The sequence below is a fragment of the Actinomycetospora sp. 2LY8.5 genome (assembly GCF_057180585.1).
The window spans coordinates 1-56,274 of sequence record NZ_JBXUHE010000011.1 but is presented as its reverse complement, the minus strand read 5'-3'; the positions used below and the strand labels follow the sequence as shown (position 1 = coordinate 56,274).

Genomic DNA, 56,274 nt, shown 5'->3' with positions numbered 1-56,274 from the left:
GGCTGCCTTTCTCGACGGGTGTCGTCGGACGGCTGGGGCGGGTCACGGGCCGGTGCGGCCGGACCACGCGCGGAAGTCGAGGAGAACTTTCAGCGAGGTGGAGTCGTCGAGAGCTGTGTCGAAGCCGGATTGCGCCTCGTGCACCGGGAAGCGGTGGGTGATCATGTCCAGGTCCCGGCCGGCGGGCGAGACCAGGAAGTCCTCGGCGCGGGGGAGCCACCGCGACCACTCGGGGTGGATGCTCGCCGTCAGGGTCAGGCGGCGGCGCATGAACTCGTCGAGGTCGAGGCTGAAGGGCTCCGTGGGCGGGACGCCGAAGATCAGGATCCGGCCCCAGTCGCGGGCGAGCCGTAAGGCCTGGCGCAGTGCCGTGGGCTGGTGGCCGGCCGCGTCGATGCAAACGTCGAAGCCGGGCCCCAGCTCTCGGAGGTCGGCGACCTGAGTGAGGCCCGGGAGCGTGGCCGTGCGGTACGGGTCGAAGCCGGTGACCGACCGCGCGCCTGCGGCGCGTACCAGCGCCACGAACATCTGGCCGATGGCACCCAGACCGAGCACGAGCACGTCGGCATCCCGCACGTCGCCGAGGCGTCCGAGCGCGGCCATGGCCGTCGAGAGCGGCTGGACCAGGATGGCCCGGTCGTCGCGCAGCTCGGCGGGAGTCGAGCGCAGGATCCATGTACTGGAGCGCGCCGTGTGCAGACGCTGCCTCATCCCGTCGGCGTTCGGGGGGATGGCGACGGCGCGCCGACCGGGGACGAGCGACCCGTCGTCGTCGACGACGTGACACAGCAGCTCGTGCAAAGGGCGGCCGTGCTCTGGAGCTCCGGTGGCGGGTCCCCGGACGAACACCGGCTTGTCGCTGCCGCAGACGGCGCCGAGGTAGGGCTCGACCTCGACGAAGCCCGGCGGGGGCCTATCGGGCTGCACCGCCTCGTCAGACGCCAGGCGTCGCGGTGCGACCAGGGAGATCGTCGGAACTCTCATGGGGCCACGGCTCCGGTCAGGGCGCCCCACGCCACCGCGAAGAGCCGGGCACCGCCGTCGACGTGGCCTTGGCTGCGCTGCGACGACCAACCGGCGCGCCCGATCGTGGCCGGCATCGCGGCGGTCCGCTCCGCGCCATCGTGCGCGGCCCGGGCCGACGCGGCGAGGGCATCACCGAAGGGGAGCGCCGGGTCCAGCGCCTCCGCGGCGGGTAGCGCGGCGTCGAGCACGGTCTTCTGGCCGGCCTTCGCGCCACCGCGCTCCGCCACCGCCGCACAGCCCCGCAGCAGCGCTGCTCGCCAGACCGCCCCGTCCGCCGTCCCCGCCCCAGGGTGCTCCCGCAGCTCCGCCGCGGCGGCCAGCAGCGCGAAGGAGACCAACGTGCCGAAGCTCGACGGTGCCGACTCGGCGATGCGCAGCGCGCATCCTTGGAGCAGCTCGGCCGCGGGCTCGTCGTCGGTTGCCCGCAGCTCGGCGGCGATCCTGCCCGCGGTGAGGCCGAGATCGCCGTCGCCGGCGACCGAGTCCAGCGCGGCGAGCTCCTCGGAGCAGCGTTCGAGCTCCTCGGCGACCCGGGTCAGCGCGTCGAGGGTCACCGCAGACCCCACAGATCCAGTAGTGGGCTCGCGGCCGGTTCGTCGAGCAGGCCCTTGAGCTCGTTGTCGACCGCCAGCAACGTCACTGACGCGCCACCCATCTCCAACGAGGTGGCGAACTCTCCGACGTAAGAGCGCCAGACGGTGGCTCCCCGCTCGGCCACGACGGCGAGGGCCGACCGGGCGAGCAGGTAGAGCTCCTCCTTCGGCGTCGCCCCCAAGCCGTTGACCAGCAGCGCGTACTCCCGGTTGCCCGTGTCGACGTCGAGCACGGAGGTGGCGAGCAGGCGTCCCACCTCGTCGGCACCCGCGAGGGGGCGCCGACCGACCCCGGGCTCACCGTGGATGCCCATCCCGACCTCCATCTCACCATCGGGGAGCTCGAAGGTCGGCTGACCGCGGCCGGGAAGGACCGTCGGCGAGAGCGCGACACCGGCGCTACCCAGCCCGCGAGCGGCCCGCTGGACGACGGCGAGAACCTCGTCGACGCCTGCACCGCGAGCCGCCGCGGCGCCCGCGAGCTTGAAGAGCAGGCACATGCCGGCGACCCCGCGGCGCTTGTCCGGGGAGTCGGCGGACATCACGTCGTCGCCGACGACGAAGCTGCGTACCGGGACCTCGCCGGCGAGGAGCTGCTCGGCGAGTTGGAAGTTCATGACGTCGCCGCCGTAGTTGCCGTAGAGGAACAGCACTCCGGCACGGCTTCCGGTCTCGCGCACGACCTGGACGATCTGCGACGCGGACGGCGACTGGAACACGTCGCCGACCGCAGCGCCGGCGAGCAGGCCCTCACCGACGTAGCCGAGGAACAGTGGCAGGTGCCCGGAACCTCCACCGGTGACGACGGCGACGGAGTCCTCGGCTCCGGTGGAGCGGACGATCCCAGGTGTGCCGGCGACCCGGCGGAGACGGTCCGAGTGCACCGCCAGGACCGCCTCGACCACGTCGGTGGCGAATGCCGACGGGGAGTTGATGAGCTTCTGCACCGAGGCTCCTTGATTATCGATAATCAGTCAGCTTGGACAGTACGGAAGCGTGCCGAGCGAAGCAAGTACGGGACTGTGGGCACGTCCACCTCGGTACGTGGCGTCCGAGGCTCGGCGCCCGCCCATCCCGGAGGGCTGCTCCGACTTGCGGTTATCGATGAAACCTGTTGTCATCGAGCTATGACGCCGCCTCGGCCGGAGCCGAGCTCCTCGGTGGGCCCCAGTCTGTCGGATCAGATCTACGCGACGCTGCACCAAGGGATCGTCGACGGCTCGCTGCGTCCGGGTGAGCGGCTGCGTGAGCTCGCCATCGCCAAGCAGTTCGGCGTCAGCCAGGCCCCGGTGCGCGAGGCGCTGCGTCGGCTGAGCCAGGAAGGCCTCGCGGTGACCGAGGCACATCGCGGCACCCGCATCCGGCAGCTCACCCTCACCGAGATCGGCGAAATCTACGAGGTTCGCGCCGTCCTCGAGGCTGATGCCGCCCGCCGGTTCGCCACCCGTCTGAGCCCCGCGTCGAGCAGGTCGCTCAAGCGCGCCTTCGCGAGCTTGACGCGGGCCAGCCGGGCCGAGGATCAGACCGCCATGTTCGAGCAGGATGTCCTGCTGCACGAGGCGATGGTGCTCGGCGCCGGGAGCTCGGTCCTGCACGAGACGTGGCTCGGAGTCATCACCCGCTGGCGCGGGATGCGGGCGATCGTGGCCTCGCAGTGGCCTCAGGACCCGGCGGGACACCTCGAGTCGCACGAGCCCATCGTGAAGAGCCTGCTCGGAGGCCAAGCCGACCAGGCCGAGCACGAGGTTCGCGTCCATCTCGAGCGGGCGTTCGTCGAGTTGAAGGCCTATCTCACGGCGGTCGATCCCGCCGATCGCGTCTATGTCGACTGACATGCTCGACTCACCGGAAGGTCGATTCGCGTCGTGATCACGCTGGATGGCTCCGCCCTCACCGGGTCCTCGCTCATCGGCGGGCGACTTGCGGCCGGGGCCGGTGCCGAGCTCGCCGGCTCCGTCGAGCGCGCGACGGTGGTGCCTCTGTACCGCGGAGCCTCGGCAGAGCAGGTCGACCAGGCCGCGCCCGCTGCCCGAGCAGCGCTCCCTGTCTTGTCCGGTGAGACGGCCCGGCGGTCGGAACTGCTCACCGCGCTCGCCGACGGGATCGAGGCGGCGCGCTCGCACCTGGTGGAGCTCGCCGGGCTCGAGACCCACCTGGCGTCGGACCGCCTCGACGGCGAGCTCACCCGCACGAGCGGTCAGCTCCGTGCATTCGCCCACGCCCTGGCGGCCGGGACGTTCTGGGATGCGATCATCGACGTCCCGACGGCGGGCCGTCCGCAGACCGTCGACATGCGGCGGATGGCGCGCGCTGTCGGTCCGGTTGCGGTATGGCCGGCATCGAACTTCCCGTTCGCGTTCGGGGTGCTCGGCGGCGACACCGCCAGCGCCCTGGCCGCAGGATGTCCGGTCATCGTCAAGGCGCACCCCGCGCACCCGGCGACCAACGAGTTGTTCGCTCGCATCGCCCTGCGGGTCCTGGAGCAGTCCCACTTGCCCGGCGGTGTCCTGCAGGTCCTGCAGTCGGACGACAACCGGGTCAGTCAGCGGCTGGTTCAGCACCCCGAGGTACGAGCCGCGGCGTTCACCGGCTCCCTCGGCGGCGGTCTCGCCCTCCGTGACGCCGTCGCGGCTCGGGAGGTCCCGATCCCGCTGTTCGCGGAGATGGGCAGCTTGAACCCGATCCTCATCACGGTCGCCGCGGCGCAGGCGAGGAGCGCGGCGATCGCGAGCGATGTGGTGGCTTCGGTGACCGGGAGCGTCGGGCAGCTCTGCACCAAGCCCGGGATCATCGCGGTGCCCGTCGGCGAGGCGGGCGACACCCTCGTCGCCGAGCTCGTCGCCCGAGCGTCCGAGGCCGCGGTGGGGCCGATGCTGACCGACGGGCTCCGTCGCGCGTTCGCGGGACGTGTCGCACAGACCAGCTCGGCCGGTTCTGTGAGGACACTGCTCCACGACCCCGGCGGGGTGACCCTGATGGAGATCGGCGCCGCTGACCTCGAGACCACCGCGAGCGCCCTCGAGGAGCATTTCGGGCCCGCCACGATCGTGGTCCGGGTTCCCGGCGACGACGCGTTGGCTCCGCTGATCTCCCGGCTCCCGGCGGGGTTGACGGCCACCCTGGTCGGCGAGGACGACGACGTTGCGGCGATGTCGGAGCTGTGGGACACGATGGCCGAGCGCGCGGGTCGGGTGCTGTTCGACCAGATGCCGACGGGCGTACAGGTTGGCTGGGCCACCGTCCACGGTGGGCCGTTCCCCGCGACGACGGAGGCCGCCGCGACCTCGGTCGGACTGACCGCGGTGCGGCGGTTCCAGCGCCCGGTGGCCTACCAGAACGCCCCGCAGAGTCTGCTGCCCGTGCCGCTGCGCGATGAGAATCCGCACCGGATTCCTCGCACCGTCAACGGCGAGCTGACTACTGCGGCCGTGGCACCTGCCTCGATGAGGGTCTGACCGCTGACCGGTACCGGCGGGGATGAGGACCCGGGCCGATCGGAATCGCGTGAGGACCACGGCCGAAGGGGTCTGCTGCGGGAGCGTGACTACGGCTCCTGGTTCTTCTCGCAGATTCTGTCCTCGGCCGGTCTACAGACCCAGACCATCGGAGCCGCCTGGCTGATCTATCTGCAGACCCGCAGCGGCCTGGCCCTGGCGCTGCTGGTGGCCGCGAGCCACGGCCCGGGCCTGCTCCTGAGCCTGTTCGCGGGCTCGACGTTGAGCCGCCTGGGCGCGAGGCCGGTCCTGCTCGCCACCCAGAGCGTCTCGCTGCTCGCCAGCGGGACGCTCGGGGTGATGACGCTGGTCAGCGACCACGGCACGCTGCCGGCGGTGTACGGGCTGACCCTCGTCGCAGGCCTTGTCACGGCCTTCGACGGACCCGCCCGCCACGTGATCGTGGCGCAGTACGTGGGGCGCGAGCGGCTTCCGGAGGCCATCGGTCTCTACGAGGTCAGCCTGTCGTTGGCCCGCATCGGCGGACCCGCGCTGGGTGGTGTACTGCTGGCGGCCTTCAGCCCGGCGGTGTGCTTCCTCACGAATGCCGCTTCCTTCCTGCCACCGCTGATCGTCCTGCTCGCCTTCCGGCCGCGGTTCGCCCCACCCCGGGATCGCTCCGCACCGCGACGCCGGGTGCGTGACACGGTCGGCTATGCCTGGGCTTCGGGGCCGATCCGGTCGTGCCTGCTGCTCGCCGTCATCAGTACGACCGTCACCAACACCGCGTCCTATTTCCCTCAGTTCGCGTCCGAGTCGTTGCACTTGTCCGGGGCCGGGTACGGCGCCCTCGTCGCCTGCCTGGGCGTGGGGGCGTTGCCCGGCGCGATCCTCGCGGGCCGCCTGGGCGCGCGGGACCGCGGCCGTCGGGTCGGGCTCGCCGGCGCCGCGACCGGCGCGTCGGCCCTCCTGACCGGTCTCGGACCACCCGGCCTGGCGTTCCCGGGGGCGGTCCTGCTCGGGATGAGCTCGATCTGCCTGGTCGCCCTCGCCAACACCGTCGCCCAGCTCGAGTCCCCGCCGGGTATGCGCGGGGGGATCATGGGTGCCTGGACCACGGCGATGCCGGGCACGAGCCCGCTGACCGGCCTCGGCGTCGGAGCGGTCGCCGACGAGCTCGGCCCACGCTGGGCCCTCGCCGTGATCGCGGCGTGCTTCCTCGTGTGCGCCCTGGTCTGCCGGCGTCCGCTCCGGCAGGCCGACCTCACCGCGGGCGGGTAGCCGTGGGTCCCCTCGCTGATCGCCGGTCGCGCGCCGCAGGCCCCGCGAGCGACGAAGGCCTGCTCGAGATGGGTGCGCACCGCCAGGCCCTCCTGGCTCAGTCGCCGTAGGGCCTCACGCACCGGCACCTGGCTCGCGCCGAACCTCTTGGCGATGGTCAGCTCGATCAGGCGCCGGCCCGGGCGCAGCTCGCCGTCGGTGATCTCCTGCCTCAACGTTGGCGTAGATCCGCTCGTCGAGGCTCGGGCCGACCTCGGACGAGGGCGACTGCAGCCGAGGCGGCATCACGCGGATAGGCCACAGAGATCATCGATAACGACAACATACGCCAGGTGGGGACGTGCTCAGCGGACGCGGCAACGTCCGGGGATCGTGGAGCGTCGCCCGGCGATGAGCTGGTCCTTGTTAACTGGCGCGGGTCTCTGTAACGTACACCACTGGTCACACTATCGATAATACGGAGCCACTCGATCGAGGGGTTCGCCGACTCGTCGTCGGGGTCCGCAGCAGGGGTGGGGCGCAGCTTCGGCAGTGGCCCGGTCGGGTTCGCGGGAACGACAGTGCTCGACGATCCGTCGTGCGTCGGTTCCGTGACGCTGTCGGCGGAAGAGGTGTCGAGTGGATCGATGTGCGTGCCCACGTCAGTCGCAACGTCGCGTCGTCTCGGAGAAACCATGCATCGCCGAACGAGAGAAGTCGTCTTCCTCGCGCTGCTGTCGGTCGTCGCCCTCACCGCGTCCACTTTCAGCGGTGGCGGGGCGTCCGAGCAGGGCCGCGGGGACAGCGCAGACTACACGAGTCCCAAACTGACGATTTGGAGCGGCTCGACACCCGGCGGCAGTGCTGACGAGATCGCGCACGGCATACAAGCGGACCTCGGGCGAATCCTTGGCACCAACGTCGTCGTACAGAACGCCGACGCGGGACAGGGAATCGGCGCGTTGGTGAACACCGCGGGGAAGGGCGCGGACTGCTCCGCGCTGTACCTGGCGGCATGGCCTCAGAGCCTGTACACGCTCCAGTCCGAGGGCAACCCGACCGAGCCCTCCGACTTCAGCGCACTGGGAGCCGTCCTCACCGACTACGGGAACATCCGTGTCGCCAACGACGCCCGGTGGTCGACGTTCCAGGAGTTCATCGCCGAGGCGAGGGCGAATCCGGGGAAGATCTCTATCTCGGTACAGACACGCGGATCGAGCAACGGTGCCGGGGTCGAGGCGCTGGAGAGGGCCGCCGGCGTGAAGTTCAACATCGTGGAGTTCGGTGGCAGCGGCAGCAAGGCCCGTGACGCGTTGCTGACCGGGAGCGTCGACGCCAACCACAGCAACATCTTCAACGGTCAGGCCATCGCCGATCAGTCGCGGGTGCTCGCCGTGCAGTGGCCAGAGAACAGGTGGCCGGACCTGACCAATGCGGCCCCCACGATGGCGGAAGCGCTCGGTGTACCCGTCGAGAACTCGGTGTCGATGTCCGGGTTCGCCGCGGCATCCTCGTGCGTCCAACAGCACCCGGCACGGGCTCGGACGGTCGCCGACGCCATCATGGCCGCGGCGAACGGAGCCGCGTTCACCAACACGTATCGGGCGCTCGGGCAGGGCGCCTCCATCACACCCAGGTCCGGCCAGGACCTGAAGAACCAGGTTGACCTCGCGGCCGAGGCCTCCGGCCTTCCCACCATGCCGACCTTCGTCTCCCGGTGACTCGTTCGGCTGCGATTCTAGGTACGGAGGAACCACCTGATGGTAGAAAGCAATCCTGACGACCCGGGTCGGCCTGTCGGGCTTCTCGGCAAGATGGTCCAGCTGGTGTTCCCGGCGATCGTCCTCGCTCTCCTCGTTGCTTTCCTCGTGCAGGCCGATCGCGACGGGTACGGGATCCCCTATGGATATCCCTTGTTCATGGTGGCACTGACGTTCCTCGCCCTCGTGGGGAGCGTCGTCACCGTCTTGCGCCAGCGGACGGACACGCACGCGACGGCGCCCGAGACGTCGCAGCAGACGAGCGAGACGGGAGCGGGAGGAGGGGAACGCCTCCAGCGCGACTCGCGAGCTGCCCAGCTCGGACTGTTGATCGCGCTGTCGGTCTTCGTGGCGAGCATTCCCTTCTTCGGTCTCCTGACCCCTCTCGGGCTCTTCACCCTCCTGACGATGTACCTCTTGGGCTACCGGCGCCTGGTGCCGGCGATGCTCATTTCCGTGGCCACGGTCGCCGTGACCTGGTACCTGTTCGAACACTTGCTCCACATCGAACTGCCGTCGGGTTCGCTCGGGGGGTGGTGACGGATGTCCGAGATGATGGCGGCGCTGAGCGGACTGGCCTCCTGGACACTCATCGTCTATATCATCGTCGGTCTCACGATCGGCTTCTTGGTCGGCATCCTGCCCGGCATCAGCCCTTCCAACGCCGTGGCGATCCTGTTGCCGTTCACCCTCACGGTCTCGCTCGAGCAGGGGCTGATGTTGATGGTGGCGATCTACGCGGGTGCGTACTACGGCATGGCGATCCCGGCGATCCTGCTCAACATCCCGGGGGAGCCGGGTGCTGCGGCGATCGCTCTGGACGGCTATCCGATGGCCCGGCAGGGACGGGCGGCGGAGGCGATCGGCGTGGCGCGCCTCGCGGCGGTGGCCGGGGGCGTCATCGGGATCGGCGGCGCCCTGCTGCTGATCGAGCCCCTCTCGTCGGTCGCCTTGGAGTTCGGGCCATCCGAACTGTTCTTGGTGACACTGATCGCCATGACGGTCATCGGGGGGCTGGTGGGCGATTCGCCGATCAAGGGTCTGCTCGCCGCGGCGGCGGGCTTTCTCGTGGCCGGGATGGGTGCCAACCCCATCACGGGCCTGCCGCGACTGAACTTCGGCGAGCTCTCGCTCTACGAGGGCATTCCGTTCGCGGCGGCTGTCATCGGCTTGTTTGCGGTCAGCGAGATGTTCTTCCTCGTCCAGCGCGCTCGCAACGGATCCATCGGGGGGAGCGGCGTCGATGACATTCCTCGGACCTCCAGTCTGGGCGGGTTGGGGACCGGCCTCCTGACGACGGCTCGTCACCCTGCCGCAGTCGCCCGTAGCGGCGTTCTCGGGTTCGTGATGGGGCTGCTCCCGGGGATCGGTCACGCCATCGGTGCCTTCATCAGCTACGGCGTCGGCAAGAGCCGTTCGAAGAAGCCGGAGACGTGGGGGAAGGGGAATCCGGAAGGGATCATCGCCGCCGAGGGGTGCGAGAACGGCATCAGCGGTGGGAGCATGATCCCGACGCTCGCGCTCGGCATCCCCGGTAGCGCGACCACCGCGGTCCTGTTGGCCGCTGTGGGGCTCCACGGTGTGCAGACCGGGCCTCAGCTCCTGAGTGAGCACGGCGAGCTCGCTTACACGGTGCTCCTCGGACTGTTCCTGGCGAACTTGTTGATTCTCCCGCTCGGCGTCTTGCTGGCACTGCCGATGGTGCTCGTCACACGTCTTCAGATGGGGATTCTCATTCCGTTGGTTCTCGTGCTGTCGTTCGCTGGTGCCTACGCGTTCCGGCAGGATCTCTTCGATCTCGGTCTGGTGCTCGCCTTCGGGTTCTTGGGCATCCTCATGCGGATGGGCGGCTATCCGCTCGTTCCGTTCCTGGTCGGTATGGTGCTCGGACCCGAGACCGAATCGAACCTGCTGTTGTCCTTGTCGATCGGGCAGAACTCGGTCGGATACTTCTTCGCGACCGCGTTGAACAAGTTCCTGGTCGTGGTCCTCGTGCTCCTGATCGTCTTCTTCGTTCTCCGTGGCAGGCGACCAGCGACCGCGGCGACGCCCGGTGCCCTCCCGTCGCTGCGCCGGATTCTCCCGGGTCGGCGTGAGGACCAGCCGGCTCCTCCGAGAACGGAGGAGCGCGACGTAACCCCGACCGACGCACCGCAGCGCGAGCGGTCGGAGGGGTCGGGTCACGATGAACGGCATTGAGGCCGACGACCACGTTCCGACGAACGATCCGGCACACGCCCGGACCGGTAGACCCGACGAGAGAGAGGAACTCTTCATGGACAGGATTCAGCACATCGCCCTCGCCGTGGACGATCCGGCGACGACGGCCGAGTACTACAAGGAGACGTTCGGTTTCCGGGAGATCAGTCGGACACCACGTGTTTCGGGCTCGACCGGCGTGCGCCTGACGGACGGACACATCTACTTCGCCGTCCTGTCGAAGGAGAGCGCCGGTTCGCCCCTGCCCGGCAACGGTGTCGGCATCCACCACTTCGGGATCACCGTCGACGATCTCGAACGTGCCTGTGGCGCGGTGGAGACCACCGGAGGTGAGCTCTGCTCGGATGCGACGTCGGTGAACAGGAAGTACAAGGACCGCGACGGGATCCTCATCGACCTGCGCTCGGCACAGAAGGGATTCTGGGACGAGCGGGTCGCCCCGACGGGGGCCGAGAGCTAGCCGCCGACCGACGTCCCCGGCTCGGCCGCGAGGTCCGCACCGCGGCGTGGTGAGCTGAGTCGGCCGTGCTCCTCGACACGGCTCCGGGTTCCGGCTACAATATCGATAATTTCATCGACGGGATGCCCGCGGCTCACGACTTCGGTGTCGTCACCACGGCGACGGTATGAGTTCTCACGGTGCCCCGTGCGCACACGTCGACGGAGCTTCTCCGCGACGGGCGCCCCCGGTCGCCGCAACCGATCCTCGGCGCATCGAGCGATGCCCCGTGACCCGGTGCCGTGATCGGCGGAGAGACAGCCCGGAGACGTGATCAGGGCGGTCCAGAGAGGGAGAGGATGAACCTCGAGTCCATCGGCACGGCCGCGATCGCGAGTGCGCTGCGATCGCGTGGTGTACCCGACGTCGTCTTCCACGGCCTCGAGCCCGTCGGCTCGGTGAGACGTCCGTTCAGCGGCCGAGCTCGGACGCTGCGGTATCTGCCCCGGCGCGGCGACAAGGACCCGTCTGCCCGCGGGCCCCTGCACCGCCGGCTGGCCGAATCGGTCGAGCGAGGTGACGTCCTGGTGATCGATGCCTTGGCCACCGAACGGACGGGCGTGATCGGCGACCTGATCGTCACCCGCGCCGGCTACCGCGGAGCTTCGGGCGTCGTGGTCGACGGTGCGGTGCGGGATGCGTCGGCCATCGCCGAGGCGGGGATGACGGTGTGGTCCCGGGGACTGAACCCCATGCCGAGCGAGGACCACGTCATGTGCTGGGAGCTCGACGTCCCCGTGCACTGTGCCGGCGTGCTGGTCGAGCCCGGTGATCGCATCGTCGGGGACGCCGACGCGGTGGTGGTGGTGCCGAGCTCGTTGGTCGACGAGGTGGGCGCTGACGCCGCGCTCGCGGAAGCGAGGGACGAGGCGACGCGGGCGCGCATCCTCGAGGGCGCGCCACTGCAGCTGGGGCCGCCGGGCGAGGAAGCCACGTCGTCGGCGCCCGAGCCGATGTGAACAGACGGACGATGTCGAGATTCACCAGGAGACATGATCATGGCTGAGAAGGCTGGGAACAAGCGGGTCATCGTCGTCGGAGGGGGGAACGCGGCACTCACCGCAGCGATCTCGGCGCGTGAACAGGGCGCCGAGGTCCTCCTGCTCGAGGCCGCTTCCGAGGAACTGAGGGGCGGCAACAGCCGGTTCTCCGGCGCGCTCCTGCGCATCGTCCACGACGGCCTCGAGTCGGATGAACCGGGCCGCGCGATCGTCGACCTGCTCAGCGACACGGGACGCCAGGAGGCTCAGAAGTTCTCGGTCGGCCCGTACACCGCGGAGCAGTACCGCGAGGACGTGATGACCACGTCGGCCGGCCTCCCGGACACGGACCTGATCGATCTCGTCGTCGAGAGATCGTACGAGACGCTCGAGTGGCTCAAGGGTCACGGTGTTCCGTTCGACCTCAACTGGCGAACATTCATTAGTGACCTCGACAAGGTGCCGGACGGCTCCAGGTATCCGCTGGCGGCGAGCGGATGTGTCGAAGCGGTCAACAAGGGCTTGGGCCTGGTTGAGGCGGAGTTCGCCGCGGCCGAGCGTATCGGAGTGGAGATCTGGTACGACTCACCCGTCCACGAGCTCATCTGCTCCGGCTCGTCGGTCACCGGTGTGCGGGTGCGGCGTGCTGAGGACTTCCTCGACATCCACGGTGCCGTTGTTCTGGCCGCCGGTGGGTTCGAGGCGAGTGCGGAGATGCGGCTGAAGTACCTCGGGACGGGCTGGGACCTGGTCAAGGTGCGGGGTACTCGGTACAACACCGGGACCATGCTCGAAGCGGGTCTGCGCGCCGGCGCCAAGGCGGCTGGCCATTGGGGGGGATGTCACGCCAGCCCCATCGACGCCGAATCTCCGGTGTTCGGCGACCTGCGCATTGCCGACATGGCGGAACGCTACTCCTACACCTACGGAATCCTGGTCAATCACGAGGGCAAACGGTTCCTTGACGAGGGCGAGGATCACCACTACGTCACGTACGCCAAGACCGGCGCGCAGATCCGTACCCAGACCAAGGGCATCGCCTACCAGATCTACGACCAGAAGGTCGTGCACCTGCTCCACCCCCGGTACGAGGTCATCAGTAAGCCGGTCCGGGGCGAGACCATCGAAGAGCTGGCGGACAACCTCGGTATTCCCGCGGACGCTTTGGCGCGCACCGTGAAGGAGTTCAACAACGCGTGCGGTCCGGTCGACGAGTTCGACCCCGACACTCTCGACCGGGTGAGCACCCGCACAGGATACGAGCCGGCGAAGTCGAACTGGGCGATCCCCATCAGCGACGGGCCCTTCGTCGCGTATCCTGTCAACTGCGGAATCACGTTCACCTACGGCGGGCTGAAGATCGACACGGAAGCCCGCGTCATCAACAACGAGGACCGGGTGATGGACAACCTCTTCTGCACCGGCGAGATGGCAGGGGGCTTCTTCTACCACAACTATCCCGCCGGCACGGGGTTGATGCGGGGGGCCGTCTTCGGGCGGATCGCGGGCCGCAACGCGGCGAAGATCGTTGCCGACCGCGGTCAGAACCTCGTGCAGCCACGATGAGGGCGCTCACGATTCCGATCGGGCTCGGCCACGTCGGCGAGGCCGTTCGCCGGGCGTCGAGAGGGGAGTGACACGGTGGATTCGATCAGCCGCCGGTTCGCGCGGTGGGCCGCCACGACGACGTTCGAGCAGCTGCCTCCCGAGGTGATCGACAAGATCCGATCGCTGGTCCTCCTGCACCTGGTCAGCGGTCTGCACGGACGAGATGACGCGCACAGCAAGCTGGTGCTCGAGCAGGTGACGGCGGAGGAGTCCCGAGCGAGGGGGGCCAGCATCTACGGGGGCGGGGAGCCCGTCACCCGCTCGGGAGCGGCGCTCGCCAACTGCGAGCTCTTCCACAGTGCCGGCTTGTACGACTCGTACCGCATGCTCACCCACCCCGGGCCGGTGCTGATCGCGACCGCGCTGGCGAGCGCCGAGCTCGAGGGGACGTCGCTCCGGGCCGTGATCACGGCGCTGGCCGTGGGCTACGAGTTCGAGTGCCGCATCGCCCACGACCTCGTCCCGAGCGTGTCGGCCCGGGGGTTCCGACCGTCCCCGGTTTTCTCCACCCTCGGTGCGGCCATGGTGGCCGGGAAGCTTCTCGACCTCGACGAGGACGGTCTCGTGGCCGCTGTCGCCGTGGCCGCTAACGTCGCCGGTGGTCTCAACGAGGCCGGGCGGACCGGAGCCGGGGACACCCTCGTCCACGAGCCCAACGCGGCGCGTCAGGGCATCTTCGCCGCCATGACGGCCGCCTCGGGGGCGATCCGGGGTTCCGAGCACGTCCTCGAGGGCGATGCGGGATTCTTCGAGGCGTTCGCCGCGAGCCGGGACGGCCGGTTGTCGTACACGTTCACGGGTGCGAACCGGGTCGACCTGGCCGAGATGACCAGTGGCCTCGGCCGCCGGTACCTGTTGTTGGACGTCATGTACCGCATCTACTCGTGCGCCGGCTACAACCAGCCGGCGATCGAGCTGGTGCGTGGGCTCAAGGACACGTACCGGATCGTGGCCGAGGACGTCCGATCGGTCGAGATCCAGATGAATTACCTGGAGACGCTGTACCCCAGCCCGGCGTTCCCGCGCTTCCCCGACGTGTCCGCACCACGTGTGGGCTCCACGCCCTTCTTCGTGGGCCACGTGCTCGTCAACGGCGACTACCCCACCGTGGGCGCGTCCGTGCAGGGACCGGCGTCGGACGCCGACATCGTGGATTACATCTCACGGATCACGGTGGTCGGTGTCCACGGGAAGCCGATGTTCTCTCCGACCATCACCATCGAGATGCTCGACGGCCGGAGGTACAGCGGTACGGGCGAGTATCGGGAGATGCTCTGGGGGTACGAGGAGCTGGTCGAGAGGCTCCGCCCCGGCGGCGCGAGCCTGCCGGGAGGGGAGGCGACCCTCGACAACGTCGCGAGTCTCGTCCGGTCGCTGGAGACGCTCGACACGGTGGAGCCGATCTTCACTCTGGCTCGTACGGGCTGAGCGCTCGACCGTGCACCCGGATCCCACGTCCGCCCGCAGTGCTGTCCCGGGGTCCCCGCGTGCTCTGGTCACCGGGGGCGGCCGCAACCTCGGCCTGGCGATCGGCGTCGCCCTGGCGGAGGCGGGCTACGGGATCGTCGTGAACGGCCGACGAGCCGAGGAGGTCGACGCGGCCGTCGCCCACCTCCGTGCCGCGGGGCACGACGCGGTCCCCTGCGTCGCCGACGTGACCGATCTGGCGGCGCTCGACGATGCCCTGAGGTCCGTCGACGCGCCGGAACGACCCATCACGACGGTCGTCAACAACGCGGTGTCCCGGGTCTTCGGCGACGTGCTGTCGGTCGACCCCGCCGAGTGGCGACGCTGCCTCGATGTCGTGCTCACCGGTGCGCTCAACACCCTGCGCTGCACCGTCCCGGGCATGCGCAGGCGCGGTTTCGGGCGCGTCGTCAACATGGCCGGGTTCAGCGGCCAGACGGGCAGTACCGGGCGCGTCGCCGTGGTCGCGGCGAAGGGCGGCGTCATCGCCATGACGAAGGCGCTCGCCCGGGACGAGGCTCCTCACGGCATCACGGTGAACGCGGTGTCCCCGAGCTCGATCGACACCGACCGCGGTGAGCAGGGGGACAGGTACGGCGACGAGACGTCCGAGGTCCCGCTCCGGCGGACGGGCACGACGGACGAGGTCGCCTCGGCCGTCGTGTTCCTGGCCGGCCCCGGGGCCGGTTACATCACCGGACAAGTGCTCGCCGTGAACGGCGGTCGCTACATGTGAACGACCGACCGGAGGTCAATCGGCAGGGTGCTGCCGCGACCCGACGACGCGCACGCAGGTGGGGCGACCGACGGCGACGGAGTGCTCGGTCGGCGAGAGAACGCCGGACAGGGGGTCGATCCTCAAGGTGTTCACCGACCCGGTGTCGACGTTCGCGACGTACAGGTGGCGACCAGCGGGGTCGACGGTGATGCCTCGGGGGTTGCTGCCGCCGCAGGGTGTGGTGCCCAGCGGCTCGAGCAGGCCGTCGTGCTCGTCGACGGCGAAGGCGGCGACGCTGTCGTGGCCACGGTTGCTCGCGTAGACGAATCGGCCCGAGGGGTGCATCACCACGTCGGCCGGCTTGCTCAGACCGGTGTGGTCGGCAGGAATGGTTCGGTGCGTCTCGAGAACGGCGAGGTGACCGGTCCGGTCGTCGAAGGACATGGTGTCGAGACTCGACTCCCACTCGTTCAGGACGTAGACGCGCGGGAGCCGTGGATGGAAGACGGAGTGCCGCGGCGCCACGCCAGGCCGGCTCGGGAGTCGGGTCGTCCGTTCCAGCGAGACGGGGGCGCGTCCGACCCGGAAGGTGTACACGGCGTCCGCGCCCTTGTCGCAGACGAGCACGTAGGCGCCGCTGGGGTCGAAACGGGCGGAGTGTGGGTGCGAACTGGACTGCACCCGTTCGAGCAGTCCACTGCCGCGGTCGAGGACGGTGATCGCCGACGCCGGCCGGAGCTCCCGGTCCGCGGGAACGTCGAAGAGGGTGACCACTCCGTCGTCATGGAACACGTCGGCACGGCGCTCTCCGGGGCGGACGACGACAGCGGCGTCGTAGGAGCCGTGATTGGCCGCGACGAGGAAGGAATCGGTCGGATCGAGCGCCAGATAGGAAGGAAACGGGCCGATCGAGGGCTGGCGTCCGACCGCCGTGAGTCGACCGCGCTCGGTGTCGATCGCGAAGGTGTGGACGAAGCCTCCGCCATTGTTATCGTCGAGACCACGCTGCTCGTCGGCGACATAGGCATGCGTTCCGTCGCTGGTGACGACGACGTATCCTCCATGAATTCCCGCGCCGGCCGAATCGAGCCTGTGCAGGCGACCCGTGACGGGATCCACGGAACACAGGTGTACGCCGCCCGACGTGGCACGGTCACCACCCGTGTCGGTCCACGACGTGACGAGCGCGAAGTGCTCGGCGAGATCGTTGTCCGAGACTCGCTCCATTATTGGTCGGGTCCTTTCGCGGGGCTGGTCGGGGGAGTCGAATACATATCTACCACGATGCTTCGAAGGGATGTCAAGGGCTCGGTGCACGCACTGGGGCAACCGCCGAGTCGGCCGCGCGGCCGGACCCCGCAGGAGCCATCCGTCGACGCCCCGGAGAACCTACCTCACCGAGATCGCGACCAGGGAGAAATGGATGTCCAGCAGAAAGTCGATGACGCTCGCGTTGGCCGGCGAGTGCATGGTCACCCGGCCTTTCTCGATGTTCGCCGAACCCCGTTTCACCGAGGTGATGAACCGCCTCGCCTCGGCCGACGTGGTGTACGCGCACATCGAGACCAACTTCGGCACCTACGCGGAGATGGGGGCCACCGGACGCAGTGACAAGCTGGGCAGCTACTTCTTGAGCGACCCGCAGATCGCCCGGGATCTGCGATGGGCCGGTGTCGACCTCGTGTCCCTCGCGCAGAACCACAGCCTGGACTTCGACGCTCCGGGTCTGCACGCGACGATCCGGCACTGCGAGCAGGCCGGGCTCACTCCTGCGGGGACCGGTGGCGACCTCGAGGAAGCTCGCGAACCCGCCTACCTCGAGAGCCCGGGTGGTCGGGTCGCGCTGGTGTCGGCCAGCTCCGGCAACACGTCGCACGAATGGGCGACGCCACCCAAGGCCGGCCTACCCGGGCGGTCGGGCGTCAACCCGCAGCGGCTCACCATGAAATGCGACGTCGACGAGGAGGCGGCGGCCCAGCTCCGCCGCGTCGGCCGCGAGCTCGGCATCCTCGTCGAGCGCACGGACGCCGTCGAGGGTCCCCGCGGTCCGCTCACCCAGATCGAGGAGGGCGAGTTCGGGCTCGCGCTGCCGGAGACCCAGCAGCGCGCCGCCGGTCCGGCGATCTTCCGCCCCTCCGACCACTTCGAGGTGATCTCCTCCCTCCACGACGGGGACCTGGCGGGCAACCTGCGATCGGTCGCCGAGGCCGCCACCATGGCCGACGTGGTGCTGGTCGCGCACCACTGCAGCGTGGCCGAGGGCGCTCGCAGCGATCACCCGCCACGGTTCGTCCGGGACTTCGCCCACGCCTGCATCGACCACGGCGCGGACGTCTTCATCGGCCACGGATGGCACAGGACGCTCGGAATCGAGATCTACAAGGGCAAGCCCATCGTCTACGGGATCGGCAACCTCTTCCACCAGTCGGCGTTCATCCGGCGTGCGCCGTTCGACGGCTACGAGGCGTGGGGCCACGACACCGACCGCCTGCCCACCTTGAACCCGTCGGCGCATCCTCTGCACGGAGGCGTCACCGCTGCCAGCGAGACGGCGTGGAGCGGTGCCGTCCTCGAGGTGGAGCTCGAGGACTTCGAGTTCGCCGGCCTGACGCTCCACCCGATCGAGCTCGGCCGTGCGGTCGGAGGTGGGATTCGGCGGGGTGTCGGGCGTCGTGGACGCCGGTTCCCCGACGGACGCCCCTTCGCCGCGACGGGCAGGGACGCCGAGCTCATCCTCGATCGCTACCGGAGGCTCTCGTCGGCGTTCGGCACCTCGATCCGCATCGAGGGCGACGTGGGTCGTCTGCGGTGACCCGAGGCGACGCCCTGGTTCGGCCGGCCGGTGCGGCGACGGGCTCGGTGGAGCGCGGGGCGAACGGGTCCGGACCTTGTCTCGCGGTGGGGTGTTATGTAACGTCCGCCACCAGCCGTCACTATCGATAATTTGGGAGCCTCGCCGTGTCGGAGCTGGTGAGCTCGTCGTCGGGGGTCCCCGGCCCGGTGGCCGGTCCGCCGGCGGGCCGGTGGGGCCGGAGGGGGTCGTGGCGCCATGAGGATCAACCCCGTTCCCCTGGTCGGTCGCCGCCGCCAGCAGTGCCGCGAGGCGATCCACCCGACCAGCGCACCCCGCCCGCGACGACGGGAGAACCTCGGCCATGGTGTTGACAGTCACACGTTCCTAGTGCGACATTATCGATACTTGATTCGCGAGCGCGTGACGAGTGGCGTCAGGTCCGACGCGCCATTCGACAGCACGCGTCCCGGTACCCCGACGCAACGCGCCCGGCCGCACACCTGCACGGCGGATCTCGATCCGCCCGACTCGCCCGGTGCCTTCTGCCGACGCCGCAGCGGAGCACGAGACAACGAAGTCCCGAGACAGGGCCACAGACAGGAAGCGTGGACCACGATGAAGTTCTTCCGCACATTGCGTTCCTCGCTGGCTGCTGTGCTGGCCGGTGTCGCGGCGTTGGGCATGATCGCCAGTGGTTGTAGCTCACCGGAGTCGGGTGGCTCGGCCCCGAACAGCGTGGACCTGTCGGTCGGCGGGCAGACGTCGATCGTCTATCTGCCGGTCACCCTGGCCCACAGCCTCGGCTACTTCAGGGAGGCCGGGGTGGAGCTCACCATCACCAACACCAAGAGCGGATCGGACGCGCTCAACGCGGTCGTCGCCGGCTCCACGGACATGGCGGCGGGCTATTACGACCACACCGTCAACATGGGCACGAAGGGGATGGCGCTCACTTCTTTCGCGTTGATGACCAACAGCCCGGGAGCAGCGATCGTCGTGGCTCCGCACGCGGCCGGATCGATCGGGAGCGTCGCGGACCTGAGGGGCAAGACCGTCGGGATCACGGCACCGGGGTCCGACTCACAGTTCCTCCTGTCCAACGCGCTGGTCCACGCCGGGCAGGCCCCGAACGCGGCCACCTTCGTCACGACCGGCACGGGCGCGAGCGCTGTCGCGGCCATCAAGGCCGGACGCGTGGACGCCGTCGTCACCGGCGACCCTGCCATCGAACAGATGCTCCGTGAGACGCCAGGGATCAAGCTGCTCGCGGACACCCGCAATGCGGGCGGAGCGCTCGAAGCCTTCGGTGCCCCGGCCCAACCGACGTCGAGTGTCTATACCAAGGCGGACTGGCTCTCCGACAACGAGCAGGCGGCCAGGGGCATCGCTGGCGCCATCGTGCGAGCGTCGAACTTCATCGCCACCCACGAACCGCAGCAGGTGGCCGAGGCGCTCGACCCTCAGTACCGCGGGATGACCGTGCCCGACTACGCGGCGATGCTGGCGAAGAACGAGTACCTCTTCAGCGCCGACGGTCGAATCGATCCGGCGGGTGCCGACCAGGTCCTCAGATACCTCAAGATCGCGCTGCCCGACCTGCCGACCGACCGGGTCGACCTGGCCGCGACGTACACCAACGACTATCTCTCGTGAGGTCAACTCTCGAGCACACGGTCTCCGGAGGTGACCTTTCGATGACCCGAGCTTCGACCCAGAACCCGCATGCCGAGATCGCCATCGGAGTCCGTGATCTCGGCGTGCACTTCCACTCCACCTCGGAAACCGGCTACTGTGCGTTGTCGGACGTCTCGCTCGACGTCCCCACCGGACAGTTCCTGGCGATCGTCGGGCCGACGGGATGCGGAAAATCGACGCTTCTCAATGCCGTCGCCGGCTTGGTGGCTCCGAGCGTCGGGAAGGTCGACTCGTTCGGTCAGGAGCTGACGAGCCTCAACGCCTCGGCCACGTACATGTTTCAACGCGACCAGCTGTTGCCGTGGCTGACGGCGCATCAGAACATCGCGTTCGGACTACGTTTCCGCGACACCGGGTACACGGCGCGGGAACGTCATGAGGTCGTCAATAGCTGGCTGGTCGAAGTAGGGCTGAAGTCGTTCGGCGACCGCTATCCGTCCCAGCTCTCGGGCGGCATGAGAAAGCGCGTGGGTATCGCTCAGACATGGGTCTCGGAGCCAGAAGTCATCCTCATGGACGAGCCCTTTGCGGCGCTCGACGTGCACACGCGCCAACGCATCGAGTCCTCGCTGCTCAGGATCTGGGAGTCGCGAAAGAACACTGTCGTGTTCGTCACTCACGACCTCGAGGAGGCGATTGCCCTCGCTGATCGGGTGGTGGTGCTGAGCGCCGGGCCGGCGAGTCGAATCGTCGCGGACTTCAATGTGGACCTGGAGCGGCCCCGCGATCTGCTCGACGTCCGCACCACCGACGAGTTCGCTGATCTGCACAGAACCATCTGGACGGCTCTCCGGGAGGAGGTGCTTCGTAGCTATGAGTCAACAAAATGAGCTCCTCGGACCTCCGGCGGACGCTTCAGAACCAGGATCGGGAACGCGCGAGGAGCAGCCGGGCAAGACGACGGGCTCGCTCGCGAGGGGTCGGTCCCCCCGGGTTTCGCGCGGTCCGAGCACCGTGCTCGTCCGTGCGCTGCAGACGGGCTTGATCATCGCGGCCATCGTCGTCTGGCAGGTGCTCAGTGAGACCGGAACGATCGACTCCTTCTTCTTCAGCTCGCCGGTCGACGTCTGGAGCAAGATCGTCGAATGGTCGACGACCGGTGTCCTCTGGCCGAGCGTCTCCCTGACGCTCTTCGAGACGGCGGTGAGCTTTGTCATCGGGAGTCTCCTCGGGATCGTCCTCGGATTCCTGTTGGCCAGGCTCGTCCTGCTCGGGGAAATATTCCGGCCGTTCTTGTCGATCTTCAACGCCCTCCCGCGAATCGTCTTCGGCCCGATCTTCATCCTCTGGCTCGGACTGGGCGTCGAATCAAAGATCGCGCTGGGCGTCAGTATGGTGCTGTTCCCGGTCTTCTTCAACACCTTCGAGGGCGTACGGCAGGTGGACTCCGTCGTCCTCAATAACGCCAGGATGCTGGGAGCCGGCCGGTGGCAGATCGCCCGGCACGTGCTGCTGCCGAGCGCGCTGGTGTGGATCCTCTCCAGCCTCCAGCTGAGCGTCGGCTTCGCGATCGGCGGTGCAGTGGTCGGCGAGTACCTCGGTGCCCGAGCGGGCATCGGTTATCTCGTCTCCAACAGCCAGGGGACCTTCGACACCGCCGGAGTCTTCGCCGGGATCGTGATACTGACGGCGATGGTGCTCGTCATCCTTCCGCTCGTCGGAATGCTCAGTCGCCGACTCCTACGCTGGCAGAACGTTTGACGACTCCACCGTGACGACGTGAGGACGGCGGTCTGATGAGAGGGAATGCGGAATTGACGGAGGACGGTTCGAGAGTTGTTCGACGGCACGAGCGGGAGCACGACGGACGAACCCGGGTCACCATCATGCCGAAGTTGCCGGACGACGTGATCGCCGTCGGACACTCCGTACGCCCCGACGAGGTCCACCTCGAGGTCGCCGATCTCGAGGGCGATCGCGCGGCAGCGCTCCGCACGCTGGCCACGACCGACGTCGTCATGGGGTTCCCGTGGAGGCTCGACGCCGAGGCACTCGACGCCGCCCGTGAGCTCAAGCTCATCCAGCTGATGGGCGCGGGGTACGACGAGCTCCCGCTGGACCTCGTGACGGAGCGCTCGATCCCCGTGGCGACCAGTGGCGGGGCGAACGCGGTCGCGGTCGCGGAACACACCGTCATGGTGATCCTCGCGGTGTACAAGAACCTCGTCGCGCTGGCCGACGGCGTGAAGAACGGTCGCTGGAGCCACGCCCTGTTCGGTGGGCGCAACTACGAGCTCGACACCAAGACCGTCGGTCTGGTGGGCGTCGGCCGGATCGGGCGGGCCGTCGCCACCCGGTTGGCGGCGTTCGGCTGCGAGGTCGTCTACCACGACCTGCGGCGTCTCACCGTGGCGGAGGAGCGCGAGCTGGGCCTGCGGTTCGTCGAGCTCTCCGAGCTGCTCACCACCGCGGACGTCGTCAGCCTCCACGCGCCGTCGAACCCCTCGACCAAGCACCTCGTCGGCCGTGCCGAGCTCGCGGCGATGAAGCCGAGCGCCCTGCTCGTGAACACCTCCCGCGGGGACCTCGTCGACGAGGAGGCGCTCGCAGAGTCCCTCCGTGAGCGGGCGATCCTGGCCGCCGCGCTCGACACGCTCACCGAGGAGCCCCCGCCGCCGCAGCACCCGTTGCTGGCGCTGGACAACTGCCTCATCACCCCGCACAGCGCGGGCCCCACGTGGGACAGCTGGGTCAAGCGGTTCACGAACTGCTTCGCCAACGTCCGACGGATCGCGGACGGCGAGGAGCCGCACTGGCTGGTCCCCGAGACGGTCGGTGGTGGGCGGTCGTGAAGGGCACGACCACCGCCAAGATCCTCGAGCGGAAGCTGGTCCGTGGCCGGTTGGAGCCCGGGTCGGTGGCCCAGGTCGGAGTGGACCGGCTCGTCGTCAACGACGGGGCGGGCAAGCTGGCGTTCGACCAGATGGCGAACATGGGCGCCGACGAGGTCCACGACCCCCACGGTGTCGTCCTCGTCGCCGACCACTTCGCGCCCGCGCCCACGCTCATCGCCGCACGGAGCCTGACGGCGATGCGCCAGTTCGCGGAGAAGCATCGGATCGCGCACTTCTTCGACATCGGTCGCGGCGGGATCGAGCACTCCCTGCTACCGGAGGAGGGGCTCGTCGAGCCGGGGAGCCTCGTCGGGGGGACCGATTCGCACATGTGCACGCTCGGTGCCTTTGGTGCGATGTCGTTCGCGCTGGGACCGACCGACGCGGCCGAGGTGCTGGCGATCGGGGAGACGTGGCTCACGGTGCCGCGAGTGGCGCGCTGGGAGTTCGTCGGTCGTCCCGGTCCTCACACGACGGGCAAGGACGTCATCCTCACGATCTTGGGACGGATCGGCGTCCGAGGCGCGACGGAGGCGTCCTTGGAGTTCGTCGGCGGCGGCGTCGAGGCGCTCAACATGGACGATCGGCTCGCGCTGTGCAACATGGCGGCCGAGGCCGGGGCGACGGCATCCATCGTCGTTCCCGACCGGCGCACGGCCGAGTGGGCCGCCCGATGGGCATGGACACCCGAGTCCTTCGTGCTCCCCGATGAGGCCGCTCACTACGACGAGCGGCACACGCTGGATCTGGCCACCGTCCAGCCGATGATCGCGTTGCCGCCGTCGCCCGCCAACACCGTTCCGATCCACGAGGTGGCCGGCCAGAAAGTAGATCACGTTCACATCGGGAACTGCGCGAACGGCACGCTGTCGGATCTCCGGCAGGCCGCTGCGGTCTTCGAGGGCAACACCCTCGCCCCGCACGTGCGGTGCGTCGTCGTACCGGCCACCCAGGCGGTGTACCGCGCCGCCTCGGCCGAGGGCCTCGTCGACACGATCCTGGCGGCGGGTGCTGCCGTGACGACACCGGGCTGTGGGGCGTGCTTCGGCGGGCACACGGGGCTCGTGGATGCCGGCGAGACGGTCATGGCGAACATCAACCGGAACTTCAGAGGTCGTATGGGACATCCCGACGCGCAGATCATGCTGGCCAACACCTACGTCGCGGCCGCTGCCGCGGTGAGCGGAGAGGTGGTTCATCCGGAGACGATCCTGTGCGCCCCCGACGTCCGAGCCGCCGGCGCCCGTGGTGCGGGTGACGCAGCCGACGGGGGAGGCAGCACGCCGTGACGGTGACGGGGCGAGCGCACGTCGTCGGCGACGACATCAACACCGACGAGATCATCGCGGGTCGGTACGGGAGCTCGGTCGACAGCGCCGAGCTGGGTCCGCACCTGTTCGAGGGCTCGCCGGTGGCGCGACACGGCTTCCGGCCCGGCGACGTCATCCTGGCCGGTCACAACTTCGGGTGTGGGTCGGGGAGGGAGCAGGCTCCGTTGGCCATCCTCGGCGCCGGGGTCGCCTGTGTGGTCGCCGCGAGCTTCGCGCGGACCTTCTACCGCAACTCGGTCAACCTCGGCCTTCCCGTCCTGGTCTGCCCGGGGGCGACCGACGATGTCGAGCCGACGCAGGAGGTGTGCGTCGATCTGGCCACCGGGACCGTGCGCATCGGCGACCGTACCCGCATGAGCGAACCCGTACCCCCGTTCGTCCGAGAACTGGTCGAGGCCGGGGGACTGGTGCCGTGGGTGCGGGCCGAGCTCGCCAGCCGGGCACGCTCGGGGGACCGCTGATGATCGATTCACTATCAGGCGCCCTGGCGGACCACTGGGCCGCGGCGACGTTGGGTGGACTGCCCACCGAGGTGAAGGGCAAGGCGAAGGTCCACGTCCTCGACACGTTCGCCGTCGGCGTGGCGGGCCAGGCCACGGACGTCGCGCGAGCGGTCGTCGACGTGTGCCGAAGGGTGTCGCCGGGCCACGTCAGTGGGGTGCCGGTCTGGGGGACCGACGTCGTACTGGCGCCCCACCTCGCTGCGCTCGCGAACGGCGTCGCCACGCACGCTCGGGAACTCGACGACTTCGGTGGCTGTGGGCACCCCGGGGCGGTGGTCCTCCCGGCCGTGAGCGCGCTGGCCGAAGGCGAGGGGAGCGCCGGGCGGACGGTGCTCACGGCGGTCGTCGCCGGCTACGACGTCGCGGCTCGGGTGCTCGACGGCGCCGGCGGATATCGCGCCCACAACGACCGAGGCTGGCACTCCACCGGGACGTGCGGAACCTTCGGCGCCGCCGCGGCGGCCTCGGTCGTCCTGGGTCTGGATGCGACTCGGTTCCGCCACGCGCTGGGGATCGCGGGAACGTTCACCGGAGGCACCTGGGCCTTCCTGGCTGACGGCGCCATGACCAAGAGGTACCACGCGGGCAAGGCCGCCGAGTGCGGGGTGATGGCCGCACTCCTCGCGCAGGCCGGCATGACCGGACCCGCCTTCGTGCTCGAAGCCGAGTGGGGAGGCTTCTATCGCACCTACGGAAGCCGCGGCGACGAGCGGGCGACGATCGCCGGCCTGGGGGACGAGCACGGCATCCTGCAGTCGGGCGTGAAGCCTTACGCGTGCTGCCAAGGGATCCACAGCAGCGTCGAGGCCATGATGCGACTGCGCTGCGACCACGGCCTCGAGGTCGATGATGTCGCGAGGATCGTGGTCCACGGCGACGACAGGACGGTGCGGCAGCTCGGGTCGCACAGGATCGGGTCGGTGGTCGACGCCCAGTTCAGCATTCCCTACAGCCTCGCGGTCGTGCTCGAGTCCGGGAGCGCGGCGATGGGACAGTACGATCCGGTGCGCGTGCGCGAACCGAGGATCCAGAGGATCATGGATCGGGTCGAGGTGCTCGACGATCGACGCCTCGCGGAGCCGGGGCAGTCCGAGCTCGACGCTCGACAGCCCGAGGTCGAGGTCCACCTTCGCGACGGCAGAACGGTGCGGAGCACGGTCTCGCAGCCGAAGGGAGTCCCGGCCCGCCCGCTGACGGAGTCGGAGGTCCATGAGAAGGTCCACGGCCTGTGCGACCCGCTCATCGGATCCGAGCAGTGCCGGTCGCTCGTCGAGAGGACGGCTCGACTCGACGAGATCGAGAGCATCGGTCGGCTCACGGAGACGCTGCGCCCGCGGCCGAAAGGATGACCCGGACCGGTCGCTCGACGCGCACGGTGTGCGTCGGCGGCGTCGCGGGCTCACGTCGTCGGTAGCGTCACGACGCCGTGCCGTTGGATCCGAGGGCGCGGAGCCGGAGGCGGACGTCGCCGTCAGACCGGCCGGCCCGGTACCCACGACGACCAGTTCGACGGTCTGTCCGACACCGGTCCTCTTCCGGGCGCGGTACGCGGCGGCCTTGACGCGGTTGCCGCACTCGTCCATGCCGCACCAGGTGCGGCGCGCGCCGCGGGAGCGGTCGAGGTAGAGCCGAGTGCACGCCTCCCGCCCGCACTCCGTGAGCGGCGGCGCCGACGGGTCGGCCAGCAGCGTGATCAGCGAGCGCGCCACGTCCCCCAGGGGTGTGCACGTCCCCCCGGCGCACGGCCCGGCCCTGCGGGTCCAGGGCGATCGCCGTGGCCGGGCCGGCCGCGGCCTCGTTGACGATCGCCAGGCTGTCCGGGTCGAACGCGCGGGCCCCGAGGCGGCCCCGGGCCAGGCGGTAGCCGGCCTCGCGCAGTCGCAGCGCGCCCGCGAGCGCCACGGGGTCGACGTGCACCGGTTCCGGCGCCGCGCCCGAGGCCGTCAACTAGCAGGACCTGGGCCACGGCCAGGGTGGCCAGCTCGGCGTCGCTGAGCTTGGGCGGTCGCCCGATGCGGTGCCGGACGCCGCCGGGCCCCGGGAGCGGACCGCGTTCCTCGACCGGCCCGGCGCCGACCCGCCGGCCGCGGGCGACCGGTTCGACCACCACCTCACCGGCGTCGACGACCTGATCGCCCTGCTGCGGGATCAGCCCCCCGACCTGAGGACGGCGTCGCGCCCGCCGGCGCCGTCGCCGGATCGACCACGGCCAGACCCCACGGCGGGCCCGGAGCCGAGGATTCGCCCGCGCCACGCCGGGCGCCTCACCCGTGGGGCGTGAGCTCTACTCGGCAACCGCCGCCTCGGCCGCCTTCGTGGCCTTCTGCTCCTTCTGCGCCTTCGTGCTCGCCCGCACCGACACGACCACGATGAGGGCCAGGCTGATCCACAGCGCGTACTTGTCGATCGTCAGGACGACGTCGACCGCGTGCTGCCCGACCCCGTAGCCGAGGCCGGCGACGAGGCCCGCGATGAGCGCGGCGCCGATCGCGTCGAGGACCAGGAACGGGATCAGCCGGGTCCGACCCATGCCGGCCAGCGCGAACACCGCCGGCGCGGGGACGCCCGGCAGCGCGGAGAGGATGACCGCCAGCCCCAGCACCCAGCGCGGGGCGTTCTGGACCCACGCCACGAACCGCTTCGCGACGTCACCGGGCGCCCACATCTCGATGATCTTCGCGCCCCACCGTCGCCCGGCCAGCCAGAACAGCCAGTCGAACTTGATCATGCCGAAGACTCCGGCGGCGATCACCAGCCACAGCTGGCCCTGCCCGACGGCCGCGAACGCGGCGCCCGACCCGACGGCCGAGAGGCTGCCGGTCACCGCGGCCAGGCCGACCGGGTGCGAGGCGAGCAGGAACGGCCGGAACGGCATCGACGCCAGGCTGAAGACGATGATCCCCAACGTCGCGAAGACGAGGAACTTGTCGCCGCGGCTCATCGGGTGCTCCCAGGGCATGGCCTTCCGCCACGCCTGGCGCGCCTCCTCGAGCTCCTCCGGCGAGTAGTCCTTCGTCCGCCAGCGGAAGCGCTTCTTCGGCGCCGGCTCGTCCGGAGCGGCCGGGGCCGCGTCCGTCGTCGCCGGTGCCGCCGCGTCCGGCGTCACGTCGTCCGCCGGTCCGGTGAGGTCGTCCCGGTCCGTACCGGTGCCTGCGCCAGTCATCCCCTGCTCCACCCGTCGTCCGGCGATTGGTCGTGATTGTCGAGGAGCAGTCGACACCATGACGTGGCGGCATGGTCAAGCTGCTCACCCCCACGGTCGCGTGCCGCCCTGCGCCGTGGCGTCGCCCCACGGGCGGATCCGGCGCGGCGGCCTCCGAGTCAGGGAGGAGGCAGGGGCTGCGACTGTGAGGGGACGCACGTCCGTACCAACTGGTAGGACTTCCTAGTAACCGCGCGGCCGAGTCACCGTGGTCAGGACGACCACGATGTTCGGAGGACACGGCCGATGATCTCTCGGAACACCGTGCGCGGCGCACATATGCTCGGGCTCGGCGCCTACCGCCCGCGGCGGGAGGTCGGCAACGCCGAGGTGTGCCGCCTGCTCGACGTGGACCCGGACTGGGTGCTCGCCCGCTCCGGCATCCGCTCGCGTCGGTTCGCGGCCGAGGACGAGTCGCTGGTGGCGATGTCCGCCGCAGCCGGGCGCGACGCCCTTGCCGCCGCGGACGTCGACGCCGCCGCCATCGACGTGACGCTCGTCGCGACCATGTCGCACACCGCGACCTCACCCCAGGTGGCGACGCGGGTCGCCCACGAGCTCGGTGCGGTGAACGGCCCGGCGATGGACGTCGGTGCCGCGTGCGCCGGCTTCTGCTACTGCCTCGAGCTCGCGGCGTCGCTGATCGCATCGGGCACGGCGGCCCACGTCCTCGTCGTCGGTGCCGAGCGCATGAGCGACATCGTCGACCCGGCCGACCGCTCCACGGCGTTCATCTTCGGCGACGGGGCCGGCGCCGTGGTCGTGGGCCGCTCCGAGGAGCCGGGCATCGGCCCGGTGGCGTGGGGCGCCGACGGCTCGCAGGCCGACCTCATCGTCCAGGCGCCGACCTGGCGCGACGCGGCGTCGTCCGACCAGTTCCCGGGCCTGCGGATGCAGGGACCCGCGGTCTTCCGGTGGGCGACGAGCCGAATGGTCCCGCTCGCCCAGGAGGCGATGGAGCTCGCCGGGGTGAAGGTCGAGCAGCTCGCGGCGTTCGTCCCGCATCAGGCCAACGCCCGCATCACCGACGCGCTCGTGCGTGCCCTCGCGCTCCCCGAGCACATGGCCGTGGCCGACAACGTCGTCGACACCGGCAACACCTCCGCCGCCTCGGTCCCGCTGGCCATGCACGGCCTGCTCGCCGCCGGCCGCGCCGAGCCGGGGGACGGTGCGCTGCTCATGGGGTTCGGCGCGGGGCTCACGTTCGCGGCGCAGGTCGTCCGCCTGCCCGCGGTCCTGGCGTCGCCGACGGGCGCGGTCGCCTGACACAGCCCTGAGGCGGGCGTCATGGGTCGTCACACCATGCCGTACCCGAGATGTGTGTGGCCGGACGACATCGTGCCCGGTGTGGTGCCGGCCATAGCGTCACCGCCGACCGGAGCGACGCTGCTCTCAGGGGCCGGCGTGGGCGTCGTCCCGGCGGGCGGCACCCTGGTGCGCCTGACCCGCCAGATCCCGCACGCCTGGGCGATGCAGCTCCTGCTGCTCGGCGACCTGCTGCTCCCACACGTGGGCGTCGCCGACCGGGCGGTGAGCACGGTGCCCCACCTGCCCTACCTGCCCTACCTGCCCTACGAGGCCGTGCTCGGCGCCGCCGACCACGGCGCCATCACCGCCTTCGTCGACGCGCTGATCGGGCCCGTCGTGGCGTGCGACGTCGCGCGCGGCACCGACCTCGTCGCGACGATGCACCACTACCTCGACGAGCAGTCCAGCCCGACCCGCGCGGCCCGAGCCCTGCGCGTGCCCACGAACACGGTCCTTCAGCGCCGCGAGCGCATCGACGCCCTGCTCGGCGAGGACTGGAAGGAGGGCGACAACCGCTTCCGCGTCAGCCTCGCGGTCCGCCTGCGCCGGATCACCGAGATCGCCGACGAGTAGCGGTCACTCCACCTCGGTGAGGACCTGCTCCAGCGGGCGGCGCGGCGTCGGGCGCAGCGGCTCGCCGAGCGGCTCCGGCCATCCGAGACGTAGCACGCATACCGGCGGTCGGTGCGCCCCGACGAGGTGGCGCAGGCGCTCCCGGGTCTGCGACACCTCGAGGACCTGGGTGATCGGCGTCGACCCCAGGCCCTGCGCGGTGGCCTCGAGCAGCACGGCGCTGAGGGCCTCGCCGGCGCGCAGCACCGACACGGGGCTGTCGTCGACCGCGGTGAGGATCGCCAGCACCGACGCGTCTCGCCGGTCCGCGCCGCCCCGCGGCTGGCGCAGCGTCCCGGACGGGAACCAGCGCAGCATGAGGTCCCGATACGTCGGCGGCGGCCCGTCGAGCCGGGCGTGCGCCGGGATGCCGTCGTGGCCCCCGGCGTAGCGGTGGGTCCAGTGCTCCAGCTCCTCGACGTAGCCCTCCTGCTGGGGCTGCTGCTCCGCGGCCTCGGCCATGGCCTGCGCGACCAGCGTCCGGTGGGTGCCGAACGCGAGGTGGAGCACGCCGCCGTAGGGCCGGGCCGCATTGTCGAGGGACTGGAGGACGGTGGTGGGCACCGAGCGTCCGGAGAACCGCCGACGGTCGGTGTGGCGCCGATCGATGGCGGCCGCGTGGCGACGGACCCACGGGTCGGGCGCCCCGGTCGCCGGGCGGATGCGCACGCGGGCGAGCGGCCGCCCGGAGGAGTCGTCGGGCTGGTGGCGCACGTTCGCCTGCCAGCCCCGGTCGGCGAGGGCGACCCGCAGATGGTGCAGCGCGCACCCGCAGCCGAGCAGGACCCCGTGGCCCCGTTCGTCGGTGAAGCGCAGCCGCCGGGTCCGGTCGACGAACAGGTCGAGGCGGTCGGGGCCGAGGACCCAGCGCCACGGCTGGGCGTTGTGCTCCGACGGGGCACGCAGCGCGCGAGCGAGAGCGTCGCGCAGCACCTCGCGCTCGGTCATGGTCTGCATGTCCCGAGTCCAGCCCCGTCGACGGGCGCGGGCGAGGGCCGGAGGTCACGTCCGTCGCGCCGGACGTCCCTGTCGGACTCGGTCCTGTCCGTTTCGTCGGTCCGGGCGGCCGTCGGCGATGTCCTCGCGGACGACGTGGGGCGGCGCGAACGTCGGCAGGTCCCGGATGGCGGTCACGGGTCGACCTCCACGACGAGGGCGGCGCCGGTGTCGCCGGCGGCGCATCCGGTGAACAGGCCGCGCCCGCGCACCGGCACCCGCGCACCCGCACCCGCGTCCGCGTCGTCGCGCGTGAAGCCGGACTCGGCGGCGACGGTCTCGCCGGTACCGGGGTCGCGGGCGAACGCGTCGAGCACCCAGTGCGACGTCACCGGCGCGCCGCCCTGCCGTGACGGCGCCGGCCACGACAGCGTCGGCCCGTTGCTCGTGCGGTCGGTGGCGACGACGAGCTGGGGACCGTGGGTCAGCGACCGTCCTTTCGGTGACCGGGTCGTCGGGCCCGCGAGCACGATCCCGTCCACGCCGGCGTCGAGGAAGGCCTTGACCGGTTCGAGGTCCGCACACAGCACCGCGCCGGTCCTCCCCGGCCCGGTCCCCGCGTGAGCGCGACCCCATGTGAGCACTTTCCGGGGTGATAGCCCCGGAAAGTGCTCACATGGGGGCGGTCAGAGCAGGGGCCCGGGCGGGCCGTGGCGAGCGCGTAGACGGGCGTAGGCGTCGTCGATCGGCGCGAGCACGGCGTACCCCCGGGCGAGACGCCCGCGCACGAGGTGCAGCGGGAAGGACAGCCCGTGGACCGCGTGACGCCCGTTCACCAGCAGGGTGGTGACGGCGACCGCCGCGAGCGGGGTGCCGACCACCGCCAGGGCGACGAGCAGGAACATCCTTGCCGCCACGGGACCGACGTCGCGGGCGACGTCGAGGAGATCGACCCGGAGCTCGACGACCGTGCGTACGAGGTCCTGGTCAACGTCGCCCTCGTCAGCAAGCATCGCGACGTCTTCCTCGCCTTCGAGGAGCACGTCTCCGCGTTCGAGGAGGTCGTCGAGCTGCGCCGCATGTTCGGGCTGCCCGACTACTTCGTGCGGGTGGCGACACGCGACCTCGAGGCGTACGAGTCCTTCATGACGGAGCAGCTCGGCCGGGCGAACTGCCCGACGATGAAGACGATCAAATGAGGAGCGGCCCCATGGCCACGTTGGACACCGAGGAACAGGCTGTCGTCGACATCGTCCGCGAGTTCGTGGACCGCGAGGTCAGACCCCAGGTCAACGAGCTGGAGCACGCGAACACCTACCCGGAGAAGTTCATCGAGCAGATGAAACAGCTCGGGATCTACGGGCTGGCGATCCCCGAACCGTGGGGCGAGGCGCCGGTGTCGATGCCCTGCTACGCGCTGGTCGATGCCCTGCTACGCGCTGGTCACCGCCGAGCTCGCCCGTGGCTGGATGAGCCTGGCCGGCGCGATGGGCGGGCACACCGTGGTCGCGAAGCTGCTCGTCGAGTTCGGCACCCGCTCCCAGCAGGACCGCTACCTGCCGCGGATGGCCACCGGCGAGCTGCGCGCCACCATGGCGCTCACCGAGCCCGGCGGGGGCTCGGACCTGCAGGCCATGACCACCACCGCCCGCCCGTCCCCCGACGGCGATGGCTATGTGGTCAGCGGGTCCAAGACGTGGATCTCCAACGCGCGCCGCTCCGGGCTGATCGCGCTGCTGTGCAAGACCGACCCGTCCGCCGAGCCGGCGCACCGCGGCGTGTCGATCCTGCTCGTCGAGCACGGCCCGGGCCTGGAGGTCTCGAAGGATCTGGCGAAGCTGGGCTACAAGGGCGTCGAGACCTGCGAGCTGACGTTCACCGACATGCCCGTGCCCGCCGACGCGCTGCTGGGCGGGGTCGAGGGCCGCGGCTTCACGCAGATGATGAAGGGCCTCGAGACCGGCCGCATCCAGGTCGCCGCCCGCGCGCTGGGGGTGGCCACCGCCGCGTTCGACGACGCGCTGCGCTACGCCCAGGAGCGCGAGGCGTTCGGCCAGCCGATCTGGGCGCACCAGGCGATCGGGCACTACCTGGCCGACATGGCCACCAAGATCACCGCCGCCCGGCAGCTGATCCTGCACGCCGCCGAGCGTTACGACGCCGGGCAGCGCAGCGACATGGAGGCGGGGATGGCGAAGCTGTTCGCCTCCGAGATCGCGATGGAGGTCGCGCTGAACGCGGTGCGCATCCACGGCGGCTACGGCTACTCCACCGAGTACGACGTCGAGCGCTACTTCCGCGACGCCCCGCTGATGATCGTCGGTGAGGGCACCAACGAGATCCAGCGCAACGTCATCGCCTCCCAGCTGGTCAAACGCGGCGGCCTCGACCGCTGGTGACGCCGCCTACGTGACCGCGGTGACGACCGCGGCCGCGCTCGCCGCGGTCGGGCCCGCGGCGATCTGGACGACCGCGTCGTCCACCGCCACGGCACCCCAAGTGGCCCTGCTGGAGCAACGGCAGCGTGCCGCTCGCCGAGATCAGGCTCCGTGGCGGTGTCGAGCGAAACCGCCCTCGGAGTCGATGACCTGGCCGGTGATCCAGTACGCCTCGTCGGTGCAGAGCCACGCGATCAGTCGGGCCGGGTCGTCGGGCTCCCCGAAGCGGCCGAACGGGAACATCTCGGCCATCGCGGAGAACGCCTCCTCTCCCAGGTAGCCGGTGTCCACCGGGCCAGGGTTCACGGTGTTGACGCGGATTCGGCGGTCGGCGAGCTGGTCGGCGAGGGTGAGCGTGACGCCGGCGACAGCGGCCTTCGCCGCCGCGTAGGCGACCTCGCCGGGCATCGGTCCTTGTGCCTGCCCGGAGGTCATCATCACGACCGCGCCGCCGGGGCGGGTGTCGTCGTGGGCGTTCGCCCAGGCCTGCGCGAGCAGGATCGACGCGCGTGCGTCGACTGCCCAGTGCTGGTCCAGCTCCGCGTCGAGGCCGCCGAGCGGGCCGTCGGAACCGGAGAGCGCCTGGTTGGCGACGAGCATGTCCAGCGGCCCGGCGAGCTCGCGCGCGGTGTCGACGACACGCTGCGGCCCTGCCGGGTCGGCGAGGTCGGCGTGCACCCCGGCCACGACGGCGCCGGCGACGGCGAGGTGGCCGCGGACCTCGTCGAGAGCGGCGTCGACGTCGTCGGCGCCCCACGCCTGAGACGCGTCGTGCGGGGCGAAGTGGTGGACGACGACGCTCGCGCCGTAGGCCGCGAGCCGGCACGCCGTCGCGTGCCCGATCCCGCCGCGCCGACCACCACCGGTCACGAGCGCGGTGCGGCCGTGCAGGGGCATCCAGTCTCGGTGTAGTGATCCCACGCCCGGCATCTATCGGACGGGCCGGGTTCAACGCGACCGAATAACCAGCGGGCACCGACATCGTCCGTTGAAGGAACCCCACCCGACACTTCCGATCTTGCCCGCGGCCCCACGAGCACCACCTGAGGCACGGGTCGCTGCGAAGAGGTGCACGCCCAGCTGCGTTGAGGCGCCGGCGGCGGTTGGGCCGGTCGCGAGTCGGGCGGTGAGGCCGTCGAGGACGGCGTGGAGTCCGAACTCGAAGCTGTCGTCGCGCACGGCGTCGGGGTCGGCGCTGGACGAACGGCCGGCGAGCCGCAACCACTGACGAGGTCTCCGTCGCATTCCACCGACATCTTGGCGTCGCGTCACAGCAGGGTGCCGGCGCCGGCGGGGACGCCGTAGCGGTCGTCGAGCATCAGCAGGAGCACGTCCTCGACGATCAGCGTCTCGTCGTCCATGCGGCCAGGGGGACACCATGCCGTCGCGGCATGGTCAAGCCCACCGGATCTCGGACTTGAGCCGGCCGCGACGGCATCGTTTGTCCTGTCCTCACCCCGACGCACCGCACCGACGAGAGGACACGACATGAGCGACCTGCTGGCGATCGAGGATCTGTTCGCCCTGCCCGAGAAGGCCCGTCCGGTGATCTCGCCCGACGGCACGCGGCTGGCCTACCTGGCGCCCTGGAAGAACCGGCTCAACGTGTGGGTGCAGGACCTCGGGCCGTCGGGCGACCTGGTGGGCGAGGGCCGGTGCGTCACCGCCGACGAGACCCGCAGCGTCACCCACCACGCCTGGACCGACGATCCGCGGTGGTTGCTCTACACCCAGGACGACGGCGGCGACGAGAACCACCACCTGTTCCGCGTCGACCTTGACGACCCGGACGCGCCGGCCGTCGACCTGACGCCCTACCCCGGAGCGCGGGTGCTGAGCCAGCAGCCGGCCGGGCGTCCGGGGACCGTGCTGCTGCAGATCAACCACCGCCGGCTCGACGAGATGGACGTCGTCGAGGTCGACATCGCCACCGGCGAACTCACCGTGCTCGCGGAGAACCCGGGCATGGCCTGGGTGGTCACCCCGGAGCGCGAGCTGTTCGTGCTCCGGACCACCGAGGACGGCACCCTCGAGCTGGTCCGCTGGAACAGTGGCGAGCCGGAGGTGGTGACGACCCTCGACGGGCTCGACCACCCGCTGGGCGTCGCCCCGTTCGAGCTCAGCGCGGACGGCGGCGGGGTGTGGGTCGGCTCCTTCACCTGGTCCGACCGGATGCGCCTGGCCCGGATCGACCTGGCGACCGGCGAGGAGACCGAGGTCGACGGCCACCCCGAGCACGACCTCGACGCCATGCGCCGGGCCGTGCTCCAGACCGAGTCGCCGCTGATCCGCGACCGGCGCACCGGCGAGCTCCTCGGGGTGCGCTACCTCGGCGAGCAGCAGGTGATCCGCCCGCACGACCCGCACTTCGCCGCGGTTCTCGCGCGGCTCGAGACGCTGTCCGACGGTAGCGTCGGCGAGCTGTCGCACGACGCCGAGCGCCGGCGCTGGGTGGTGTCGTTCGGCCACGACCGCGAGCCCGGCGTCGCCTGGTTCTACGACCACGCCACCGGGGAGGCCCGCGAGCTGTTCCGGCCGTATCCGCACCTCGACCGCGAGGCGATGGCCCCGATGACGCCGGTGACGGTCCCGGCGCGCGACGGGCGGGCGCTGCCGTCGTACCTGACCTTGCCCGTCGGCGAGGAGCCGACCGGGCTGCCGCTGGTGCTGCTGGTGCACGGCGGGCCGTGGATGCGGGACTCGTGGGGCTTCGACCCGGAGGTGCAGCTGCTGGCGAACCGCGGGTACGCGGTGCTGCAGGTCAACTTCCGGGGGTCGGTGGGCTACGGCCGCGCGCACATGCAGGCCGCGATCGGCGAGTTCGCCGGCGCCATGCACACCGACCTCGTCGACGCCATGACCTGGGCGGTCGAGCAGGGCTACGCCGACCCGCAGCGCGTCGCCATCTCCGGGGGCTCCTACGGCGGGTACGCGGCCCTGGTCGGGGTCACGTTCACCCCGCACCTGTTTGCCGCCGCGGTCGACTACGTCGGGATGTCGGACCTGGTCAACCTCGTGCGCAGCTTCCCGTCGTTCGTGCGCCGGGAGCTCGTGAACAACTTCCACCGCTACGCCGGCGACCCCGACGTGCCCGAGCAGGAGGCCGACATGCGGGCGCGGTCGCCGATCCACCGGGTCGACGCCATCCGCACCCCGCTGCTGGTCGTGCAGGGTGCCAACGACGTCCGCGTCACCCGCGACCAGTCCGACACCGTCGTCGCGTCACTGCGGGAGCGCGGCGTCGACGTCGACTACCTGGTCAGGGACGACGAGGGCCACGGCTTCCTCAACCCGGAGAACCAGATCGAGCTGCACCGGGCCACCGAGCGGTTCCTCGGCCGCCACCTCGGCGGCCGGTCCGAGCAGGGGTGAGCCCTCAGGCCCGGGCGGCGACCTCGCGCGGCCCCTCGGCGGTTCCGTCGAGGCCCCGCGTGAGCGTCTCGGTCATGGCCCAGCTGCTCCCGAGCGAGATCAGCGCGAGCAGGACGGTGAAGCCCGCGACCGCCATGAGGCTGCCCGTCCAGAGCACCAGCAGCCCGCAGATCGCCGGGGCGAGCCCGCCGACGATCGAGGCGAGCTGGTAGCTGAGCGAGGCCCCGCTGTAGCGCAGGTGGGTCGGGAAGAGCTCCGAGAAGTACGCCGACTGCGGCCCGTAGACCGCGCTGCGGCAGGCCTGGACGACCAGCCCGCCGAGGATGAACAGGCCGACGACGCCGGTCTGCACCAGCAGGAAGTAAGGGATCGAGAACAGCGCCAGCAGGCCCATCCCGGCGAGGAACAGCGGGCGGCGCCCGAGCCGGTCGGACAGCAGCCCGAGCAGCAGGATCATCGGGATGTCCGAGGCGGACAGGAACGTGTTCGCCCCGAGGATCGTGCTGCGCTCGTAGCCGAGCTCGGTGGTCGCGTACGAGACGAGCCAGACCGAGCTGATGTAGAAGGTCGCGTTGGTGGCGACGAACGAGCCGGCCGCGAGGAAGATCAGCTTCGGGTGTTCGCGGAGCACCTGGAACACGGGCATCCGGCTCGCCTCGCGCGTCTCCTGGTCGCGCTTGAACACAGGGCTCTCGGCGACCGTGAGCCGGATCCACATCCCGACGCCGATCAGCACCGCGCTCGCGAGGAACGGGATGCGCCAGCCCCAGGACGTGAACGCGGCCTCGCTGACGGTCAGGTCGAGCACCAGGAACGAGCCGGTGCCCAGCACCAGCCCGAGCGGGACGCCGACCTGCGGCCAGCTGCCGTAGAAGCCCCGCCGGTGGTCCGGGGCGTTCTCCACGGCCATGAGCGCGGCGCCGCCCCACTCGCCCCCGACGCCGAAACCCTGCGCGAAGCGCAGGAGCACGAGCAGGACCGGCGCGAGGACCCCGATCGTCGCGTACCCGGGCAGCAGGCCGATCCCGACGGTCGCCACGCCCATGAGCAGCAGCGAGTACACGAGCATCGGCTTGCGCCCGACCCGGTCGCCGAAGTGCGCGAACACCGCGCCGCCGATCGGCCGGGCGATGAACCCGGTGGCGAACGTGCCGAGCGCGGCGATCGTGCCGATCGCGGGGGAGACCGACGGGAAGAAGATCGTGTTGAAGACGAGGGCGGCGGCTGTGCCGTAGATGAAGAAGTCGAACCACTCGATCGTCGTCCCCACCAGGCTCGCGGCGGCGACACGGCGGGGGACGCGCAGGGACGCGCTGGCCATGGCGGGCTCCTCGTCATCGGGGTCCTGTCATGGAACGGTGCGCCGCGGAATCCGGTCAAGCCATGACAAAGGAGTCGCCGCAGAACTGGGCCGACAGCACCACGTGACCGGCCGGTCACCGTGCGGTGTGCACAGCGCGGCGGCGCGGGCGACGGCGAGGCCCTCCGGACCGGCTGGGGGCGATGCGACCGGGACGGCTCCTGCGCGTCCCACTCCGGGGGAGCACGCGCACGCGGCCCTCCCCGGTCGCCGCCGCAGCGGTCCCCGCGACGACGTCGTCCGCATCCCGCTCAGCGGGCCCTCCGCGCCGGTCCGGCGCATCGTCGCGGTGATGCGCGCCGGTGCCGCCGACCAGCCGACCATCGCGCACGCACTGGCGTCGATCACCGGGACGGCGGCGCGGATGCTGGAGGAGCGACGGCGGTGAACCGCACCCGCACCCCGGGCTGGAGCTCGTGGCGGACCTCGACGAAGCCGGCGGCCCGGAGCCGGTCGTCGAGGGTGCCCGCGTCGAGGACGGTCATGGTGTCGGCGACGTGCAGCAGGCGGAAGGCCAGGCTCGACTGACTGTCCACGCCCCGGAACGTCCCGCCGGGACGCAGCACCCGGCGGGCCTCGGCGAACAGCGCGTCCTGGGCGGCGACCGTCGGCACGTGGTGGAGCATCGTGAAGCACACGACGGCGGAGAACCGCCCGTCGGGGAACGGCAGCGCGGCACCGTCGCCGTGCACGATCTCCACACGCTCGCCGAACTCGGCGCGCAGGCCGTCGACGGACGCTTCGTCGATCTCGACGGCGGTCAGTCGCCGCGCCCGGGGCGCGATCACGCGGGTGGTCGCACCGAACCCGGGGCCGATCTCGAGGACGTCGTCGAGGTCGAGGTCGTCGAGCGCGGCGGGGAGACGCGTCGCGACGCCGTCCGCCCAGCGGCGGGAGCTGCAGAGCCTGCGGTGCAGGAGGTTCATCGGCATGGATCGACGCTAGGAGCGGCGCCCGGACGGCCGCGATCCGCGACGAGGCCGGATCGTGTCGCGTGGGGGCCATATCGTGTCCGTCGTGCTGACCGACCCGAGCGCCGCGATCGCCGTGGCCTCCTGGCCGCTGTCGGCGGGCTTCTGGTTCCCGGAGCACACCCACGACGGCCACCACCAGCTCAACTGGGCGATCGGTGGCGTCCTCGGTGTCGCGGTGGGCGAGCGGTCGTGGATCCTGCCGCCGACCCTTGCACTGTGGCTGCCGGCCGGGGTGGCGCACCGCACCGGGGCGACCCGCGACGCGACGATGCGCAGCCTGCTGCTCTCGGCGCGCCTGCCCGACCTCGGCGCGGGCGAGCCGGTCCCGGTCGCCGTCGACGGACTGCTGCTCGCGCTCGCGACGCACCTCGAGCGCCACGACCTCGCCGAGGACGCCCGGACGCGTGCCGAGGGCGTCGTGCTCGACGCGCTGCGCCCGCTGCCCACCCGCCCCGTGGAGGTCCCGGAGCCGACGGACCCGCGGTGCCGCGCGGTCGCCGACCTCCTGCACGCCGATCCGTCCGACGACCGGGGTCTCGCGGCGCTCGCGTCGGTGGTCGGGAGCAGCCGCCGGACACTGTCGCGGCTCTTCGTGCAGGACACCGGCCTGTCCTTCGAGCGCTGGCGCCGCCACCTGCGCATCCGGGCGGCCCTGCCGATGCTCGCCGAGGGGCGCCCGGTCGAGGCGGTGTCGCGCGCGGTCGGCTACACGACGCCGAGCGCGTTCCTCGCCGCCTTCCGCGGTGTCGTCGGCACGAGCCCGTCACGGTATCTCGGACGGCGGGACTGAGTGCTCGTCACCCGCGGCGCTGCTCAGCGGTGTCGCCGCGTCGTCCGGGAGCGCCTCGCCGCGCGCTGATCGGGTCAGGCTGCGGGATCCAGACGCACGGCGACCGTCACCCGGCCGTCGTCGTCCCGGCGGGCCACCCCGTGGCCGGGGCGGTCGACTCCGTCGAGGCGCACCGCGAGCGGGGCGCCGTCGCCGGTGAAGTTGCGCCACCAGCTCTTCCGGTCGGGGAACTCGACGCCGATGGTGACGTCGTCGCCGTCGCGCCGGTACCCGACGGGGAGCGTGAACCGGCGCCCGGAGCGCCGGCCGGTGTAGGTCACGACCGTCATCCAGCCGCTGACCAGCGATCCCCAGCGCGGCGACGCGACCAGCGGTCGGACCAGGGCGTTCACGGCCGCCGCGGCGGTCTGGAGCAGGCTCACCTCGTGAGGCTACGCCGGACGATCAGGGGTCGCCCCCCGGGATGTCCCGCCGCGCCGCCGCGCGGGCCGCGGCGACGATGTCGACGGGGTCGTTCGTGATCGTCGCGGCGTGCCGGGCGACCCTGAACCTCCTCGTGGTGTTCGACGGACTCGTCGTCACCGTCGCCCTCCCGGCGAGGCAGCGGGCGCTGGGGATCGACGCGTCGGCGACGGCGTGGGTGATCACCGCCGATCGCGAGCCTCGCGCGGGGCGGCGGCATCCCGACCGTCGCGGGGTTCCCGACCTACGGCGGCGGGCCCCGCGAGGCCTACCTCCCGACGTCGATCCCGCTGCTCGTCGCCTTCGGCGTGGTCTGCGTGCTGCAGGTCCTAGCCCGGGGTGCAGGGGTGGCGGCGACGGTCGTCGGGGGCCGTGCTCGCGCTCGTCTCGGCGGCCCTGGGCGCGGTCTTCTGGTGGGGGTTCGCGCTGCCGGTGGGGCCGGTGCTCGGGGTGATCGCCGTCGTCGGGGTGCTCGCCGGCGTGCCGGGGCTTCTCGCCCGGCCTCACGAACTCCGCGGTCATCGGCGCTCTTGTCAGCGCAGGCGGGGGAGGACCTCGTCCGCGAGCAGACCCAGTGTGCGCTCGCGGTCGCCGGGCTCGGAAGCAGGCGCGACGACGACCGACCCGGCGCCCGCGTCGCGGTACTCCGCGATCCGCGCCGCGACCTGCTCGGGCGTGCCGTGGGGGACGCAGGCGTCGACGATCCGCTCCATGTCCTGGCCGTAGGTCGCCGCGAGGACATCGAGCGCGCGCCGGCGGGCGACGGCGGGATCGTGGTCGACGGCGGTCCAGGCGAAGTAGGCGCCGGTGACGTCGGCGGGGTCCCGGCCGCGGCGTTCCGCCTCCTCGCGGGCGGTGCGCAGGCCGCGCGCGACGCGGTCGGGGCTGCCGAGGTAGGGCATCCAGATGTCGCCGGCGCGCCCGGCGCGGCGCATCGAGGCCTCGGAGCGCCCGCCGACCCACACCGGCGGGCGGGGTCGTTGCAGGGGCAGCGGGTCGAGGGTCGCGGGAGTGCCCTCGACGTCGATCGTCTCGCCGGCGAACAGCCGGGTGACCACGTCGAGCCCCTCGTCGGTCCGTTTGCCGCGCTCGCGCACGGGCACGCCGCACGCGGCGAACTCCACCGGGTTCTCGCCGCCCACGCCGACGCCGAGCTCGAAGCGCCCGCTCGAGACGCGGTCGAGGGTCGCCGCCATCTTCGCGGCGAGCGGCGCAGGGTAGAGCGGCAGCAGGGTGACGGCGCTGAGCAGGCGCACGCGGCTCGTCACCGACGCCGCGGCCGCGAGCGTGACGAACGCGTTGGGCGTGGGGCTGCCGAACAGGACGTGCTCGCCGCTCGCGACGATGTCGAAGCCCTGCTCCTCGGCGCGGCGCGCCGTCGCGGGCACCTCGGCCGGGTCGTCGGTCGGGGGCAGGACGAGCCCGACCCTCACGCGCCCGCCCCCGCCCGCGAGAGCACCGCTGCCGCCATGCGCAGGTGCACGTCGTCGACCATCTCGCCGTCGACGACGCCTACTCCGGAGCGACCGGCCTCGACGACCAGCCGGGCGTGGGCGATCTCGTCGTCGGTCGGCGTGAACGCCTCGTGGGCGAGCGCCACCTGCGAGGGGTGGATGCAGATCTTGCCGTCGTAGCCGAGATCCCGGCCGGCGGCGGCGTCGGCGCGGAACGCGTCGGCGTCGTGCGCGGCCACCACGGCCTGGTCGAGGAGCCCGACGCCTGCCAGCGCGCCCGCGAGCACCACCTCGCTGCGCGCGTGCAGCACCTCGAGGCTTCCGGGGGTGCGACGTCCGCCGACCGAGGCGATGTAGTCCTCGGCGCCGAAGTACGCGGCGAGCAGACCGCTCATCAGCTCGCGGCACCGCGCGACGCCCCGCGCGCTCTCCAGCCCACCGATCACCGGCAGGTCGAGCCGCGAGCGCAGGTCCGCGAGCTGCTCGGGCGACTCGAGCTTGGGCAGGACGACCCCGTGCGCCGCCGACTCCGCGACCGCCGCGACGTCGTCGGCGTACCAGGGCGTCGTCGGCCCGTTGACGCGGACGAACACCAGCGAGGCGGAGCCGGGGGCCAGCTCCGCGACGGCCGTCACCGTCGCCTCGCGCGCGGTGTCCTTGTCGCCGGCCGCGACGGCGTCCTCGAGGTCGACGGCCACCGCGTCGGGAGCCCAGCGCGGCACCTTGGCGACCATGTCGGGGCGCGCGCCGGGCACGAACAACAGGCTCCGCGGCACCCTCACGCGGGCCTCCGGTGCATCAGGCCGGTCCGCTGGCAGGTGCACACCACCTCGTCGCGCTGGTTGCGGGCGCGATGGGCGAACACCACGATCCCCGCGTCCGGGCGCTTCCTCGACTCCCGTGCCGACACGATCTCCGTCTCCACCCGCACGGTGTCACCGTGGAACACCGGCGCCGGGAACGCCACCTCGTCGAGCCCGAGCTGCGCGACGATCGTGCCGAGCGTCAGCTCCGGCACCGACAGCCCGACGACGAGCGCCAGCGTGAACATGCTGTTGACCAGGGGTCGGCCGAACTCCGTCGTCGCCGCGTAGGCGTGGTCGAGGTGCAGCGGCGCCGGGTTCATGGTCATCGTGGTGAACAGCACGTTGTCGGTCTCGGTGACCGTGCGCCGGGTGGCGTGCTCGACGACCAGGCCCTCGGTGAGATCCTCGAACCAGAGGCCGCTCACCGGGAGGCCACCGCCGCCGACAGCGTCTCCAGGCTGCCCGGGTCCTCCAGCGCGCTGGTGTCGCTGCGTGTCTCGCCGTGCAGGATCACCTCGCGCATCAGGCGCCGCATGATCTTGCCGGTGCGGGTCTTGGGCATCGCCGCGGTGACGATCACGCGGTCCGGCCGGGCGATGCCGCCGATGGTGTCCGCGACGAGCGCGCGCACCTCGTCGGGCACCTCGTCGGCCCCGCCGTCAGCACCGCCGTCAGCACCGCCGTCAGCACCGCCGCCGGTGACGGTCACGAACGCGATCGGCACGGTGCCCTTGGTGGCGTCCGGGATCCCGACGACGGCGGCCTCGACCACGCGCGGGTGGGTCGTCACGACCGCCTCGATCTCCATGGTCGACAGCCGGTGGGCGGCGACGTTGATGACGTCGTCGGCGCGCCCGAGCACCCAGAGGTGCCCGTCGGTGTCGACCACCGCCTCGTCGTTGGTGGCGTAGCGGCCGGGGAAGCGCCCGAAGTAGGTGCTCAGGTAGCGCTCGTGGTCGTCCCACACGGTGCGCGCGAGCGTGGGGAACGGGCGGGTCATGACGAGGTTGCCCTTGACTCCCGCCGGGACCTCCGCGCCGTCGGAGTCGACGACCGCGAACGCGTGCCCGGGCACCGGCGTGCCGACCGAGCCGGCCTTGAGGTCGTCGACGCCGGTCACGGGGTAGGTCCACGTCGACCCGGTCTCGGTCTGCCCGTAGGCGTTGACGATCGGGACGTCGTAGGTCTCGGTGGCCCAGGTGAAGGTCTCGCCGTCGAGCGGCTCGCCCTGCACGGTGATCAGCGCGAGGCGGGGGAGCGGGTGCTCCGCGGCGAGGTCTGGATCCGAGGTGCCGAACTTGCGCAGCATCCGCAGCACCGTCGGCGCGCACAGGACCTGGGTGACGCCGTGCCGCGCGCAGATGTCGTAGAACCGCGACGGCCCCGGGGTGTCCAGTGCGCCCTCGTAGCAGGCGATCGTCGAGCCGTGCGCGAGCCCGCCGATCACGGCCTGGATCGGGAAGGTCAGCCAGCCGATGTCCGCGGCGACCCAGTAGACGTCGCCGTCGACGGGGCCGGCCTGCCAGTGGACGTTCGCCCACGTCCCGAGCAGGAAGCCGCCGACCGAGTGCACGACGCCCTTGGGGCGGGACTCGGTGCCGCTGGTGAAGATCAGGAACGCCGGCTCGTTGGGGTCGAGGGGCACGGTCGGCGCGCCCTCGGGGTGCGCGGCGAGCAGCGCGGCGTAGGAGACCTCGCCGGGCGCCGGCGCAACGCCCCGCTGCGTGCGGTCGACGACCACGACGCTCTCGACGGTCGGCGCGTCCGGCAGCGCGGCGCGCAGGGTCTCGAGCAGCTCGACGGGCTTCCCGCGCCGGTAGATCGCGTCGGCGACGACCACGGCCTTCGCCCGCGCCGCCGAGAGCCGCGAGGCGACGGCGTCGCGCCCGAACCCGGAGAACAGCACCGTGTAGATCGCGCCGATCCTGTTGCAGGCGTGGATCGCGGTGAACGCCTCGACGAGGTTGGGCATGTAGACCGCGACGACGTCGCCGTGGCCGATCCCCAGCGACGCCAGCCCGCCGGCCAGCCGGTTCACCTCGTCGGCGAGCTCCGCGTAGGTCAGCGTGCGCGTGTCGCCGGGCTCGCCCTCCCAGACCACCGCGGGCCGGTCCGGGGCCGACTCCGCCCAGCGGTCGACGCAGTTGTCGGCGACGTTGATGCGCCCGCCCTCGAAGTACCGGAAGTCGCCCAGCTCGCCCGAGCGCACCGTCTGCCACGGGGTGAGCCACCGGTGCTTGTCGGCCACCCACGCCCAGTACTGGTCGGGGTCGCGGTCGTGCAGTGCGCGGGCCTCGGCGAGCTCCGCGGTCCGCTCCGGGGAGCGCCACCGCTCGTCGAGGGACTGCAGCGGCGCGGAGATCAGGGCAGCGAGGGTGTCGCGGTCGTCCATGGCCGGTTCTCCTCCAGGGATCACACGGGGCTGACGGGGTGGTGACGACGTCCGCGGGTGCGGGTCCAGCCGTCGGCGTGCCGCAGGCGCGTGACGAGCTCGCCACGCAGCTCCTCACCGGGCACGACGGCGTCGACGACGAGCTCGTCGCCCATGCGCAGCAGGTTGATCTCGGCGCGGTGCTCCTCGACGCGCGCCGCGACGAAGGCCTCCCGCTCGTCCGGGTCGGCGATCTCTGCGATCTTGCCGGCGTACACCGCGTTGACCGAGGCCTCCGGACCCATGGCGCCGATGAACGCGCTGGGCAGCGCGAGCGTGGCGCGCGGCTCGAAGCCGGGGGCGCACATCGCGTAGAAGCCCGCGGCGTAGGCCTTGCGCAGGACGATCGAGAACTTCGGGACCTCGGCCGACGACATCGCCGTGATCATCTTGGCGCCGTGGCGGATGATGCCCTGGCGCTCGACGGCGACGCCGACCATGAAGCCGGGCACGTCCTGCAGGAACAACAGCGGGACGTCGAACGCGTCGCACAGGCTGATGAACCGGGCGGCCTTGTCGGCCGAGTCGACGTGGATCGCCCCGCTGCGCACCCGCGGCTGGTTGGCGACGAGCCCGACGACCCGACCCTCCAGCCGGGCGAAGCCGACGACGATCTCGGGCGCCCAGTCGGGCTTGATCTCGAAGAACGAGCCGCCGTCGACGAGCCGGTCGATCACCGCGGTGACGTCGTAGCCGACGGTCGGGTCCTCGGGCACGAGGCCGTCCCAGCCGGCGGCCTCGGGCTCGCGTGGCTCGGCGACGGGCGGCGGCGCGCCGAAGTGCGCGGGGAGGTACGAGAACAGCAGGCGCGCGGCGGCGATCGCCTGCCAGTCCTCGTCGAACACCGCGTCGCCGCACCCGGAGACCTCGGCGTGCATCCGCGCGCCGCCCATCTCCTCGGCGGTGGTGCGCTCGCCGGTGACCTTCTCGGCCACGCGCGGCGACGCGAGGTACATCGAGGCGTTCCCGTCGACCATCCCGACCCAGTCGGTGAACGCCGGCATGTAGGCCCCGCCGGCGGCCGACGGGCCGTGCAGGCAGCAGATCTGGGGCACGCGCCCGGAGAGCGCGACCTGCAGGTGGAAGATCTTCGAGGCGCCGCGGCGGCCGGGGAAGAAGCCCATCTGCTCGGTGAGTCGCCCGCCCGCGGAGTCGACGAGGTAGAACACCGGCAGCAGGTCGCGGTCGGCGCGCTCGAGGATGCGGATCTGCTTCTCGCACGTCCGCTCGCCCCACGAGCCGGCCTTGACGCCGAAGTCGTGGGCGATCACCGCGACCGGACGGCCCTCGACCGTCCCGACGCCGGTGACGACGCCGTCGGCCGGCATCCCGGGCCGGGAGGCCGAGGCAAGGACGCCGTCCTCGACGAAGCTGCCGGGGTCGAGCAGCACGTCGAGCCGCTCGCGCACGCCGAGCTTGTCCGGCCACCGGCCGGTGTCCCCACCTTCCCGGGCGCGGGCCGCGGCCGCGAGGACGTCCTCCCCCGAGGGAGGTGCCGGCGCCCCGGGGGGATGAGGCGCCGACACCTCCCACGCGGGAGGTACGCCGTTCGCGGCCGCTGTGTCCGTCACGGGAGACGGAGCTCGTCGGAGCTCGACCCTGGTCGGGGTGCCAGCCGCTTCGCGAGGATCTCGAGCTGGATCTCGTCGGTGCCGCCGCCGATGCGCAGGATGCGCACGTCGCGGTGGTGACGCGCGATCGGCGTCTCCTCGAGGTAGCCGGCGCCGCCGTAGAGCTGCACGGCCTCGTCGACGATCCACGCCGCCGCCTTGGCCGCGAAGTACTTCGCCGACGCCACCGACCGGTCGGCCTCGGGGTGGCCGCGGTCGAGCCGGTCGGCCGCCTTGTAGGTCATGACGCGAGCCGCCTCGAGCTCGATCTCCATCGCGGCGAGGCGGTGGCGGATCGCCTGGCGGGCGGTCAGCGGCTCGCCCGCCACCTCGCGCCCGCGGACGTACTCGGTGACGGCGTCGAGCGCCTCGCCGGCGTGCCCGAGTCCCATCGCGGCCAGCGCGACCCGCTCGAGCTGGAACGCCGCCATGATCTGGTGGAAGCCGCGGTCCTCGACGCCCAGCACGGCGTCCTCGCCGAGCGCGACGCCGTCGAGCACGACCTCGCGGGTGTCCGACGAGTGCCAGCCCATCTTCGACAGCGGGGCACCCAGCGACAGCCCGGGCGTGCCGGCGGGCACCACGAACGTCGTGATGCCGCGGTGGCCGCCGCCGGGGTCGGTCCTGGCGCCGACCACCAGCACGTCGGCGAGACCGGCGTTGGTGATGTACATCTTCCGGCCGTCGAGCACCCAGCCCGCGTCGGTACGGCGGGCGCGCGTGGTGATGCCCGCGACGTCGGACCCGGCGCCGGGCTCGGTGACGGCGATGGCGGCGATCGCGTCGCCGGCGGCCAGGCGCGCGACCCACTGCTCGCGCTGCTCCGGGGTGCCGTGGCGCACGATGTGCGGCGCGGCCATGTAGGCGCTGACGAGCGCGCTGACGGCGATGCCGCCGCAGGCCCGCGAGAGCTCCTCGGCCAGCACGGCGACCGCGGTGGCCTCGCCGCCCTCGCCCGCGGACCCGCCGTACTCCTCGGGGGTCAGCAGGCCGAGCAGGCCCGCGTCGCCGAGCTCCTTCCACAGGCGCTCCGGCGGGCGTCCCGCGCGCTCGGCCTCCGCCACGACGGGGCGGACGCGCTGGTCGGTGAAGGCCCGGCAGGTCTCCCGGAAGTCCTCGTGGACCTCGCCGAGGTCGTACGACACCCGCGCCCTCCTTGCTTCGACCGACCGGTCGGGCGAAAGTACCCCACATCACAGAGGTTCGGTCAAGGCACGCGAGGGGACGCGATGGCGACACGGGGGACCGGCGCAGGGTCGGCGATGGGCAGCCGCGCCGACGAGCAGCGCCAGCGGATCCTGACCGCCGCCGTAGCGGTCTTCAGCAGGCGCGGGTACCGCGCGGCCTCGATGAACGACGTGGCGGCGCAGGTCGGGCTCTCGAAACCGACGCTCTACCACTACGTGCGCACCAAGCAGGACCTGCTCGTCGCCGTCTACGAGGAGGTCCTCGACGAGAGCCTGCGCAGCGCCCAGAAGATCGTCGCCGGGGCGCCGTCGACGCGGGAGGCGGTGCGCGCGCTGATCGTCGAGCGCGTCCGCTACACCTGCGAGCACCGGGACCTGCTGACGATCTGCTTTCACGAGGAGTCGGCGCTGCCCGTGGAGCTCGCCGAACCGATCCTCGAGCGTCGCCGGGTGTTCGAGCGGGTGGTGCGCGACGCCGTCGAGGCCCACCTGCACGCGACCGGACGGACCCTGCCCATGTCGGTCGGGACCTACGTCAACACCTGCCTCGGCGCCGCCAACTGGACCTACAAGTGGTTCGACCCCGCCGGCCCCCGGTCGGCGCGCGAGCTGGGCGAGGACGTCGCCGCGGTGCTGATCGGGATCCTCGACGCCTGAGGTGGGACCGGCCCATGTCGCTCACGGAGACCGAGGTCGGATCTCGTCGAAGACGGGTGCGCGCTTCTCGAAGCCCGCGGTGACGGCCTCGACCTGGTTCGGGCTGCCGATCAGTGCGCCGATCTCGGTCTGCTCGGCGGCGAAGCCGGTGGCGAGGTCGACCCGGCCCGCGCTGTCGAGCAGACGCTTGGCCGCGCGGACGGCGTGCGGACTGCGGCCGGCGATCTCGCGGGCGAGGGCGAGCGCCGCCTCGCGGGGCGCGGGGTCGGTGCGCGTGCAGAGGCCGAGCTCGGCGGCCTCGGTGCCGCTCACGACGCGCGCGGTCAGCGTGAGCTCCTTGGCGACGTCCCGCCCGACGAGCTCGGGGAGCACCTGGGTCCCGGTCATGTCCGGGACCAGGCCCCACTTCACCTCCATGACCGACAGCTTCGCGTCCGGGGCGACGATGCGGATGTCGGCGCCGAGCGCGATCTGCAGCCCGCCGCCCAGCGCGTTGCCCTGGATCGCGGCGATCACCGGGACCTCCAGCTCCACCCACACCCACGCCGCCCGCTGGCCCGTGGCCCGCGCCGGCCCGCCCGACGGCGGGAGCTGCGCGGACGCCGACAGCCGCTCCCCGTTCGCCATCGCACGGAACGACCCGAAGTCCAGTCCGGCGCAGAAGTCCGGGCCCTCGCCCGAGAGCACCGCGACCCGCACGCCGGGATCGTTGCGCAGCGCCTCCCCGGCGCCGACGATTCCCTCGAACATCGCGGGGTCCAGGGCGTTGCGCTTCTCCGACCGGGACAACCGCACGTCGGCGACACCGTCGACGACCTCGACCCGGACGCGCTGATCACTCATGCGCGCCAGTCTGGCAGCGCGCTCCCGTTCCGCAGCGAACGTGGTGTTCGCGGCTTCTATGCGCTCGAAGTCCCCGTTGATCATCCGTTGATCATCTCGGCGACGCCCTTCCGCCCCCGCTCCCGCCGCTGGCATGCTCGCTGAACGATCGTTCGCCGAGGAGGTCGGTGTGGACTTCGCTCTGCCCGCGGAGCTGACCCGGCGGCTCGAGGCGCTCGACGAGTTCATCGAGCGGGAGATCCGGCCGCTGGAGGAGCAGGACGACAACCGGCGCTTCTTCGACCACCGGCGCGAGTACGCCCGCACCGACTTCGAGCACGGCGGCGTGCCGCGCGCGGACTGGGAGGAGCTGCTCGGCGAGATGTTCCGCCGGGCCGACACGGCGGGCTGGCTGCGCTACGGGCTGCCGAAGGAGGTCGGCGGGTCCGACGGCACCAACCTCGAGATGGCGGTGATCCGCGAGCATCTCGCCCACCGCGGGCTCGGCCTGCACAACGACCTGCAGAACGAGTCGTCGGTCGTCGGCAACTTCCCGTTCGCGCACATGCTGCTGGCGTTCGGCACCGACGCGCAGCGCGAGGAGTTCCTCGAGCCGATGCTCACGCGCACCGCGCGGCTCGGCTTCGGGCTCACCGAACCCGACCACGGCAGCGACGCCACGTGGATGGAGACGCGCGCGGTCCGCGACGGCGGCGACTGGGTGATCAACGGCGCGAAGCGCTGGAACTCCAACATGCACTCGGCGACCCACGACGTGGTGTTCGCGCGGACCTCCGGCGAGGACGGTGCCGCGCGCGGCATCACCGCGTTCTTCGTCCCCGTGGGCACGCCCGGGTTCTCGGTCGACTTCCACTGGTGGACGCTGAACATGCCCACCGACCACGCCGAGGTGAGCCTGCGCGACGTCCGGGTCCCCGAGGAGGCGGTCTTCGGAGAGGAGGGCGAGGGCCTCGCGGTCGCCCAGACGTTCGTGCACGAGAACCGCATCCGCCAGGCCGCCTCGGGGGTCGGCGCCGGCCAGTTCTGCATCGACCGCAGCGTCTCCCACGCCCGCGAACGACACACGTTCGGCGCGCCGCTCGCGACGCGGCAGGCGATCCAGTGGCCGCTGGTCGAGCTGCAGACCGAGGCCGAGATGCTGCGCGGCCTGGTCCGCAAGACGGCCTGGGAGCTCGACCGCCGCCCGCACACCGAGATCAGCGACCGCGTCTCGATGTGCAACTACCGCGCCAACCGGTTCGTCTGCGACGCCGCCGACCGGGCCATGCAGGTGCACGGCGGACTGGGCTACTCGCGGCACACGCCGTTCGAGCACATCTACCGCCACCATCGCCGCTACCGGATCACCGAGGGCACCGAGGAGATCCAGATGCGCAAGGTCGCGGGCTACCTCTTCGGCTTCGCCGGCCCGAACAAGCGGTGAGCGCCCACGACCTGGGCGCCCGGCTGACGACGCGCCTGGCCGAGATCGCCGGCACCGACGTCACCGTCGAGAACCTGCGCCGCCTCACGGCCGGCGCCAGCCGCGAGACATGGTCGTTCACCGCGGTCGACGCCGCCGGGCGCCGCGACCTCGTGCTGCGCCGCGACCCGCCCGGCGCCGACCGTCCCGACGGCATGGCCCTCGAGGCGGCGGCGATCGGCGCCGCGGCGGTCGCGGGCGTCGCGGTCCCGCCCCTGGTCGACAGCGGCACCGACCCCGCGACGCTCGGCTCGCCCTACCTCGTCACCGCGCACGTCGCCGGCGAGACCCTGGGCCCCCGCATCCTGCGCGACGAGCGCTACGCGAGCGCCCGCGCCGGGCTGACCGCCGAGCTCGGGCGCACGCTCGCCCGCCTCCACACCATCGCGCCCGACGCGGTGCCGGGCCTCGCGCACACCGACCCCGTCGAGGCCCTCCGGGCGACGTGCGACGCGATCGACGAGCCCCTGCCGACCGTGGAGATCGCCCTGCGATGGCTCGACAGGCACCGCCCGGACCCCGTCGCCGACACCGTCGTCCACGGCGACTTCCGCCTCGGCAACCTCATCGTGGACGAGACCGGGCTGGCCGCCGTGCTCGACTGGGAGCTCGTGCACCGCGGCGACCCCCGCGAAGACCTCGGCTGGCTGTGCGTGAAGTGCTGGCGCTTCGGCGCCGCGCCGCCCGTCGCGGGTCTCGGCACCGTCGACGAGCTGCTCGACGGCTACGCCGAGGTCGCCGGGCACCGCCCCGACCCGGAGGCCGTGCGGTGGTGGCAGATCCACCGCACCGCCTGGTGGGCGCTGCACTGTCGGGAGATGGCCGAGCGGCACCTGTCGGGTGCGGTGCCCTCGGTCGAGCTCGCGGCGATCGGGCGCCGGGTCGCCGAGCAGGAGCACGACCTGCTGCTCCTGTTGGGAGCCCCCGCCGGTGACGCCCGCGTCCAGGCCGTCCCGCCCCGCTCCGACCTCCACGGACGCCCCTCCTCGGCCGACCTCGTCGACGCCGTCGCGGCCTTCCTGCGCGAGGACGTCCGGGCGGTCGCCGACGAGCGCGTCGGCTATCTCGCGCGGGTGGCCGCGAACGTCCTCGACGGCGTCGGCCGCGACCTCGCGCTGGGCCCCGACCAGGAGCGCCGCCACCGCCAGCGCTTGGCCGCTCTCGGCCAGCCCGACCAGAAGGGCCTCGCGGCGGCCGTTCGCGCCGGGAAGATCGACGACACCGACCCCGCCCTGCTCGCCGCCGTGCGGGAGGCCGTCACCGACAAGCTCGCCGTCGCCAACCCCCGCTACCTGGAGCAGCCCGGATGAGCGCGATGCGAACGGTGACGAGGGGACGGCGGTTCCCGGACGGCCCGATCGCCCATGGTGAACGGCGGCGGCCCCGTCCGGGCACGGCATCCTCTACTCGCTGGACTGGGACGTCGCCGGGTCTCGACCTGGCGTTCACGGCATAAGGAGACTGCGCATGGCCTGGGACTTCTCGACCGAGCCGGAGTTCGAGGAGCAGCTCGCGTGGATGCGGGCCTTCGTCCGGGACGAGATCCTTCCGCTCGAGACCCTCGACCTCGACGGCCCGGCGCTGAAGCGCGCGACGGTGCCGCTGCAGGAGGAGGTCAAGGCGCGCGGGCTGTGGGCCGCGCACCTGCCCCCGGAGCTGGGTGGGGGCGGGTTCGGCCAGGTCAAGCTCGGGCTGATGCACGAGATCCTCGGGCGCTGCGCGTACGCCCCGGCCGTGTTCGGCAACAACGCCCCGGACTCCGGGAACGCCGAGCTGCTCGCGCTCGGGGCCAACGACGACCAGAAGAAGCGCTGGATGGAGCCGCTGCTCGACGGCGAGCTGCGCAGCGCCTTCTCCATGACCGAGCCGAACGCCGGCGCGGACCCGACGCTGCTCACGACCCGCGCCGAGCGCGTCGGCGACGAGTACGTCGTCAACGGGCACAAGTGGTTCACGTCGAACGGGTCGGTCGCGGACTTCCTCATCCTCATGGCCGTCACCGACCCGGACGCGGCGCCGCGGCGGCGGGCGTCGATGTTCGTCGTGCCGACGGACACGCCCGGCGTGGAGATCCTGCGCGACATCCCGACGATGGAGCATCCCGAGGAGCGCACCGGGCAGCCCGGAGGTCACGCCGAGGTGATCTACCGCGACGTGCGGGTGCCCGTCGAGAACCTCGTCGGCGCCGAGGGTGACGGCTTCCTGCTGGCCCAGAAGCGGCTGGGGCCCGGGCGCATCCACCACTGCATGCGCTGGCTCGGGCAGTCCCAGCGTGCCTTCGACATGCTCTGCGAGCGGGCGGTCTCGCGGTACACCCACGGCTCGGTGCTCGCCGAGAAGCAGATGGTGCAGGACTGGATCGCGACCTCGACCGCCGAGATGACCGCCGCGCGGCTGATGACGCTGCAGGCCGCCTGGAAGATGGACCAGGGCGGCACCGAGGCGGCGCTCACCGACATCGCGATGATCAAATTCTACGGCGCGACCGTGCTCTACAACGTCATCGACCGCGCGATCCAGGTGCACGGCTCGCTGGGCTTCACCACCGACCTGCCGCTCGAGGGGATGTACCGCCACGCCCGCGCCGCGCGCATCTACGACGGCCCGGACGAGGTCCACAAGGTCACCGTCGCCCGCCGCGTGCTGCGCGACTACGAGCCCCGCGACGTGCCCACCGAGCACGTGCCGACGCGCCGCGAGGAGGCGCGCCGGAAGTTCGCCCACCTGCTGGACGCGGCCGCCGTCGGCCGCTAGAAGTTGTCTCCAACCGATCGAAGGAGAACCCGGCGATGATCGCTGTGGGAGAGAAGATCCCCGACGTGCCGTTGACGACGGTCGATGCCGCAGGGAGCACCGAGTCGGTGCGCTCCGGCGAGCTCTTCGCGACGGGCCGGACCGTGCTGTTCGGCGTGCCCGCCGCCTTCAGCCCGACCTGTAGCGACGCGCACCTCCCGGGCTTCGTGGCCAAGGCCGGCGAGATCTCCGGCAAGGGCGTCGACCGCATCGTGTGCACCGCGGTCAACGACCCGTTCGTGATGGCCGCCTGGGCGAAGGACCAGGCCGTCGAGGGCGTCGTGATGCTCGCCGACGGCGGCGCGCTGTTCGCCAAGGCGATCGGGCTGGACATGGACGCCACCGACTTCGGTCTCGGGGTCCGGTCGCAGCGCTACGCGTCGATCATCGACGCCGGCGTCCTCACCTGGATCGACGTCGAGGCCGCGCCGCCGGACCACGAGAAGACCACCGCCGACGTGGTGCTGAGCAAGCTCTGAGATCCGTCTCAGCCCCGGTGGTCCACGATCCGCAGGGCGATCGCCGTGTACCGATCGACCAGGTCGGGCACGGCGAGCCCGCGGTCGGGCTCGTACCCGGGCTCGTACCCGGGCTCGTACCACTGGGCGATCGCGTTGCAGGCGGCGACGACCGCGCGGCGGGCGTCGTCGGGGTGCTCGCAGCGGAAGGCCCCGCGGGCGACGCCGTCCTCGACGATGTCGGCCCAGAGGCGTGTCGCGGCCGCGCGCAGACCGTCGAGACGCTCGCGGTTGCCGGGCTCGAGGTTGCGCCACTCCGCGGCCGCGATCGTGCTCTCCACCTGCCGGCTGACCCGGTACTCGACGGTCGCGCGCACGAGCGCGCCGAGCCGCGCGGCCGGGTCGTCGCCGGCGTCGTGCAGCGCCTCGTCGCAGCGGCGGAAGTACTCCTCGGTGCTCTCCTCGATCAGCGCCGCGAGCAGGTCCTGCTTGCCGGAGTGCCAGTGGTAGAGCGCGGAGAGCGACAGCCCGGCGCGGGCGGCGATGTCGCGGATCGAGCTCCCGTGGTAGCCGCGCTCGGCGAAACTCTCCCGGGCGGCTCGCGTGATCGCGTCCCGGCCGCTCCCGCGCGGCACCGCCGGGGTGCTCATCGCGACAGCGTAGTGGCCGGGTGAACGATCGATCGATAGGTTCCGGGCGTATCTGCTGTCCGGGGGACGGAGCCGCATTCATGGACGAAGAGGTCCTGCTCGCCCGCCGCGAGGCGGGCGTGCTGACGCTGACCCTGAACCGTCCCGAGCGCCGCAACGCGCTCGACCTCGCCTCGTGGCACGCGCTGCACGACCAGCTGTCCGCCGCGCGTGCGGACGACGCGGTGCGCGCGGTGGTGATCACCGGGGCGGGCGGGGCGTTCTGCGCGGGCGCCGACCTCTCCGGGGGCCGCGAGGGTCACCCGCTCGACCGCATGCGGTTCATCAACGAGGTCGCGCTGCTGCTGCACGAGCTGCCGAAGCCGTCGGTCGCGCGTGTGGACGGTGTCGCCGTGGGGGCGGGCTGGAACCTCGCGCTGGGCTGCGACCTCGTCGTCGCGACCCCGACGTCGCGCTTCTCCCAGATCTTCGCCAAGCGCGGGCTGTCGTTGGACTTCGGTGGGTCGTGGCTGCTGCCCCGCCTGGTGGGGATGCAGCAGGCCAAGCGGCTGGCGCTGCTCGCGGAGATGATCGACGCGCAGGAGGCGCACCGGCTGGGCCTCGTGACCTGGCTGGTCGCGCCCGAGGAGATCGACGGTTTCGTCGACGACCTGACCGCACGGCTCGTGGCGAACGCCCCGGTCGCCGTCGCCCAGTCCAAGGCGCTGCTCCACGAGAACGCCGACCGGACGCTGCGCGACGCGCTCGCCACCGAGGCCCGCACCCAGGCCGTCAACTTCGCAGGAGAGGACGCCCCCGAGGCGTTCGCCGCCTTCCGCGACAAGCGGGAACCGACGTTCACCGGTCGGTGGGCGGTGACGTGAGTCTGTTCGACCTCTCCGGGCACGTCGCGCTGGTCACCGGCGGCAACTCGGGCATCGGGCTGGGCATGGCCCGCGGGCTCGCGCGCAGCGGGGCGTCCGTGGCGATCTGGGGGACGAACGCGGAGCGCAACGCCGCCGCCGTCGCGGAGCTCCAGGGCCTCGGCGCGACGGCGCACGCCTGGCGCTGCGACGTCGGCGACGAGGACGCGGTCTGCGACGCCTTCGCCGGCGTGCTCGAGCACCTCGGACGCGTCGACTCGTGCTTCGCCAATGCGGGCGTCCCCGGCTCCCACGCGGCGTTCGTCGACACCTCCCTCGACGAGTGGCGGCGGGTCACGCGCGTCAACCTCGACGGCGCGTTCCTGACGCTGCGGGCGGCGGCGCGGCACATGGTCGAGCGGGGCGGGGGCGGTGTGCTCGTCGGCACCTCGAGCGTGTCGACCGTGCACGGGGCGCCGCGCAACGAGGCGTACGCCGCGAGCAAGGCCGGGCTGACCGCGATCATCAAGGGCCTCGCGGTCGAGCTCGCCCGCCACGGCGTCACGGCGCACTCGATCGTCGCGGGCTGGACCGAGACGCCGTTGGCGTCGCCGACGCTGCACGACGAGCGCTTCGATCAGGCGGTGATGAAGCGGATGCCGCAGCGGCGCTGGGGCGCGCCGGACGACTTCGCGCGTCTCGCCGTCTACCTGGCGAGCAACGCCGGCGGCTTCCACACCGGTGACGAGATCGTCGTCGACGGGGCCTATTCGATCTTCTAGACGAGTAAGTCCGAACCCGATCAGTGGTCGTAGGCGATCAGTGATCGGGTCAGGGGCTGGCCGGTGGCTCGGTTGTGCCAGATGGCGGCGGTCATGGCCAGGAGGCGTTGGGCGACGCGTGCG

54 protein-coding genes and 5 pseudogenes (1 of these 59 only partly in view) are annotated in these 56,274 nt (G+C 71.6%); 33 read left to right on the top strand and 26 right to left on the bottom strand.

Features of this window, described 5'->3' with window-relative positions; genetic code table 11:
• The 4 genes in view from AC2A1K_RS15130 to AC2A1K_RS15115 are tightly spaced (each overlapping or abutting the next) and all read right to left on the bottom strand, a layout consistent with a single transcriptional unit that may run on beyond the window.
• Window positions 1–67, bottom strand: partial view of a dihydrodipicolinate synthase family protein gene (locus tag AC2A1K_RS15130; RefSeq protein WP_483897131.1) — the start only. Its footprint begins 914 nt before the window's first position; the window shows 67 of its 981 coding nt (coding positions 1–67); it begins with the start codon at window positions 65–67; the stop codon falls past the left edge of the window.
• Entirely contained in the window at window positions 43–984 is a 942-nt protein-coding gene (locus tag AC2A1K_RS15125) for a zinc-binding dehydrogenase (protein ID WP_483897130.1), read from the bottom strand. The genes AC2A1K_RS15130 and AC2A1K_RS15125 overlap by 25 nt, the downstream gene beginning before the upstream one ends.
• Window positions 981–1,580: a DAK2 domain-containing protein gene (locus AC2A1K_RS15120; protein ID WP_483897129.1), complete on the bottom strand. Its 600-nt coding sequence runs from the start codon at window positions 1,578–1,580 to the stop codon at window positions 981–983. The genes AC2A1K_RS15125 and AC2A1K_RS15120 overlap by 4 nt, the downstream gene beginning before the upstream one ends.
• Window positions 1,577–2,566, bottom strand: coding sequence for a dihydroxyacetone kinase subunit DhaK (locus AC2A1K_RS15115; RefSeq protein WP_483897128.1), 990 nt, complete (start codon window positions 2,564–2,566; stop codon window positions 1,577–1,579). Before AC2A1K_RS15115 ends, AC2A1K_RS15120 begins: the two co-directional genes overlap by 4 nt.
• 75 nt (window positions 2,567–2,641) lie before the next feature.
• On the opposite strand from AC2A1K_RS15115, the gene AC2A1K_RS15110 reads away from it, so the two are divergent.
• From AC2A1K_RS15110 to AC2A1K_RS15100, 3 genes are read left to right on the top strand one after another with little or no spacing between them, the layout of a single operon-like run.
• The gene (locus AC2A1K_RS15110; RefSeq protein ID WP_483897127.1) at window positions 2,642–3,451 is read left to right on the top strand and encodes a GntR family transcriptional regulator; all 810 of its coding nucleotides are present in this window, start codon (window positions 2,642–2,644) and stop codon (window positions 3,449–3,451) included.
• Between the two features lie 33 nt (window positions 3,452–3,484).
• Window positions 3,485–5,074: an aldehyde dehydrogenase family protein gene (locus AC2A1K_RS15105; protein WP_483897126.1), complete on the top strand. Its 1,590-nt coding sequence runs from the start codon at window positions 3,485–3,487 to the stop codon at window positions 5,072–5,074.
• A gap of 3 nt (window positions 5,075–5,077) precedes the next feature.
• Window positions 5,078–6,334, top strand: a complete 1,257-nt coding sequence (locus AC2A1K_RS15100) for an MFS transporter (protein WP_483897218.1) — start codon at window positions 5,078–5,080, stop codon at window positions 6,332–6,334.
• 80 nt (window positions 6,335–6,414) lie between these two features.
• On the opposite strand, the pseudogene AC2A1K_RS15095 reads toward AC2A1K_RS15100, so the two are convergent.
• Window positions 6,415–6,549 (bottom strand): annotated as a pseudogene (locus AC2A1K_RS15095) (GntR family transcriptional regulator); the annotation flags it as partial.
• Between the two features lie 345 nt (window positions 6,550–6,894).
• On the opposite strand from AC2A1K_RS15095, the gene AC2A1K_RS15090 reads away from it, so the two are divergent.
• The 8 genes from AC2A1K_RS15090 to AC2A1K_RS15055 all read left to right on the top strand — a co-directional run bounded on the left by AC2A1K_RS15090 (window position 6,895) and on the right by AC2A1K_RS15055 (window position 15,583).
• Window positions 6,895–8,034 (top strand): Bug family tripartite tricarboxylate transporter substrate binding protein, encoded by a 1,140-nt coding sequence (locus AC2A1K_RS15090; protein ID WP_483897125.1) that lies wholly within the window; start codon window positions 6,895–6,897, stop codon window positions 8,032–8,034.
• A 39-nt stretch (window positions 8,035–8,073) separates the two neighbouring features.
• The gene (locus AC2A1K_RS15085) at window positions 8,074–8,613 is read left to right on the top strand and encodes a tripartite tricarboxylate transporter TctB family protein (protein WP_483897124.1); all 540 of its coding nucleotides are present in this window, start codon (window positions 8,074–8,076) and stop codon (window positions 8,611–8,613) included.
• Between the two features lie 3 nt (window positions 8,614–8,616).
• On the top strand, window positions 8,617–10,272 hold the full coding sequence (locus tag AC2A1K_RS15080; protein WP_483897123.1) for a tripartite tricarboxylate transporter permease: 1,656 nt from the start codon (window positions 8,617–8,619) through the stop codon (window positions 10,270–10,272).
• Between the two features lie 76 nt (window positions 10,273–10,348).
• Window positions 10,349–10,753 (top strand): VOC family protein, encoded by a 405-nt coding sequence (locus AC2A1K_RS15075; RefSeq protein ID WP_483897122.1) that lies wholly within the window; start codon window positions 10,349–10,351, stop codon window positions 10,751–10,753.
• 338 nt (window positions 10,754–11,091) lie between these two features.
• The gene (locus AC2A1K_RS15070) at window positions 11,092–11,751 is read left to right on the top strand and encodes an RraA family protein (RefSeq protein WP_483897121.1); all 660 of its coding nucleotides are present in this window, start codon (window positions 11,092–11,094) and stop codon (window positions 11,749–11,751) included.
• A gap of 39 nt (window positions 11,752–11,790) precedes the next feature.
• Entirely contained in the window at window positions 11,791–13,338 is a 1,548-nt protein-coding gene (gene tcuA / locus AC2A1K_RS15065) for an FAD-dependent tricarballylate dehydrogenase TcuA (protein WP_483897120.1), read from the top strand.
• A 75-nt stretch (window positions 13,339–13,413) separates the two neighbouring features.
• The gene (locus tag AC2A1K_RS15060) at window positions 13,414–14,808 is read left to right on the top strand and encodes an MmgE/PrpD family protein (protein ID WP_483897119.1); all 1,395 of its coding nucleotides are present in this window, start codon (window positions 13,414–13,416) and stop codon (window positions 14,806–14,808) included.
• A 10-nt stretch (window positions 14,809–14,818) separates the two neighbouring features.
• Complete coding sequence (locus tag AC2A1K_RS15055) at window positions 14,819–15,583, top strand: SDR family NAD(P)-dependent oxidoreductase (RefSeq protein WP_483897118.1); 765 nt, start codon at window positions 14,819–14,821, stop codon at window positions 15,581–15,583.
• Window positions 15,584–15,598: 15 nt separating this feature from the next.
• Here the strand turns inward: AC2A1K_RS15055 and AC2A1K_RS15050 are convergent, their stop codons facing one another.
• Window positions 15,599–16,792 (bottom strand): lactonase family protein, encoded by a 1,194-nt coding sequence (locus AC2A1K_RS15050; RefSeq protein WP_483897117.1) that lies wholly within the window; start codon window positions 16,790–16,792, stop codon window positions 15,599–15,601.
• A 196-nt stretch (window positions 16,793–16,988) separates the two neighbouring features.
• On the opposite strand from AC2A1K_RS15050, the gene AC2A1K_RS15045 reads away from it, so the two are divergent.
• The 8 genes from AC2A1K_RS15045 (at window position 16,989) to AC2A1K_RS15010 (ending at window position 26,071) form a co-directional block, all read left to right on the top strand.
• Window positions 16,989–18,377: a CapA family protein gene (locus AC2A1K_RS15045; RefSeq protein ID WP_483897116.1), complete on the top strand. Its 1,389-nt coding sequence runs from the start codon at window positions 16,989–16,991 to the stop codon at window positions 18,375–18,377.
• A 597-nt stretch (window positions 18,378–18,974) separates the two neighbouring features.
• Window positions 18,975–20,012, top strand: a complete 1,038-nt coding sequence (locus AC2A1K_RS15040; RefSeq protein ID WP_483897115.1) for an ABC transporter substrate-binding protein — start codon at window positions 18,975–18,977, stop codon at window positions 20,010–20,012.
• A gap of 41 nt (window positions 20,013–20,053) precedes the next feature.
• Window positions 20,054–20,884 carry an ABC transporter ATP-binding protein gene (locus AC2A1K_RS15035; RefSeq protein ID WP_483897114.1) on the top strand — a complete coding sequence of 277 codons (831 nt, stop codon included), beginning with the start codon at window positions 20,054–20,056 and terminating at the stop codon, window positions 20,882–20,884.
• 124 nt (window positions 20,885–21,008) lie between these two features.
• Window positions 21,009–21,755 carry an ABC transporter permease gene (locus AC2A1K_RS15030; RefSeq protein WP_483897113.1) on the top strand — a complete coding sequence of 249 codons (747 nt, stop codon included), beginning with the start codon at window positions 21,009–21,011 and terminating at the stop codon, window positions 21,753–21,755.
• A 125-nt stretch (window positions 21,756–21,880) separates the two neighbouring features.
• A complete protein-coding gene (locus tag AC2A1K_RS15025; RefSeq protein WP_483897112.1) occupies window positions 21,881–22,846 on the top strand; it encodes a 2-hydroxyacid dehydrogenase in 966 nt (321 codons plus the stop codon).
• Window positions 22,843–24,177, top strand: coding sequence for a 3-isopropylmalate dehydratase large subunit (locus AC2A1K_RS15020; protein WP_483897111.1), 1,335 nt, complete (start codon window positions 22,843–22,845; stop codon window positions 24,175–24,177). Before AC2A1K_RS15025 ends, AC2A1K_RS15020 begins: the two co-directional genes overlap by 4 nt.
• Entirely contained in the window at window positions 24,174–24,680 is a 507-nt protein-coding gene (locus tag AC2A1K_RS15015; protein ID WP_483897110.1) for a LeuD/DmdB family oxidoreductase small subunit, read from the top strand. Before AC2A1K_RS15020 ends, AC2A1K_RS15015 begins: the two co-directional genes overlap by 4 nt.
• Window positions 24,680–26,071: an MmgE/PrpD family protein gene (locus tag AC2A1K_RS15010; protein WP_483897109.1), complete on the top strand. Its 1,392-nt coding sequence runs from the start codon at window positions 24,680–24,682 to the stop codon at window positions 26,069–26,071. The genes AC2A1K_RS15015 and AC2A1K_RS15010 overlap by 1 nt, the downstream gene beginning before the upstream one ends.
• A 243-nt stretch (window positions 26,072–26,314) precedes the next feature.
• Here AC2A1K_RS15010 and AC2A1K_RS15005 read toward each other — a convergent pair.
• Window positions 26,315–26,431, bottom strand: a pseudogene (locus tag AC2A1K_RS15005) (hypothetical protein); the annotation flags it as partial.
• Window positions 26,432–26,477: 46 nt separating this feature from the next.
• Window positions 26,478–26,624: pseudogene (locus tag AC2A1K_RS15000) on the bottom strand (ABATE domain-containing protein); the annotation flags it as partial.
• Window positions 26,625–26,739: 115 nt separating this feature from the next.
• On the opposite strand from AC2A1K_RS15000, the gene AC2A1K_RS14995 reads away from it, so the two are divergent.
• Window positions 26,740–27,003 (top strand): hypothetical protein, encoded by a 264-nt coding sequence (locus tag AC2A1K_RS14995; RefSeq protein WP_483897222.1) that lies wholly within the window; start codon window positions 26,740–26,742, stop codon window positions 27,001–27,003.
• A gap of 3 nt (window positions 27,004–27,006) precedes the next feature.
• On the opposite strand, the gene AC2A1K_RS14990 is transcribed toward AC2A1K_RS14995, so the two are convergent.
• Window positions 27,007–27,885, bottom strand: coding sequence for a DedA family protein (locus tag AC2A1K_RS14990; RefSeq protein WP_483897108.1), 879 nt, complete (start codon window positions 27,883–27,885; stop codon window positions 27,007–27,009).
• 285 nt (window positions 27,886–28,170) lie between these two features.
• Here AC2A1K_RS14990 and AC2A1K_RS14985 point away from each other — a divergent pair, with 285 nt between their 5' ends.
• Complete coding sequence (locus AC2A1K_RS14985) at window positions 28,171–29,190, top strand: beta-ketoacyl-ACP synthase 3 (protein ID WP_483897107.1); 1,020 nt, start codon at window positions 28,171–28,173, stop codon at window positions 29,188–29,190.
• 21 nt (window positions 29,191–29,211) lie between these two features.
• Window positions 29,212–29,805, top strand: a complete 594-nt coding sequence (locus AC2A1K_RS14980) for a helix-turn-helix domain-containing protein (RefSeq protein WP_483897106.1) — start codon at window positions 29,212–29,214, stop codon at window positions 29,803–29,805.
• A gap of 3 nt (window positions 29,806–29,808) precedes the next feature.
• Here AC2A1K_RS14980 and AC2A1K_RS14975 read toward each other — a convergent pair whose 3' ends face one another.
• The 3 genes from AC2A1K_RS14975 to AC2A1K_RS14965 form a co-directional block, all read right to left on the bottom strand.
• Complete coding sequence (locus AC2A1K_RS14975) at window positions 29,809–30,801, bottom strand: Acg family FMN-binding oxidoreductase (RefSeq protein ID WP_483897105.1); 993 nt, start codon at window positions 30,799–30,801, stop codon at window positions 29,809–29,811.
• Window positions 30,802–30,974: 173 nt separating this feature from the next.
• Window positions 30,975–31,370 (bottom strand): hypothetical protein, encoded by a 396-nt coding sequence (locus tag AC2A1K_RS14970; RefSeq protein WP_483897104.1) that lies wholly within the window; start codon window positions 31,368–31,370, stop codon window positions 30,975–30,977.
• A gap of 96 nt (window positions 31,371–31,466) precedes the next feature.
• The gene (locus tag AC2A1K_RS14965; protein ID WP_483897103.1) at window positions 31,467–31,616 is read right to left on the bottom strand and encodes a hypothetical protein; all 150 of its coding nucleotides are present in this window, start codon (window positions 31,614–31,616) and stop codon (window positions 31,467–31,469) included.
• On the opposite strand from AC2A1K_RS14965, the gene AC2A1K_RS14960 reads away from it, so the two are divergent.
• Both AC2A1K_RS14960 and AC2A1K_RS14955 read left to right on the top strand, forming a co-directional pair.
• Window positions 31,602–31,979, top strand: coding sequence for an Lrp/AsnC family transcriptional regulator (locus AC2A1K_RS14960; RefSeq protein ID WP_483897102.1), 378 nt, complete (start codon window positions 31,602–31,604; stop codon window positions 31,977–31,979). The two genes, AC2A1K_RS14965 and AC2A1K_RS14960, sit on opposite strands and share 15 nt — an antisense overlap.
• An 11-nt stretch (window positions 31,980–31,990) precedes the next feature.
• Window positions 31,991–33,179: pseudogene (locus AC2A1K_RS14955) on the top strand (acyl-CoA dehydrogenase family protein).
• Window positions 33,180–33,320: 141 nt separating this feature from the next.
• Here AC2A1K_RS14955 and AC2A1K_RS14950 read toward each other — a convergent pair.
• Entirely contained in the window at window positions 33,321–34,115 is a 795-nt protein-coding gene (locus tag AC2A1K_RS14950) for an SDR family oxidoreductase (protein ID WP_483897101.1), read from the bottom strand.
• Window positions 34,116–34,706: 591 nt separating this feature from the next.
• On the opposite strand from AC2A1K_RS14950, the gene AC2A1K_RS14945 reads away from it, so the two are divergent.
• Window positions 34,707–36,590: a S9 family peptidase gene (locus AC2A1K_RS14945; RefSeq protein WP_483897100.1), complete on the top strand. Its 1,884-nt coding sequence runs from the start codon at window positions 34,707–34,709 to the stop codon at window positions 36,588–36,590.
• Window positions 36,591–36,594: 4 nt separating this feature from the next.
• Here AC2A1K_RS14945 and AC2A1K_RS14940 read toward each other — a convergent pair whose 3' ends face one another.
• Window positions 36,595–37,911 carry an MFS transporter gene (locus tag AC2A1K_RS14940; protein ID WP_483897099.1) on the bottom strand — a complete coding sequence of 439 codons (1,317 nt, stop codon included), beginning with the start codon at window positions 37,909–37,911 and terminating at the stop codon, window positions 36,595–36,597.
• Window positions 37,912–38,294: 383 nt separating this feature from the next.
• A complete protein-coding gene (locus tag AC2A1K_RS14935; RefSeq protein ID WP_483897098.1) occupies window positions 38,295–38,882 on the bottom strand; it encodes a class I SAM-dependent methyltransferase in 588 nt (195 codons plus the stop codon).
• An 85-nt stretch (window positions 38,883–38,967) separates the two neighbouring features.
• Here AC2A1K_RS14935 and AC2A1K_RS14930 point away from each other — a divergent pair, with 85 nt between their 5' ends.
• Entirely contained in the window at window positions 38,968–39,714 is a 747-nt protein-coding gene (locus AC2A1K_RS14930) for a helix-turn-helix domain-containing protein (protein ID WP_483897097.1), read from the top strand.
• Between the two features lie 74 nt (window positions 39,715–39,788).
• Here AC2A1K_RS14930 and AC2A1K_RS14925 read toward each other — a convergent pair whose 3' ends face one another.
• The 8 genes from AC2A1K_RS14925 to AC2A1K_RS14890 all read right to left on the bottom strand — a co-directional run bounded on the left by AC2A1K_RS14925 (window position 39,789) and on the right by AC2A1K_RS14890 (window position 47,622).
• Entirely contained in the window at window positions 39,789–40,136 is a 348-nt protein-coding gene (locus AC2A1K_RS14925; protein WP_483897096.1) for a nitroreductase/quinone reductase family protein, read from the bottom strand.
• Window positions 40,137–40,158: 22 nt separating this feature from the next.
• Complete coding sequence (locus AC2A1K_RS14920; RefSeq protein WP_483897095.1) at window positions 40,159–40,362, bottom strand: hypothetical protein; 204 nt, start codon at window positions 40,360–40,362, stop codon at window positions 40,159–40,161.
• A gap of 347 nt (window positions 40,363–40,709) precedes the next feature.
• Window positions 40,710–41,609, bottom strand: a complete 900-nt coding sequence (locus AC2A1K_RS14915) for an LLM class flavin-dependent oxidoreductase (RefSeq protein WP_483897094.1) — start codon at window positions 41,607–41,609, stop codon at window positions 40,710–40,712.
• A complete protein-coding gene (locus tag AC2A1K_RS14910) occupies window positions 41,606–42,412 on the bottom strand; it encodes an HpcH/HpaI aldolase/citrate lyase family protein (RefSeq protein ID WP_483897093.1) in 807 nt (268 codons plus the stop codon). Before AC2A1K_RS14910 ends, AC2A1K_RS14915 begins: the two co-directional genes overlap by 4 nt.
• Window positions 42,409–42,861 (bottom strand): MaoC family dehydratase, encoded by a 453-nt coding sequence (locus AC2A1K_RS14905; protein ID WP_337702739.1) that lies wholly within the window; start codon window positions 42,859–42,861, stop codon window positions 42,409–42,411. Before AC2A1K_RS14905 ends, AC2A1K_RS14910 begins: the two co-directional genes overlap by 4 nt.
• The gene (locus AC2A1K_RS14900) at window positions 42,858–44,828 is read right to left on the bottom strand and encodes an AMP-binding protein (RefSeq protein WP_483897092.1); all 1,971 of its coding nucleotides are present in this window, start codon (window positions 44,826–44,828) and stop codon (window positions 42,858–42,860) included. The genes AC2A1K_RS14905 and AC2A1K_RS14900 overlap by 4 nt, the downstream gene beginning before the upstream one ends.
• Before the next feature lie 20 nt (window positions 44,829–44,848).
• Window positions 44,849–46,438: an acyl-CoA carboxylase subunit beta gene (locus AC2A1K_RS14895; protein ID WP_483897091.1), complete on the bottom strand. Its 1,590-nt coding sequence runs from the start codon at window positions 46,436–46,438 to the stop codon at window positions 44,849–44,851.
• Window positions 46,435–47,622 carry an acyl-CoA dehydrogenase family protein gene (locus AC2A1K_RS14890; protein WP_483897090.1) on the bottom strand — a complete coding sequence of 396 codons (1,188 nt, stop codon included), beginning with the start codon at window positions 47,620–47,622 and terminating at the stop codon, window positions 46,435–46,437. Before AC2A1K_RS14890 ends, AC2A1K_RS14895 begins: the two co-directional genes overlap by 4 nt.
• Before the next feature lie 84 nt (window positions 47,623–47,706).
• Here AC2A1K_RS14890 and AC2A1K_RS14885 point away from each other — a divergent pair, with 84 nt between their 5' ends.
• Window positions 47,707–48,321 carry a TetR/AcrR family transcriptional regulator gene (locus AC2A1K_RS14885; RefSeq protein ID WP_483897089.1) on the top strand — a complete coding sequence of 205 codons (615 nt, stop codon included), beginning with the start codon at window positions 47,707–47,709 and terminating at the stop codon, window positions 48,319–48,321.
• Between the two features lie 21 nt (window positions 48,322–48,342).
• Here AC2A1K_RS14885 and AC2A1K_RS14880 read toward each other — a convergent pair whose 3' ends face one another.
• Entirely contained in the window at window positions 48,343–49,164 is an 822-nt protein-coding gene (locus AC2A1K_RS14880) for a crotonase/enoyl-CoA hydratase family protein (RefSeq protein ID WP_483897088.1), read from the bottom strand.
• 169 nt (window positions 49,165–49,333) lie between these two features.
• On the opposite strand from AC2A1K_RS14880, the gene AC2A1K_RS14875 reads away from it, so the two are divergent.
• From AC2A1K_RS14875 to AC2A1K_RS14860, 4 genes are all read left to right on the top strand, one after another.
• Window positions 49,334–50,587, top strand: coding sequence for an acyl-CoA dehydrogenase family protein (locus AC2A1K_RS14875; protein WP_483897087.1), 1,254 nt, complete (start codon window positions 49,334–49,336; stop codon window positions 50,585–50,587).
• Window positions 50,584–51,936 (top strand): phosphotransferase family protein, encoded by a 1,353-nt coding sequence (locus AC2A1K_RS14870; RefSeq protein WP_483897086.1) that lies wholly within the window; start codon window positions 50,584–50,586, stop codon window positions 51,934–51,936. Before AC2A1K_RS14875 ends, AC2A1K_RS14870 begins: the two co-directional genes overlap by 4 nt.
• A 157-nt stretch (window positions 51,937–52,093) precedes the next feature.
• Window positions 52,094–53,380 (top strand): acyl-CoA dehydrogenase family protein, encoded by a 1,287-nt coding sequence (locus AC2A1K_RS14865; RefSeq protein ID WP_483897085.1) that lies wholly within the window; start codon window positions 52,094–52,096, stop codon window positions 53,378–53,380.
• A gap of 35 nt (window positions 53,381–53,415) precedes the next feature.
• Window positions 53,416–53,898 carry a redoxin family protein gene (locus AC2A1K_RS14860; protein ID WP_483897084.1) on the top strand — a complete coding sequence of 161 codons (483 nt, stop codon included), beginning with the start codon at window positions 53,416–53,418 and terminating at the stop codon, window positions 53,896–53,898.
• Between the two features lie 8 nt (window positions 53,899–53,906).
• On the opposite strand, the gene AC2A1K_RS14855 is transcribed toward AC2A1K_RS14860, so the two are convergent.
• Window positions 53,907–54,527, bottom strand: coding sequence for a TetR/AcrR family transcriptional regulator (locus AC2A1K_RS14855; protein ID WP_483897083.1), 621 nt, complete (start codon window positions 54,525–54,527; stop codon window positions 53,907–53,909).
• 80 nt (window positions 54,528–54,607) lie between these two features.
• Between AC2A1K_RS14855 and AC2A1K_RS14850 the strand changes: the two genes are divergently transcribed.
• Both AC2A1K_RS14850 and AC2A1K_RS14845 read left to right on the top strand, forming a co-directional pair.
• Entirely contained in the window at window positions 54,608–55,390 is a 783-nt protein-coding gene (locus AC2A1K_RS14850; protein WP_483897082.1) for an enoyl-CoA hydratase/isomerase family protein, read from the top strand.
• Window positions 55,387–56,151: an SDR family NAD(P)-dependent oxidoreductase gene (locus tag AC2A1K_RS14845; protein ID WP_483897081.1), complete on the top strand. Its 765-nt coding sequence runs from the start codon at window positions 55,387–55,389 to the stop codon at window positions 56,149–56,151. The genes AC2A1K_RS14850 and AC2A1K_RS14845 overlap by 4 nt, the downstream gene beginning before the upstream one ends.
• Window positions 56,152–56,171: 20 nt before the next feature.
• On the opposite strand, the pseudogene AC2A1K_RS14840 reads toward AC2A1K_RS14845, so the two are convergent.
• Window positions 56,172–56,274: pseudogene (locus AC2A1K_RS14840) on the bottom strand (IS982 family transposase); the annotation flags it as partial.

Bases quoted from the DNA above. Each gene is read 5' to 3' on its own strand.
- AC2A1K_RS15075 (WP_483897122.1), top strand. From the start codon at position 10,349: ATGGACAGGATTCAGCACATCGCCCTCGCCGTGGACGATCCGGCGACG.
- AC2A1K_RS15085 (WP_483897124.1), top strand. From the start codon at position 8,074: ATGGTAGAAAGCAATCCTGACGACCCGGGTCGGCCTGTCGGGCTTCTC.
- AC2A1K_RS14855 (WP_483897083.1), bottom strand. From the start codon at position 54,527: ATGAGCACCCCGGCGGTGCCGCGCGGGAGCGGCCGGGACGCGATCACG.
- AC2A1K_RS15050 (WP_483897117.1), bottom strand. From the start codon at position 16,792: ATGGAGCGAGTCTCGGACAACGATCTCGCCGAGCACTTCGCGCTCGTC.
- AC2A1K_RS15045 (WP_483897116.1), top strand. From the start codon at position 16,989: ATGTCCAGCAGAAAGTCGATGACGCTCGCGTTGGCCGGCGAGTGCATG.
- AC2A1K_RS15040 (WP_483897115.1), top strand. From the start codon at position 18,975: ATGAAGTTCTTCCGCACATTGCGTTCCTCGCTGGCTGCTGTGCTGGCC.
- AC2A1K_RS14885 (WP_483897089.1), top strand. From the start codon at position 47,707: ATGGCGACACGGGGGACCGGCGCAGGGTCGGCGATGGGCAGCCGCGCC.
- tcuA (WP_483897120.1), top strand. From the start codon at position 11,791: ATGGCTGAGAAGGCTGGGAACAAGCGGGTCATCGTCGTCGGAGGGGGG.
- AC2A1K_RS14950 (WP_483897101.1), bottom strand. From the start codon at position 34,115: ATGCCCCTGCACGGCCGCACCGCGCTCGTGACCGGTGGTGGTCGGCGC.
- AC2A1K_RS14850 (WP_483897082.1), top strand. From the start codon at position 54,608: ATGGACGAAGAGGTCCTGCTCGCCCGCCGCGAGGCGGGCGTGCTGACG.
- AC2A1K_RS15125 (WP_483897130.1), bottom strand. From the start codon at position 984: ATGAGAGTTCCGACGATCTCCCTGGTCGCACCGCGACGCCTGGCGTCT.
- AC2A1K_RS14880 (WP_483897088.1), bottom strand. From the start codon at position 49,164: ATGAGTGATCAGCGCGTCCGGGTCGAGGTCGTCGACGGTGTCGCCGAC.
- AC2A1K_RS15025 (WP_483897112.1), top strand. From the start codon at position 21,881: ATGCCGAAGTTGCCGGACGACGTGATCGCCGTCGGACACTCCGTACGC.
- AC2A1K_RS14990 (WP_483897108.1), bottom strand. From the start codon at position 27,885: ATGACTGGCGCAGGCACCGGTACGGACCGGGACGACCTCACCGGACCG.
- AC2A1K_RS15080 (WP_483897123.1), top strand. From the start codon at position 8,617: ATGTCCGAGATGATGGCGGCGCTGAGCGGACTGGCCTCCTGGACACTC.
- AC2A1K_RS14940 (WP_483897099.1), bottom strand. From the start codon at position 37,911: ATGGCCAGCGCGTCCCTGCGCGTCCCCCGCCGTGTCGCCGCCGCGAGC.
- AC2A1K_RS14985 (WP_483897107.1), top strand. From the start codon at position 28,171: ATGATCTCTCGGAACACCGTGCGCGGCGCACATATGCTCGGGCTCGGC.
- AC2A1K_RS15010 (WP_483897109.1), top strand. From the start codon at position 24,680: ATGATCGATTCACTATCAGGCGCCCTGGCGGACCACTGGGCCGCGGCG.
- AC2A1K_RS14945 (WP_483897100.1), top strand. From the start codon at position 34,707: ATGAGCGACCTGCTGGCGATCGAGGATCTGTTCGCCCTGCCCGAGAAG.
- AC2A1K_RS14900 (WP_483897092.1), bottom strand. From the start codon at position 44,828: ATGGACGACCGCGACACCCTCGCTGCCCTGATCTCCGCGCCGCTGCAG.
- AC2A1K_RS15070 (WP_483897121.1), top strand. From the start codon at position 11,092: ATGAACCTCGAGTCCATCGGCACGGCCGCGATCGCGAGTGCGCTGCGA.
- AC2A1K_RS14860 (WP_483897084.1), top strand. From the start codon at position 53,416: ATGATCGCTGTGGGAGAGAAGATCCCCGACGTGCCGTTGACGACGGTC.
- AC2A1K_RS15035 (WP_483897114.1), top strand. From the start codon at position 20,054: ATGACCCGAGCTTCGACCCAGAACCCGCATGCCGAGATCGCCATCGGA.
- AC2A1K_RS14980 (WP_483897106.1), top strand. From the start codon at position 29,212: ATGGGTCGTCACACCATGCCGTACCCGAGATGTGTGTGGCCGGACGAC.
- AC2A1K_RS14975 (WP_483897105.1), bottom strand. From the start codon at position 30,801: ATGCAGACCATGACCGAGCGCGAGGTGCTGCGCGACGCTCTCGCTCGC.
- AC2A1K_RS14935 (WP_483897098.1), bottom strand. From the start codon at position 38,882: ATGCCGATGAACCTCCTGCACCGCAGGCTCTGCAGCTCCCGCCGCTGG.
- AC2A1K_RS14865 (WP_483897085.1), top strand. From the start codon at position 52,094: ATGGCCTGGGACTTCTCGACCGAGCCGGAGTTCGAGGAGCAGCTCGCG.